The 57671-nt window shown below is 74.9% G+C and carries 20 protein-coding genes (2 of these 20 only partly in view); 2 read left to right on the forward strand and 18 right to left on the reverse strand.

All coding sequences use genetic code 11. The features are described from left to right. The 13 genes from ACQEVC_RS37980 to ACQEVC_RS38040 form a co-directional block, all read right to left on the reverse strand. A protein-coding gene (locus ACQEVC_RS37980; RefSeq protein ID WP_432888078.1) for a hypothetical protein crosses the window boundary here: on the reverse strand, positions 1 to 653 show its start. It extends 691 nt beyond the left edge of the window; 653 of the gene's 1344 nt are visible here — the first part of the coding sequence; its start codon is at positions 651 to 653; its stop codon lies beyond the left edge, outside the window. Then, positions 650 to 1654: a TauD/TfdA family dioxygenase gene (locus ACQEVC_RS37985; protein ID WP_432888080.1), complete on the reverse strand. Its 1005-nt coding sequence runs from the start codon at positions 1652 to 1654 to the stop codon at positions 650 to 652. The genes ACQEVC_RS37980 and ACQEVC_RS37985 overlap by 4 nt, the downstream gene beginning before the upstream one ends. Positions 1655 to 1701: 47 nt before the next feature. Further along, positions 1702 to 4362 carry an AMP-binding protein gene (locus ACQEVC_RS37990; RefSeq protein WP_432888082.1) on the reverse strand — a complete coding sequence of 887 codons (2661 nt, stop codon included), beginning with the start codon at positions 4360 to 4362 and terminating at the stop codon, positions 1702 to 1704. Beyond that, complete coding sequence (locus ACQEVC_RS37995; RefSeq protein ID WP_432888084.1) at positions 4359 to 12536, reverse strand: amino acid adenylation domain-containing protein; 8178 nt, start codon at positions 12534 to 12536, stop codon at positions 4359 to 4361. The genes ACQEVC_RS37990 and ACQEVC_RS37995 overlap by 4 nt, the downstream gene beginning before the upstream one ends. Beyond that, positions 12529 to 14022 (reverse strand): aspartyl/asparaginyl beta-hydroxylase domain-containing protein, encoded by a 1494-nt coding sequence (locus ACQEVC_RS38000; protein ID WP_432888086.1) that lies wholly within the window; start codon positions 14020 to 14022, stop codon positions 12529 to 12531. The genes ACQEVC_RS37995 and ACQEVC_RS38000 overlap by 8 nt, the downstream gene beginning before the upstream one ends. Further along, complete coding sequence (locus ACQEVC_RS38005; RefSeq protein ID WP_432888088.1) at positions 14019 to 15887, reverse strand: condensation domain-containing protein; 1869 nt, start codon at positions 15885 to 15887, stop codon at positions 14019 to 14021. The genes ACQEVC_RS38000 and ACQEVC_RS38005 overlap by 4 nt, the downstream gene beginning before the upstream one ends. Next, positions 15874 to 22770 carry an amino acid adenylation domain-containing protein gene (locus tag ACQEVC_RS38010; protein ID WP_432888090.1) on the reverse strand — a complete coding sequence of 2299 codons (6897 nt, stop codon included), beginning with the start codon at positions 22768 to 22770 and terminating at the stop codon, positions 15874 to 15876. Before ACQEVC_RS38010 ends, ACQEVC_RS38005 begins: the two co-directional genes overlap by 14 nt. Continuing rightward, positions 22755 to 26393 carry an amino acid adenylation domain-containing protein gene (locus tag ACQEVC_RS38015; RefSeq protein WP_432888092.1) on the reverse strand — a complete coding sequence of 1213 codons (3639 nt, stop codon included), beginning with the start codon at positions 26391 to 26393 and terminating at the stop codon, positions 22755 to 22757. Before ACQEVC_RS38015 ends, ACQEVC_RS38010 begins: the two co-directional genes overlap by 16 nt. Beyond that, positions 26390 to 32311 carry an SDR family NAD(P)-dependent oxidoreductase gene (locus ACQEVC_RS38020; protein WP_432888094.1) on the reverse strand — a complete coding sequence of 1974 codons (5922 nt, stop codon included), beginning with the start codon at positions 32309 to 32311 and terminating at the stop codon, positions 26390 to 26392. The genes ACQEVC_RS38015 and ACQEVC_RS38020 overlap by 4 nt, the downstream gene beginning before the upstream one ends. Next, a complete protein-coding gene (locus ACQEVC_RS38025; protein WP_432888096.1) occupies positions 32304 to 35615 on the reverse strand; it encodes a non-ribosomal peptide synthetase in 3312 nt (1103 codons plus the stop codon). Before ACQEVC_RS38025 ends, ACQEVC_RS38020 begins: the two co-directional genes overlap by 8 nt. Beyond that, a complete protein-coding gene (locus ACQEVC_RS38030; protein ID WP_432888098.1) occupies positions 35612 to 42067 on the reverse strand; it encodes an amino acid adenylation domain-containing protein in 6456 nt (2151 codons plus the stop codon). The genes ACQEVC_RS38025 and ACQEVC_RS38030 overlap by 4 nt, the downstream gene beginning before the upstream one ends. Before the next feature lie 469 nt (positions 42068 to 42536). Further along, positions 42537 to 44387, reverse strand: a complete 1851-nt coding sequence (asnB, locus tag ACQEVC_RS38035; protein ID WP_432888100.1) for an asparagine synthase (glutamine-hydrolyzing) — start codon at positions 44385 to 44387, stop codon at positions 42537 to 42539. Positions 44388 to 44407: 20 nt separating this feature from the next. Continuing rightward, on the reverse strand, positions 44408 to 46036 hold the full coding sequence (locus ACQEVC_RS38040; protein ID WP_432888102.1) for an amino acid adenylation domain-containing protein: 1629 nt from the start codon (positions 46034 to 46036) through the stop codon (positions 44408 to 44410). A 236-nt stretch (positions 46037 to 46272) separates the two neighbouring features. Here ACQEVC_RS38040 and ACQEVC_RS38045 point away from each other — a divergent pair, with 236 nt between their 5' ends. Next, positions 46273 to 47283 carry an LLM class flavin-dependent oxidoreductase gene (locus ACQEVC_RS38045; RefSeq protein WP_432888104.1) on the forward strand — a complete coding sequence of 337 codons (1011 nt, stop codon included), beginning with the start codon at positions 46273 to 46275 and terminating at the stop codon, positions 47281 to 47283. A 111-nt stretch (positions 47284 to 47394) separates the two neighbouring features. Here ACQEVC_RS38045 and ACQEVC_RS38050 read toward each other — a convergent pair whose 3' ends face one another. From ACQEVC_RS38050 to ACQEVC_RS38070, 5 genes are read right to left on the reverse strand one after another with little or no spacing between them, the layout of a single operon-like run. After that, positions 47395 to 49812, reverse strand: a complete 2418-nt coding sequence (locus tag ACQEVC_RS38050; RefSeq protein ID WP_432888106.1) for a penicillin acylase family protein — start codon at positions 49810 to 49812, stop codon at positions 47395 to 47397. A 5-nt stretch (positions 49813 to 49817) separates the two neighbouring features. Beyond that, positions 49818 to 51512, reverse strand: a complete 1695-nt coding sequence (locus ACQEVC_RS38055; protein WP_432888108.1) for an AMP-binding protein — start codon at positions 51510 to 51512, stop codon at positions 49818 to 49820. Positions 51513 to 51538: 26 nt separating this feature from the next. Next, positions 51539 to 53545 carry an ATP-binding cassette domain-containing protein gene (locus tag ACQEVC_RS38060; protein ID WP_432888110.1) on the reverse strand — a complete coding sequence of 669 codons (2007 nt, stop codon included), beginning with the start codon at positions 53543 to 53545 and terminating at the stop codon, positions 51539 to 51541. Then, the gene (locus tag ACQEVC_RS38065; RefSeq protein WP_432888112.1) at positions 53542 to 55368 is read right to left on the reverse strand and encodes an ABC transporter ATP-binding protein; all 1827 of its coding nucleotides are present in this window, start codon (positions 55366 to 55368) and stop codon (positions 53542 to 53544) included. Before ACQEVC_RS38065 ends, ACQEVC_RS38060 begins: the two co-directional genes overlap by 4 nt. Positions 55369 to 55424: 56 nt before the next feature. Continuing rightward, positions 55425 to 56726, reverse strand: coding sequence for an aspartate aminotransferase family protein (locus tag ACQEVC_RS38070; RefSeq protein WP_432888114.1), 1302 nt, complete (start codon positions 56724 to 56726; stop codon positions 55425 to 55427). Between the two features lie 221 nt (positions 56727 to 56947). Here ACQEVC_RS38070 and ACQEVC_RS38075 point away from each other — a divergent pair, with 221 nt between their 5' ends. Continuing rightward, on the forward strand, positions 56948 to 57671 hold the 5' portion of the coding sequence (locus ACQEVC_RS38075; protein ID WP_432888116.1) for an acyl-CoA dehydrogenase family protein. The gene runs 1001 nt beyond the window's last position; only the first 724 of its 1725 coding nucleotides appear in the window; its start codon is at positions 56948 to 56950; its stop codon lies beyond the right edge, outside the window.

Below are 57671 nucleotides of genomic sequence, written 5' to 3' on the forward strand. Positions count from 1 at the left end.
CGGCGGACGACCCGCTCGGATCCGGCCGGACCGGGCGCGGGCGGCGTCGGGTACGCCGTGAACCACCGGCTCCACCATCGGCGGCGGCTCTCGGCGGCGGCCGGGTCGAGCGGGTGGAAGTCGCCCAGCTCGGTGAAGTCGCGGTAGGCGTCCCGGCGGAACCGGCCCCGCAGCGCCTCCATCACCGCGCCGAGCACCAGGTAGAGGGCGCGTTCGTCGAGTACCAGCTCGTGCCCGACCAGCCCCAGCACCAGGTGCCCGGGATCGAGCCGTACGACGTGGAACCGGGCCAGTGGGTCCCGGACCGGATCCGGCCGCCGATCCCGGTCCGCCAGCAGCAGCCCGACGCACCGCCCCTCCCGGGCCGCCGGCTCAGCCCCGGAGACGTCGTGCCGGTGCAGCGCCAGCTCCCCGTCGCGGCGCAATCCCGGCCGACCGCCCACCTCGACCAGACCGACACCCAGCCCGGGCAGCGCGGCGTGCACCTCCCGGACGGCGGCGCAGAGCCGCTGCTCGGAGACCGGGCCGGTGACCCGGACCGCCCGGGCGGTGAATCCGCCACCCTGCCACCCGGACCGGACCGCCGGCAGACGTCCCCGGTGCAGGAAGGTCGCCGGGACGAGGGTGCCGGCGCCCGGCCGCGTCCCGCTCACCCGGCACCGTCCGGGCTCGCGGCCACGTCCGCCCAGCGGATCGGCCCGGCCATGGTGACCGCGACACGTCGTTCGCCGGAGAACGGCTCCCGCCCGTGCGCGGCCAGCAGGTTGTCCACCAGCAGCACGTCGCCGGCCTCCCAGGGCACCGACACCTGTTCGGCCGCGTACGCCGCGACCAGCTCGGCCAGCACACTGCGCGGTATCCGGCGCCCGTCACCGTAGCGGGCCACGTTCGGCAGGTCCTCCTCGGCGAACTGCCGCAGCAGCGCCTCCCGCACCTCGGCCGGCAGCGCGTACGGGTGGAAGAAGGCCGCGTGGTTGAACCAGACCCGCGCACCGGTACGGGGATGCACGGCGACGGCGGGGCGTACCTGACTGGTCCGCAGGACGCCGTCCGGCCGCCACTCCACCTCGATGTCCCGGCTCCGGCAGTAGTCGGTCACCGCCGAGCGGCTCGCCGTCTGGAACACCTCCTGCCACGGCAGGCCCAGCCCGCCGCCGAAGGTGCGCACGTACCGCACCCCGTGCTCGGCGAACGGGCGCAGCACGGCCGGCGGGATCCGGGCCAGTACCTGGCGGGTGTCGGCGACCGGGGTGGCCCCGCCCGCCGTGCCGGGACGCAGACAGCAGAAGGCCAGCAGACCGGGGAACTGCCACTGGTAGGAGTTCTCGTTGTGCAGCGGGATCCGCTGGTCGGCGGGGTGGTCGGTGGCGGTGTAGACCCGGTCGGCGAGTTCGGTACGCGGCGTCGACCGCTCGACGTACGCCTCCGGGGTACCGGCCAGCGCCGTGGTGACCGGGCCGAGGGCGTCCAGGGTCACCCCGAAGCCCCGGAACATCACCGCACCGGCCCGGTCCAGCCAGCGGCGTACGGTCTCCGGGTGCGTCCGGACGTACTCGACGAGCGGGACTCCGGGCCGCTCCGGCCGGGCCAGGAGCGGAAGCCCGAATCCGGCCGGCGCCGGATCGACGCGTACCGCCGACTCGTCCAGCCGCACCGGAACAGCACGCCGCTGTCCGGCGGTCGGTCCGGGCCCGGGAGCCATCACCGGCCCCCGTCCGCCGGTACGCCACCCAGCAGGGCGTGCACGAATCGGTCCTCGTCGGCGAGCCGGAACAGCGCCGGCAGCGGCCCGCTGTCCATCATGCCGACCGGGCAGAGGCCCAGGCCGCGTTCGGCGGCCACCAGTCCGAACGCCTGGGTCAGCGCGCCCGCCTCGAAGACGGTGAAGTCCCAGGACAGCTCGGCGTAGAGCGGCCGGATCGCGGTCATCCGGCCGATCAGGTAGAGCGAGAAGGCGCTCTGCCGGAACGCGGCCCGGTTGAGATCCAGGTGGGCGGAGGCCGGCAGCGCGGCGTCGGGGTCGATCGGGACCAGCGCGTTGCGGTCCGGGTGGTAGTAGTAGCTGCCGCCGGGCAGACCGCGGACCCGGCCGGGTGCGGCGAGCAGGTACACCTGGACCGGGTAGGCGCCACCGGCCGACGGGTACCAGAACTTCGGCTCGCCGCCGCGCCGGATCGCCCGGGCCGCCCCGAGCAGGCCGGCCAGGTCGGTCAGGTCCACCGGATCGGGTTCGAACGACCGGACGGTACGGCGCGCCCCGATCCGCTCGTCGGCCGGGGCGGCCAGGTCGACCGCCGTCCCGTCGTCGAGGTCGGTGCGGACGCCGTACCGGGCGTCCTTGAACGCCTGACGTTCCAGCAGGCCGGTCAGGGTCCCACCGCCGGCCGCTCCCACCGCGCCGGCCGCTGCCACCTCGCCGGCCGCTGCCTCCGACCCGGCGCCCGGGACGGTGGACGCCGACCCGGCGGGTGGCCCCGGCACCGGCGGCACCGGTTCGGGCAGCGCGGCGAGGTGGCTGCTCACGATCACGGCGATGGACGGGAAGCGCAGCAGCTCCTCCACCTCGACCACCACGCCCAGGCTCTCCTCCAGCACGGTGGCCAACCGGACGAGCTGGTACGAGGTGGCGCCGATGTCCAGCAGGTTCGCGTTCGGCTCGATGTCACCGACGTCGAAGAGTCGGCACGCCACCTCGGTGACCCGCCGGATCAGCTCCCGCTCGTCGGCGGTAGGCGCCGGATCCGGCCCGGACGGTGCCGTCTGGGCGGCCGGTGGGGGCGAGCCGAGTGCCCTGCGGTCGACCCGTCCGTCCGAGGTGAGCGGCAGCGCCTCGACCACCTCGATCCGGGCCGGCATCAGGTACGGCGACACCTTGCGCCGGAGGTACCCGGTCAGCTCCTCGGCGCTGACCGCCCGGCCGGTACGCGGCCGGACGTACCCCACCGACTCGGTGCTCTCCGCCACCGGTACCACCACGGCCTGCCGGACGGCCTGGTGCGCGTCCAGCGCCGTCTCGGTGTCCCGCAGGTTCAGCGGGCGGCCGTGTACGACGATCCGCGACGAGTCGTCGCCGACCGCCTCGATCACGCCCTCGGGGCGCAGCCGGCCGAAGAGCGCCGTCGGCACCAGCGGCTCCCCCGTCTCCGGGTGCGGCACCGACGGGCCGGGGGCGGCCCAGTCCGGGTCGTCCGAGGTCCGGGCCGCCAGACCGCCGACGTGCAGCCGCCCGGTCACCCAGACCGGACACGGCGCGAGGGTCTCGGTGAGCAGGTAGAGCCGGTTGTTGACCAACGGCCGGCCGATCGGCACCGACCGCCAGTCGTCCGCCGGTTCGGTCAGGTCGCACAGCGCGACCCAGCCGTCCTGCGGCGCGGCGGCCGTCGCGTACGCCACGGTCAGGTCGCGGCCGGCGACGGAGCGCAGCTCGCGGAGGCGGTCCGGGTGCAGGGGCTCGCCGGAGAGCAGCACCGTACGGAGCGTCCCCGGCCACGACTCGCCGGTCGCCGCCAGGTGATCGAGCAGCATGTTCAGCAGGGACGGGGTGGGCAGCCACGCGGTCACCGCGTCCCGCCGGAACTGCGCCAGCCAGGCCGCCGGATGGCGTACGTCGACGTCCTGGCCGAACACCAGAGTCGCGCCCGCGAGCAGCCCGGTGAACATCTCGTGCAGGGAGAGCACCGACTCGACCGGGGCCTGGGCGAACACCCGGTCGTCGACGCCGAGGGCGAGTCGGCGGACGACGTCGGTGACGGCGTTGAGCACGGTGGTGTGCCCGACGGCGGTGCGGGCGGCCCGGCGGCCACCGTCCGGGGCGACCGGGTCGAGCGGCAGCACCGCCGCGGTGGCGTCCTCGTGCGGCACGCCGTCGCCGAGCCCGATCGTGCCGGCGGGCTCCTCCTCCGGCGAGAGCACCGTCGTCCCGTCCGGCCACTCGATCCGGTCGGTGAGCCACCACTGGGTCACCACCACGGTCGCCTTGACCTGGCTGAGGGCCTCCCACCGTACGGTGCGGGGCAGGTTCGGCGGCACCGGCGCGTACGCGGCACCGACCCGCATGATCGCCAGCGCTCCGGCCAACTGCTCCCGGCCCAGCTCGACGGAGAGCGCCACCCGATCGCCCGGACCGACGCCGGCGGTACGCAGCCGGTCCGCCAGGTCCGCCACCTGGTCCAGCAGTTGTCCGTAGCTCAGCGTCTCCCGGGGCGACACGACGGCGGTCCGTTCCCGGTGCGCGGCGGCCACCGCGAGCGCCCGCTCGGCCAGCGTCCCGGGCGGGACCGGCGCGGTACGGCTGTTCATGGTCTCGATCAGCTCCCGTTGCTCGGCGGGGAACGTGACGGACGCTGGCTGGGGACGGGTCACCTCGGAACACCTCCGGGCTCGCGGGTGGACGTGGTCTGGCGGGCGGTCCGGTCCACCGGCGGGCCCCCGGTCGGCGCCGGTGCACCGGCCTGCCGGGCCCTGGCCGGTCCGTCGGGCCACGGGGCCGGTCCAGAGTCGGCAGCCGGGGCAGGGTCGGCAGCCGGGGCGGAATCGGCAGCCGGGGCGGAGCCAGCAGCCGGTCCAGAGTCGGCAGCCGGGACGGAATCGGCAGCCGGCCCGGCCGGTCCCGGTGCGGCGGCCTCCTGGGCCAGTGCCCGGAGCAGCCGTCGGTAGGCGGCGAACATCGTCTCCACCAGGCCCGGCGGAAACGCGCTGGGCACGTAGTCCCAGCTGAACACCAGCCGCCCGGCCCGCTCGCCCACCTGGTGGTCCAGCAGGACCTGCGGAGTCTGGCTGATCGCGTAGACCGGCCGGGCCTCCCAGCCACCGGCCGGCAGGGGTTCCGCCGGCTCCGGGAAGAGCGTGCTGGTGAACACCACCGGCATGATGACGTCCGCCCCGCCGCCCCGGACCCGACGCAGCATCCGCTGCACCTCCACGCCGCTGACGATCCCGTGCTCCAGGTCCTGCCAGATCCGCTCCTGCACCCGCCGCGCCTCGTCCGGGAACGGGCCACCGGCGCACTCCACCGCCAGCAGCGTGGTGGTGGTGAAGTCGCCGACGAGGGAGTCGACGTCGGGATGCACCGGCAGCCGCTGGAACGTCGTCAGGTTGACGGTGAACCGCGGCGACTCGCTCCAGCCGGCGATGGTGCGGCAGAACGCCGCGCAGAGCAGTCCGGACGGCGTCAGCTCGGTCGCCGCCGCCCTGTTCCGCAGCGCCCGCCACGCCGGCTCGTCCAGTTCGGCGGCGAGCCGGTGGAACGCGGCACCACGCAGTTCCTCCGGCCGGCGGGCCAGCGGCAGTGCCGGTGCCGGCGGCAGGTCCGCCAGCCGGTCCCGCCAGTAGCGCAGCGCCTGGCGGTACGGCTCGGTCTCCCGCAGCCGTTGCACGGCCAGTACGTAGTCCCGGAAGGTGACATCCGGTCCGGGCGGCTCGGCGGCCGGGTCGGCGTACCGGGCGAGCAGTTCGCGGGTGAGCAGCCACATGCTGCGGGCGTCGACGGTCAGCAGGTCGAAACTCAGGTGCAGCCGGGTCTGTCCGCCGTCGAGGCGCTGCGCGCGGAGGTCGAACAGCGGCCACTGCGCCACGTCGCGTACCTCGTGCGACATCCGGTCCCGTAGCCGCTGCCGGGCGGCGCCGGCCCGCTCCGGATCGAGGCCCCGCAGGTCGGTCACCGGGATCCGGTACGCCGGTACGGTCGGCAGGACCTGCTGCCGGCCGTCCGGCCGGATCACGGTACGCAGCGCCGGGTGCGCGTCGACGAGCCGGCGCAGCGCCTGTTCCAGCCGGGGCAGGTCGAGGTCGGCGACCTCCAGCTCCAGGTAGCTGTGCGTCGCCACCCCGGTGAGCCCGGCACCCGCCCGCCGGCCGAGCCAGTACGCCTGCTGGATGTCGGTGAGCGGGAACGGCTCGTACGCGGCGTCCGGCTCCGGCCGCAGCGCGACCGCCGGTCCGGCCGCCGGTTCCGTCGACCGGGACCCGGCGGAGATCGCCTCGGCCAGCGCCGCCACGGTGGGCGAGTCGAAGAGCTGCGGCAACGGGATCCGTACCCCGAAGGACTGTTCGAGCCGGGTGAGCATCCGGATGGCGACCAGCGATGTGCCGCCGAGCGCGAAGAAGCTGTCGTCCGGCCCGACGGACTCCACGTCCAGGGTCTCCCGCCACAGTGCACAGAGCCGTTCGGTCAGCTCGGCGGAGCCGGAGCCGGAGCCGGAGCCGCGGCGGGGCGCGGGCTCGCCGCTCTCGGCCAACTCCCGGCGCTCCGCCCGCTCGGTACGCCGGGACAGCGCCCGCTGGTCGACCTTGCCGTTGCCGGTGAGCGGCAGTTCGTCCAGCACCGTCCAGGTGGTCGGCACCATGTAGTCCGGAAGCACCGCGCGGAGCCGTGCGCGGACCTGGTCCAGGTCGAACCGCCGGGAATCGGCCGGCACCAGGTGGGCGGCGAGTCGCCGGTCGCCGCCGGGCCGGCCGACGGCGGTCACCGCGGCTGCCCGGACCAGGCCGGTGCGGTCCAGCGCCGCCTCGATCTCGCCCAGCTCCACCCGGAACCCGTTGATCTTGACCTGGGCGTCCTCCCGGCCGAGGAATTCCAGGTTGCCGTCCGGCAGGTACCGCGCGATGTCGCCGGTGCGGTAGAGCCGTCGTCCCGTCGCCGGGTGCACCGGGAAGCTCCGCCGGGTCAGCTCGTCGTCCCGCCAGTACCCGCGAGCCACTCCCAGGCCGCCGATGTACAGCTCACCGGCCACCCAGTCGGGCCGGTCGCGCCCGGCGTCGTCCAGTACGTGCAGAGTCTGGTTGTCCATCGGCATCCCGTACGGGATGCTGCGCCAGTCCTGCCGGACGGTCCCGACCGGATACCAGACCGACCAGATCGACGCCTCGGTCGCGCCACCGAGGCTGACCACCCGGGCACCGGTCAGCGCGCGGATCCGGTCGGGCAGGCCGACCGGGATCCAGTCCCCGCTGAGCAGCACCAGCCGCAGCGAGGTGAGCGCGTCCGGGTCCACCGCCTCGGCGTGCCCCACCAGCAGTTCGGCCAGGGCCGGCACCGAGTTCCACACGGTGATCCGGCGCTGCCGGACCAGCTCGGCCCAGTGCGCCGGATCCCGCCGCCGGCCATGCTGGGGCAGCACCACCGCCCCGCCGGCGGCGAACATCCCGAACAGGTCGTACACGGCCAGGTCGAAGCTGAGCGAGGAGACGGCCAGGACCCGGTCGTCCGAGCCGATGCCGTACCGCCGGTTGACCGTGTCGACGGTGTTGGCCGCACCCCGGTGGTCGATCGCGACGCCCTTCGGCTCACCGGTCGACCCGGAGGTGAAGATGACGTACGCCAGGTCTGTCGGTTCGGCGAGGGCTGCGTCCGCCGGTTCGTCGCTGTCGGGCAGCTCCGGTCCCTCGACGGCGACGACCCGCACCCCGGGCAACGCCGGCAGCGCAGCCAGCAGGTCGGCCTCGGTGAACAGCAGGGTGATCTCGCCCCGCCGGGCCAGCAGGGCGAACCGTTCGGCCGGCAGTTCCGGGTCCAGCGGCAGGAAGGCGGCACCCGCCGTCAGCACCCCGAGCGTCGCCACCACCTGCGGCCAGCCGCGTCGGGTGGCCACCCCGACCAGGGTGTTCGGCCGTACGCCGGCCCGGCGCACCACCTCGGCCACCGGGCGGGCCAGCGCCGCCAGGTCGGCGTAGCTGAGCCGGATCGTCCCGTCCAGCACCGCGACCCGGTCCGGATGGTCCGCCGCGACGGTCGCGACCGGTTCGTGCAGGCACCAGGCCGGCACCGGGGACGCGGTGTCGTTGACCGTCCGACGCCGGGCGGCCTGTGCCGCGGGCAGCTCCGGGAGGGCCGGCCGGGACCAGGCCGCCGGCTCACCGGCCAGCCACGCCAGCAGTTCCCGGTACGCCGTGAACATCTCGTCCAGCACGTCCGGTGCGAACAGCTCGTCGACCGCGTCCCAGTTGAACAGCAGCTCGCCGTGCTCCTCGCTGACCTGGTGGTCGAGCTGGACCTGCGGCGTCTGGGTGATGGCGTACGCCAGCTCGCCGAGCCCGCCGTGCCGGGCCCACCCGGGCGCCGGATCGGCCGTGCCGGCCGCGACCGGCAGGTTGGAGGTGAAGACGATCGGCGTGCTGAGCTGTGGCGACAGCCCCCGGGCCAGCGCCCACTCCCGCATCACCTGCACCGCGCTCACCGCCGAGGCGTCCAGATCGGACCAGAGCCGGCGTTGCAGCGCCACGGCGCGGTCGAGGAACGGACCGGGCCGGGTGTGGTCGACCTCGAGCACGGAGAGCGAGGTGAAGTCCCCGACGATCTCGGCCACCCGGGGATGCACCGGCTCCCGGTCGAACACGGTGAGCACCAGGCTGTAGTGCGGGCGGCGGCTCCACGCGGTGAGCACCTCCGCGAACGCGGCGAGCAGTACCCCGGACGGGGTCAGCCCGGCGGCGGTGGCCCGCTGCTTGAGCGCCGTCCAGGCCGCCACGTCGAGTCGCCCGTCCCGCCGGGTGAACCGGTGCGGGCCGGGTCGGCCGGCGGAACCGCCCGCCGGCAGTTCGGGGCCGGTCGGCAGCGCCGGCAGCCGCTCCCGCCAGTAGGCCAGCGCTGCCGCGTGCTCCGCCGAGCCGCGCCGGGCGACCTGGTGCAGCACGTAGTCCCGGAACGAGACGTCCAGCTCGGCCGGGCGCAGCGCCGGGTCGCGGTAGCGGGCGGCCAGTTCGTCCATCACCAGCCCGAAGCTGAAGGCGTCGCAGATCAGCGCGTCGATGCTCACGTGCAGCAGTACCCGGTCGCCGGCCGGTCCGCCGTCGACCGGCGGCAGCAGCGAGGCCCGTACGTCGAACAGCGGCCACTGGTGCGGTCCGAGGAGCTGGTGCGACATCTCGTCCCGTACCGTGGCCAGCCGCCGGTCCCGCTCCGGCTCGGCCAGCCCGCGCAGCGGATACACCGTCAACCGGTACGGCGGCACCTCGGGCAGCACCTGCTGGGTACCGTCCGGCAGCATCACCGCCCGCAGCATCGGATGGCGCGCGATGACGCCGCGCAGCGCCGTGCTGAACCGGTCGAGGTCGAGGTCGGCGACCATCAGCTCCAGGTACGCGTGCGTGGAGACGCCGCCCAGCCGCAGGTCCTCGCCCCGCCCGACGTAGTACGCCTGCTGCACGTCGGTGAGCGGGAACGGTTCGTGCCAGCCCTGCGGGTCCGGAACGAGCACCGCAGGCGCGGCCGAGCGGTCCCGGGGCAGCCGGTCCACGGTGCCGGCGAGGGCGGCCGGCGACGGGGCGGCGAACAGGTCGGCCAGGCGCAGCCGAACCCCGAGCCGGTCGGAGAGCAGCCGGACGAGCGCGGTGGCCAGCACCGAGTGGCCGCCGGAGAGGAAGAAGTCGTCCTCCCGAGCCACCGTCGGCAGGCCGAGGACCTCGGCGAACGCCGCCGCGATCACCTCCTCGGCCGGGTTCGCGGCGGGCCGGGCCGACGGTCGGGGCGCCGGTCGGAGGGCCGGTAACGCCAGTCGGTCGACCTTGCCGCTGGCGGTGCGCGGCAGGGTGTCGACCGGCACCAGCAGTGACGGCACCAGGTAGCCCGGCAGCCGGTCGCCGAGGAAGGCCCGCAGTTCCGCCATGTCGGCGTCGGTCACCAGGTAGCCGACCAGGGTCGACGAGTTCCCCTCGTCCGGCCGGACCACCACCGCCGCCGCCCGGACTCCGGGGTGGCGCAGCAGCGTCTCCTCCACCTCGCCCGGTTCCACCCGATGACCGCGTACCTGCACCTGCCGGTCCCGCCGCCCCAGGTATTCGAGGTCGCCGGTGGCACGTTGCCGGGCCAGGTCACCGGTGTGGAAGACCCGGGCCCCGGCCGGGCCGTACGGGTCGGGCCGGAAGACCTCGGCGGTCCGGCCGGGCCGGCCGTGGTAGCCGCGCGCCAGGGCCGCCCCGCCGACCTGGATCTCCCCGGGCACCAGCGCCGGGACCGCCCGTCCGCGTCCGTCGGCGACCACGGCGGTCACCCCGGACAGCGGTCGGCCGACGGGCACCTTCGGCGGTGCCGGCACCGGTACCTCGACGGCGGTGGCGTCGGCGGAGACTTCGGAGCAGCCGTACAGGTTGAGCAGGCGGGCGCCGGGCAGCTCGCGGTGGAACCGGTCGGCCAGGTCGGGCCGGATCTCCTCGCCGCTGGTAATCCAGGTCCGCAGGTACGGCAGCCGGTCGGCCAGTCCGGGTCCGCTGTCGAGGAGTACGCCGAGCAGGGCCGGCACCACCACGATCCGGGAGACCCGCGCCACGCCGAGCTGCTGCACCAGCAGATCCGGATCGAAGGTCCCGGCGTCGGGCAGCACCACCAGCCGGGCACCCGCGCGCAGCGGCCCGAACGTCTCCCAGACCGAGTCGACGAAGGTGAGCGGGCTGCGCAGGGCGCAGACCTCGTCGGCGCCGACCGGGTGGTGCCGGCGCATCCACTCGGCCCGGTTCACCGCGCCCCGGTGCAGCCCGACGACCCCCTTCGGCCGGCCGGTGGAGCCGGAGGTGTAGACCAGGTACGCCGCCTGGTCCGGGTGCAGCGGCAGCCGCAGGTCGGTGTCCGGACAGCGGGCCAGCCGCGCGGCGGACGCGTCCAGCGCGATCGTCGGTACGGAGTCGTCCGGTCGGGCCCGCAGCAGCGCGCCGGTGGTGACGACCGCGCGCAGGCCGGCGTCGGCCAGGATCTCGGCGTGCCGGGCCGGCGGGTGGGCCGGGTCGAGCGCCACGTACGCGCCACCCGCCTTGAGCACCGCGAGCATCGCCGTCACCGAGGACGCCGAACGGGGCAGGCAGATCCCGACCCGGTCGTCGGCACGGACGCCGAGCGTGCGCAGGTGCCGGGCGAGCTGGTTCGCCCGGGCGTTCAGCGCGCGGTAGGAGATCTGTTCGGCGCCGTCGACCAGGGCCACCGCATCGGGGCGGTGGGCGGCCTGCGCCTCCACCGCCTCGTGCAGCAGCCCGACCGCCCCGGGCTGCTGCCCGGCCGGTCCCCGCCGGGGCGGCGCCGGAAGCAGGTCCGGGCAGGGCGCGTCGGGATCGGCCACCGCCGCGGCCAGCACGTCACGTAGGTGTTCGCCGAGCAACCGGACGGTCGGCTCGGTGAACAGCCCGGTGTCGTACTGGAACGCCATCCGCAGCCCGTCCGGCCCGTCATGCACCTCGACGACCAGGTCGAACGGGGTGTTGCCCAGCTCGACGTCGTGCACCTGCGCGACGACACCGGCCAGCCGTACCGGTGCCGGTGGCAGGTGCGGCACGCAGAGTACCCGGATCGGGGTCGAGGCGCCGGCCACCCCCTCGGCGCGTAGCTGTTCGAGCAGCTTCTCGTACGGCATCTCCTGGTGCGCGTACCCGGCCTGCACCTGCTCCCGGACCAGCGCCCAGAGCTGGCGGAACCGGGGCCGGTCCGGCAACCGGAAGCGCAGCGGCAGGACGTTGACGAAGTAGCCGATCAGCCGCTCCAGTTCGGGGCGGGTCCGGCCGGCGGCGAGGGTACCGACGACCAGGTCGGAGGCGCCGGTCACCGCGCTCAGCACCGCCACCAGGCCGGCGAGCACCAGCATGAACCGGGAGCCTCCCTCGGCCCGGCGCAGTTCCTCCAGCCCGGCGCGGAGGCGCCGATCCACCCGCACCACCAGGTTGGCTCCGCCGCTGCCCGGGGTGCCGTTCACGTCGACCGGCAGCTCCAGCCGGGGCAGTTCCCGGAGGGTCTCCGCCCAGTAGCGGGTCAGGGCGGTCAGCTCCGCCCCGGCCAACCGCTCTCGCTGCCAGCTCGCGTAGTCGCGGTACTGGATCGGCAGCGGCGGCGCCGACCACGGTCGGCCGGCCAGCAGGTCCTGGTACCCGGCGGCGAGTTCGGCCACCAGCACGCCGTGCGACCAGCCGTCGGTCACGGTGTGGTGGATGCTCAGCATCAGGCAGTGGTCGTCCGGGCCGAGCCGGTATGCGGTGACCCGCAGCAGCGGGCCGGTACCCAGGTCGAACGGCCGGCGTGCCTCGGCCCGGAGCAACCGGCGGAGCGGCTCCGGCAGGGCGCCGTCGGGGGTCGGAGGCAGTCCGCCGAGGTCGACCAGCCGGACCGGGATGCTGGCCCGGGGCGCGATCCGCTGGGTGAGGCGGGCCCCGTCGAGCCGGAAGGTGGTCCGCAGCGTCTCGTGCCGCTGGGCCACCCGGAGCAGGCTGGCGCGCAGGGCCGGCAGGTTCACCGGTCCGCGCAGCCGCACCGCGGTCGCGTAGGTGTTGACCGACGGCGCCAGGTCGCTGCCGATCCACATCCGCTCCTGGCCGAGCGACGCCGGCCATGGCCCGGGGCCGGACGCCGGCTGGATCGTGCCGTCCTCGGCGAGCTTGCGGCGCAGGATCTCCTCGAACCGGGCACGCTGCTCGGCGGAGAGTCCGTCGATCCGGGCCCGCTGCTCGGCGGAGAGCCCGTTGCGCACCGGCCGGGGCCCGACTGGCCCGTCCGTCGGGGCCGGCCGGAGGCGTGCGGTCCGTTCCGGCTCGGGATCGAGGCGTCCGGACCCGGCGATCTCAGGCATTGCCGGTCACCGCCTCCGCACTCGCCGGGGCCGCCGCCCGGGCCGGACCGGGAACGGAGAAGAGCAGCGTCACCAGGGTTCCGGCGCCGTCGTTACGGATGATCGGCACGGTGTCACCCGGAAAGACCAGGCAATCGCCGGACCGCCAGTCGACCGGCACGGCGCCGACGCGCGGTCGCGCCGACGCCGGGACGTGCAGACCGAGGCAGACCGACACCGTCGCGTCGCGGATGCCCGGATCGGGTACGGTCGCGGCGCCCGGGCCGAGCAGAACCAGTTCGACCCGGCTGCCGGGCGGCACCGTCGCCTCCGGTACGGCGAGCAGGACGTCGACCAGCACCGGCAACGTCTCGCCGGCGGTGCCGGTCCAGGCACCGTCGGCGAAGAGAACCACCCGCCGCGTTCCGTCCGCCGGCTCGGAGCCGGCCGACCAGGCGGCCACCTCGGCGGCCAGCCGGTCCCGGTGCTCGGCGAGGAAGCCGGCGAACCAGAAGCCGGTGGCCGGTACGGTGCCCGTACCACCCCGGACGACGGCCCGCAGCCGATCCGCCTCCGCCGCACGCACCGAGCCGGTACGCAGGAACAACGCGTGGTCGGCAAAGGACTTCTCCCGGGTCAGCCGGTGCCGTTGGTAGGTGGCGTCGAACGGCGCCTTGTAGTCCTGGTAGTGCAGGTGCTCGACGAAGACCCCGGGCACCGGGTACAGCCGCCCCGCCCGCTCGGCGACGTCGAACACCCAGGTCTCCACCTCCCACTGGGAGAAGGCGGTGGGCACGAAGTAGCCGAGCGCCTCGTACCAGCGGCGGGTCACGATGGGGAAGTCACGGCCGCCGTCGGGGTACTGGCCGGCGTCGAAGTAGAGGCAGAGCAGGCCGTCCGGATGTCCCGTCTCCAGCGCGGTGAGCCGGGCGTCGAGCGTCACGTCCCAGCCGTGGTCCACGTACGACTGGTCGTCGTTCGCCATCAGCAGCAGGTCCCCGCCGGCCTCGGCGGCCAGCCGGTTCCAGGCCGCCGGCACGCCGACCGGCTCGCCGACCAGCAGTACGCACCGGACCCCGCCGAACCGCCGCCCGGCGAACAGCTCCCGGTATCCGGGCAGCGCCGGATCGTCGCTGTCGACGTAGCAGAGCACCTCGACCCGGTCCGGTTCGGCCGCCGTACGGGCGACGCTGGAGACCATGCGCGCCACCTGGGCCACCCGGTCCCGGGTCGGGCAGAGCAGCGAGATCGTCCGGCGCGGGCCGGCCGGGTCGGGCCGCCGGAACAGCAGGCGGGACCGCAGCCGGCGCGGTTCCAGGACCAGCCGGTGGTGCAGCCAGCGACGCGCCCGCAGGGTCAGGTTCAGGATGCCGACGACCCAGGCACGGTCACCGTCCGGGGCCCGCAGCGCCCCGGTCGCCACGTCCTGGAGCGTGCGCCCCCGGAACCGGCTCAGGTGACCGAGCAGCAGCCGTACCAGGTCAGCCGTTGACCCGCGCCGGCTCATCGGCGTCCACCCTCGTCGACCGGTGCCGGGGCGGCGCGCCGGCCGTCCTCCCCGGCGGCACCGGACCCGTCGGGCACCGAGGCCGGTGCGGCGCGGCGGCGGGCACCGTCGAGCCGGCGTCCGGCCTCGCCCCGGAGTGCCCCGCGCTCGTCGTCCAGGTTCGTCCGCCAGGCGGCGGCGATCCGGGCCCGCAGGTCCCCGACCCGCTGCGCCGGATCGGCCAGCACCGCATCGAGCAACGTCGCCAACGCCCGGAGCGTCGCCGTGACCGCCGGTCGGTCGAGCCGGTTCTGGTCGTAGCGCGCCCGCAGCACCGGGTCGGTACCGGCGGTGAACTCCAGCACGAGGGGGTACCCCTCCTCGACGACCACCGACAGCCGCTCGATCCGCAACCCGGCCACCTCGTCGCCGCCCCGGATCCAGGTGGGGAAGTTCTCCACCACCACGATGCTGTCGAAGAGCCCTCCCCCGTAGGTCAGGCCGACGGTCCGCTCGATCCGGCTCAGCGCGACGTGCTGCCGCTCGCGCAGTTCGCCGAGCCGCCGCTGCACCTCGCCCAGCCACTCCAGCACGACCGCGTCGGCCGGAGCCGGGACGCGCAGCGGAAGGGTGTTGACGTACATCCCGACGCTCTCGGTCACGCCGGGCAGCTCCGGCGGCCGGCCGGAGAGGGTGGCGCCGTAGAGCACGTCGTCCCGACCCGTGTGCACTCCGAGCAGCAACGCCCAACCGGCGTGCACCAGCGTGCCGGCGGTCACGCCGTGGCGCCGGCCGAACGCCGCCAGTGCGTCCGCGACCGGCGCCGGCAGCACCAGGTCGACCTGCGGGCGTTCGGCGGTCACCAGTTGCCCGTCCACACACCCCGGACCGGCCACCCGGGTCGCCGCCGGCAGGTCGCCGAGCCGGCGCCGCCAGAACTCCCCGTCCGGCTCCGGCTGCGCGGCCAACCAGCCCAGGTACGTCTCGAACGACGGCCGCTGGCGCGGCGCCGCCGGCTGCCCGGCCCGCAAGCTGCGGTAGTTGTCGAAGACGTCCCGCAGCACCAACTGCTGCGACCAGCCGTCCAGGACCAGGTGGTGGTACGTCCACACGCACCGGTGCGCGGACGGTCCCTCCGGCACCAGGACGAGCCGCATCAGCGGCCCCCGTTCGAGGTCGAAGCCGCGCCGCCGGTCCTCGGCGAGCAGTTCGGTGAAGGCGTCCTCCCAGGCGGCGCCGTCGAGCCGGCCGAACTCGACGAACTCGATCGGCATGCTCAGCCCGGGCACGAACGCCTGACCGGGGTGGTCGCGGTCTGCCCAGCGCACGACCATCCGCAGGGCCGGATTCGCCGCGAAGACCGCCTGCCAGGCCGACCGGAACGCCTCCTGGTCCAGTTCGCCGACGAGCCGGCAGCGTAGCTGCACCAGATACGCTCCGGGCGTACTGCCGCCCACCGAGTGGTAGAGCATGCCCTGCTGGAGCGGGGTCAGCGGGTGCTCCGTCCCGGCGACCTGGCCGGCGGTGTCCGGCGCTTCCGGCGTACCGGTCGGCTCGGCGGCCGCGGCCAGTCCGGCGACGGTCCGGATGGTCCGGCCGTCGAGCAGGTCCTGGGTGCCGATCCGCAGCCCGGCCTGCTGCGCCCGGGCGACGACCACGATCGCGTGCACCGAGTCGCCACCCAACTCGAAGTAGTCGTCGTCGATGCCGACCGGGTCGACCTCCAGCACCTGCTGCCAGATCTCCACCAGAGCGTGCTCGGCTCCGGTGCGCGCCGGCGCGTACGCCGCCGTGGCCGGGCGTTCCTCGGCGGCGGCCAGCCACCGCGACAGGAGTTCCCGCTTGGCCTGTGACAGTTCCGCGATCCGGTCGTCAGGTCCGGTCATCTCCACCTCCCGGGGACGTCGATCCGCCGCCGTGCCCGGCGAGCAGGGCGGCCGCCCGCTCGTCGGAGAGGCCGCGGACCCGTTCGAGCAGTCGGTCCAACCGGTCGACCGTCGCGTCGGCCGCACCGCTGCCCGGCGGCACCGGCGGCGGCGTGACCCGGGCCGGCCGGTGCGGGTCCACCGCCGCCGCCGCGACCGCCCGCCGGTAGCAGTCGCCGATCGCGGCCACCTGGGCCGGTCCGAACTCGCGCGGGTCGAACTCCAGCAGCAGCCGTAGCCGGCCGGTCCAGGCGTCCAGGTTGAAGTGCGCGGTCAGCGGCAGGTATGTCTGGTCCGGCGCGTACAGGTCGCCGACCACCAGCCCGGTCGCCGAGGCGAGCCGCTGGTAGAGGTGGAAGTGGGTGAAGACGAACAGGGTGTCGAACAGGCCCGCCGCGCCGAGCCGGCGATGCGCCTCCACCAGCGGATATCGCCGGTACAGGGCGAGCCGGCCCTCGGTGTGCCGCATCGCCCGGGCCAGTTCCGCCCAGGTGCCGGCGTCCGACGGTGCGCGCAGCGGCAGGACGTTGTTGAACATCCCCACCACCCGGTCGCCGTCGGCGCGCTCCAGCCGCCCGTTGGCCTGTAGCCCGGTGACGACCTCGTCCCGCCCGACCAGCGCCCGCAACACCGCCACGTGCAGGCCCAGCAGGACGTGTTTGAGGCCGACGGCGAGTTCGGTGGCCAGCCCGGCCAGCCGGGCGGCGTGCCGCTCGTCGATGCTGACCACGTGCCGGCGGTCGACCTGCCCGACCCCGCCCGCCGGGTACGGCCACCGGGGCAGCAGGCTCGGCCGCGCCCCGGCCAGCTCGTCCCGCCAGAACCGCCGATGCGACGTCGACCGCGCGGCGGCCCGCTCGGCGGCGACGAAGTGCCGGTACTCCGTCCGGGGCGGCGACAGCTCGACCCCGCCGTCGCGGTCCGCTCCCGCGTGGTCGGCCAGGATCTCGGTCAGCAGGGTGGCGTCACACCAGCCGTCGAGCCCGAAGCTGCTCACCGTGAACCGGAACGCGCTGCCGAGGTCGTGCGCGGTGAACCTGACCAGGGGTCCGGTCGTCACCGCGAACGGCCGGTGGAGTTCGGCCCGAAGCCACCGGTCGACCGCCCTGCGGCGGGCCGGCTCGGGCAGTTCGGCCAGGTCGACCAGTTCCAGTGCGGGTGGCAGGTCCGCGTACACCAGTTGGATCGGCTCCGGATACGACGTGAGGTCGAAGCGGGAGCGCAGGTAGGCGTGCCGGGCAACGGCGGCGCGTACCGCCCGGTCCAGCCCGGCCCGGTCCAGCGGCGCCTGGACGGCCAGACTGGTCAGGTACACCTCGTAGCCGGGATTCCGGTCGAGCTGGGACAGCAGGGCCCGCTGCCCCATCGAGACCGGGTACGCGTCGACCACTCCCGGCCGGTGCGCCGCCTCGGGGCAGAGGGCGAAGGCCGGTACCTCCGGTTCGGCCGCTACGGCGGCGTCCGCGTCGTCGACCAGCGCGGCCAGCGCCCGGATCGTCCGGTACCGCAGCAGGTCGGTGACGCTGACCGCCAGTCCCGCCTCCCGGGCGGCGCCGACCACCCGGACAGCGACGATCGAGTCACCGCCGGCCGCGAAGAAGTCGTGGTCGATCCCCACCTCCGGCACGCCGAGCTGGGCCCGCCACAGCGCCGCGAGCCGGATCTCGGTCGCGGTTGCCGGTGGGCTCGGCGCGGCCGGGAGGTCCGGTCCGGTCGGCGGCGGAAGCGCCCGGCGGTCGAGTTTTCCGCTCGGGGTCGTCGGCAGGCGGTCCAGCAGCACCACCCGGGCCGGCACCAGATGGGCCGGCAGCACCTCCCGCAGCCGGTCCCGCACTCCGGTGGCGTCGAGGGTGCCGGCCGGGGCCGCGTAGCCGGTGATGGTGAGGTGCCCGTCCTGGCCCGGGTGGGCGATCGCCACCGCGTCCCGTACGCCCGGCTGCCGGCGCAGCGCCTCGGCGATCTCACCCGGTTCGACCCGGTTGCCACCGATCTTTACCTGCTCGTCGGTCCGGCCGACGAACTCGAGCGCACCGTCGGGCCGGACCCGGGCCCGGTCACCGCTGCGGTAGAAGCGTGCGCCCGGCTCCGCCCAGGGCACCGGCCCGAACCGCTCCGCGGTCAGCCCCGGCCGGTTCAGGTAGCCACGGGCCAGGCACACCCCGCCGAGGTACAGCTCGCCGGGCACCCGGACCGGCACCGGGCGGCGCCGCTCGTCCAGCACCCGGCAGGCCACGTTGGCGATCGGCCGGCCGATCGGGACCGGGCCGCCCGGGTCCGGGACGCACCGCCAGGCCGTCACGTCCACGGCCGCCTCGGTCGGCCCGTACAGGTTCTCCAGCTCGACCCCGAGCACCTCGACGGCGCGGGTCGCCAGCGACGCCGGCAGCACCTCGCCGCTGCACACCACCCGGCGCAACCCGGCCGCCGCGTCGGGCTCGGCGGCCGCCTCGGCGACGAACGGCGCCAGCATCGTCGGTACGAAGTGTGTGGTGTGCACCCGCTCGGCCGCCACCAGCCGCAGCAGGTAACGCGGATCGCGGTGCCGTCCGGGCGCGGCCAGCACCAGGCAACCGCCGGTGGCCAGCGGCCAGAAGACCTCCCAGAGGGAGACGTCGAACGTGACGGGCGTCTTGTGCAGCACCCGGTCCCCGGGCTCCAGCCGGTACGCCTCCTGCATCCACCGGATCCGGTTGACGATGCCCTCGTGCGGCACCACCACGCCCTTCGGCGCCCCGGTCGAACCGGAGGTGTAGAGCAGGTACGCCGCCTGCCCGGGATGCACCGCCGCCGGAGCCGCCGTACCACCCGCCCGGTCGAGCAGGTCCTCGACGAGCAACACGGATCCGCCGAGCCCGTCGAACCGCCCGCGCAGCCGCCGTTCGCTCAGCAGCAGCCGGGTGCCGCTGTCGGCGAGCATCGCCGCCAGCCGTACCCGGGGCTCGGTCGGGTCGAGCGGCAGCAGCGCGCAGCCCGCGTAGAGCACCCCGAGATAGCCGACGACCAGCTCGGCCCCGCGCTCGGCGAGTATCGCGACCGGCTCGTCGGGGCGGGCGCCCCGACGGCGTAGCTGCGCCGCGAGCCGGGACGCCGACCGGTGCAGCGCCCGGTAGCTGAGCTGGCGGCCGCTCGCCGGGTCGGTCACCGCCACCGCGTCCGGCCAGCGCCGCGCGGCGGCGGCGACCAGGTCGTGCAGCCCGCCGCGCCGGCCGTCCGGTCGGGACTGGCCGGCGGCCAGGGCGAGCAGCCGGCGCCGCTGGGCCGGGTCCGTCAGCTCGGCGTCGCCGACCGGGGCGGTCGGGCGCGCCGCCACCGCCGTCAGCAGCCGGGCGAGACCGTCGGCGAGCGTCGCCACGGTACGCCCGGTCAGGACGTCCTGCCGGTACTCCCAGACCCCGACCAGTTCGCCGCCGATCTCGGCCATGCTCAACGAGAGGTCGAACTGCGCCCACCGGCGAGGGACCGGCCGGACCTCGGCCCGGAACCCGTCGACGTCCAGCCGCCCGGGCACCCCGAGGGCCATCGCCCGGACCCCGTCCCCGCCGGCACCGTACTCGTGGTGCAGGGTGAACAGCGTCCGTACCGGCGCGGGCACCGCCCCGCTTCCGCCCCGCTGGTCGGCGACCATCTGGGCGTACGGATAGTCGCCGTGCTCCACGGCCTCCCGGAGCAGCCGGGCGGTGTCCCGGAGGAACCCGGTGAACGGCTGGGCAGCCCGGTAGCGCGACCGCAGCGGTACGAGGTTCACCAGGTAGCCCACGGTGTCGGCGAGTTCCGGGGCGTCCCGGGCGGCCAGCAGCGTACCGAGGACCGCGTCCGGTTGGCCGGTGAACCGGTGCAGCATCAACCGGTATCCCGCGAGCAGGGTGCTGAACAGGGTCGACCGGTGCGCCGCCGAGAGTGCCCGCAGCCGGGCGGTCAGTTCGGCGGGCAACCGGAACTCGTGCGTGCCGCCGGCGAAGCCGACTCCGGCCGGGATCGTCCCGGCGGGGGCTGGGCGGTCGGTCGGCAGGTCCAGCCCGGAGGGGGCTGGGCGGTCGGTCGGCAGGTCCAGCCCGGAGGGTGCCTCGGCCAGGGTCCGCAGCCAGTACCGCCGGCGCTCGGGATAGCGGGCGGCGGCGGTCAGCGCGCGCTCGGCCGCCAACTGCCGGGCCTGCCCTGTCCCGACCGGTGCGGTGGCCAGCTCCGGGCCGTCCTCGGCACAGCCGTCGACGAGGTCCCGGACCACCAGCACCATCGACCAGAAGTCGGCCACCAGATGGTGCGCGACCACCAGCAGCACCTGCTCGGCCGGGCCGCGGCGGAACAGGGTCAACCGGACCGGCAACTCCTCGGTCAGCTCGAACGGTCGTTCCGCCTCCGCCGCCAGCCGGGCCTCGAACCGCTCCTCGGGCAGCGCCGTGGCGTCCGCCCGGAGCAGCGCCGGTCCGGCCGGGACGACGGCGCAGCGCGGTTCTCCGTCGCGCAGCGCGAACCGGGTACGCAGCGCCGGATGGCGACGGACCAGCCGGGTCACCGCCCGGTCGAGCCGCTCCGCCGGTACGCCGGTGATGGTCAGCGCCCGGGCCAGGTGGTACGCGGCGGCGGTCGGCGCGAGTTGCTGCTCGAACCAGATCGCCTGCTGCCGCCGGGTGAGCGGGAGCCACTGCGGGGTGGCCGGGTCGGTGACGTCCACGGGCACGCCACCCGACGAGCGGTTCTCGGCCACCGGTCCGGCCGGCGGCGCGTCGCCCGGTCCGGCCGGCGGCAGGTCGTCCGGCCCGGCCGGCGGCGTGTCGTCCAGTCCGGCCGGCGGCGGGTCGTCCAGTCCGGCCGGCGGCGGGTCGTCGTCCGGCCCGGAGCGCACCTCCGCCAACTCGGCCACGATCCACCCCGCCAGGTCCTCGGCGGTGGCGGCGTCGAGCAGCCAGGTCAGCCCGGGATCCACCGCGTATCCGCGCCGGACGGCGTGCCGCAGCTCCAGGGCGACCAGCGAGTTGACGCCCAGCTCCACCAGCGGCCGGCCGGGGTGCGGGGCGGCGGTGGGCGGATCGGACCCGAGCCGGCCGACGACCGCGTCGAGCAGTGCCTCCGCCAGCCGCTCGGTCGCCGCCGGCCGGCCCAGTCGACGCAGTTCCTCCGCTCCGGGCAGCGCGGCCAGCGTGGCCGGCCGGTCCAGCGCGATCTTGCGGTAGACCGGCAACCCGCCCGACCGGTACGCGTCCCGGCAGGCCTGCCGGCGTACCTTTCCGCTGGTCGTCTTCGGAGTACCGCCCCGGCGCAGCAGCACCAGCGTGTGCGGCGCGATGCCGTGTTCCCGCAGTACCCGCGCCCGCACCGCGCCGGCTATCGCGGCCGGGTCGGCCCGGTCACCGTAGCCGCGCAGCTCGCAGCAGAGCACCAGCCGCTCGGCGCCGTCGGAGTCGACGGCGAAGGCCACCACGCTGGCCGGCCGGACCGCCGGATGGGCGCGTTCGACAGTCTGCTCAAGATCCTGCGGGTAGTGGTTCTGGCCGTGCACCACGAGCATGTCCTTGTGCCGGCCGGTCACGTACAGCTCGCCGTCGAGCAGACAGCCGAGGTCGCCGGTACGCAGGTAGCGGGCAGCGGATCCGGCCAGCCGGGCGCCGAAGGTCGCCGCCGATTCGGCCGGCGCCGCCCAGTAGCCCTGGGCCACCCCGCCGCCGGCGACCCAGATCTCGCCGACCGCGCCGTCCGGGCAGGGCTGCCCGGTCGCCGGATCCACGATCCGGATCTCGGTCCGCAGCCCGGGCCGTCCGCAGGCCACCAGCGGGACGGCCGGACCGGCGGCGGGGGCGACCACGCCGGCCCGGAGCCGCCCGGCGTCCGCCTGCCGGACCCGGGGCGGCTCGTCGCGGGGCGGTCCGGTGACCAGCAGCGTCGCCTCGGCGAGCCCGAAGCAGGGAAAGTGCGCCTCCTCGGCGAAGCCGTACCGGCCGAACGTCTCGGCGAACCGGCGCAGTGACTCCGCGCGTACCGGTTCGGCGGCGTTGAACGCGACCCGCCAGGACCGCAGGTCCAACCCGGCCCGATCCTCCTCGGTGCTGTTCGCGACGCAGAGGTCGTACGCGAAGTTGGGGCCACCACTGGTGTGCGCCCGGTACCGGGACACCGCCCGCAGCCAGCGCACCGGCCGTTGCAGGAAGGCCATCGGCGGCATGAGTACCGAGAGCGACCCGAGGAAGAGCGGCTGCATGATGTTGGCTACCAGGCCCATGTCGTGGAAGAGCGGCTGCCAGCCGACGAAGGCCGAGTCCCGGTCGTGGCCACAGGCGGCGGCGATCAGCCGCTCGTTCTCGACGATGTTGCGGTGGCTGACCATCACCCCCCGGGGAGTGCGGGTGGATCCCGAGGTGTACTGGAGGAACGCCAGGTCGTCCAGGTCCGTGCCGGGGTCGGTCCAGTCCTCGGCAGCCTCGTCGGGCACGGCGGTGACGTCGATCGCGGGCAGCCCGGCCAGCTCGGCCGGTTCGGTCTGCGACGGCGGTGCCAGCACGGCGGCCGGAGCGCAGTCGGCGCGGATGGTTCGCAACCGGGTCCGGCCCGGCCCGGCACCGGGCGCGTCGCAGGGCACCGCGACGGCACCGGCGTACAGGCAGCCGAGGAACGCCTGCACGTACGCCAGGCCCGACGGGTACGCGATCAGGACCCGCTCACCCGCGAGCCGGCGCTGCCGGAGTACCGCCGCGATGGCCCGGGACCGTACGTCGAGTTCGGCGAAGCTGCACCGGTCGCGTTCCGTCTCGCCGTCGGGCAGGAAGACGTACGCCGGCCGCTCCGGTGTGCCGACGGCGTGCTCCCGGGCGATCCGTACGATCGTCCGGTCGGCTGCTATCGACGGCCCCATGCGTCCTCCTCGGCCGTTCCGGTCACCTCGGCGAGTGCGCTGCGGATCGCCTCGTCCTCCCGCCGCGCCACCAGCTCGTCCACCGTCGCCGCCAGGGAGGCGATGTCCAGCGCCTGGTAGATCCGGCGGACCGGGGTGTCCACCCGGAACGTCTCGACGATCCGGGCGTGGAACTGGGTCACCAGCAGGGAGTCGCCGCCCAGGTCGAAGAGGTTGTCCCGGACCCCGATCACGTCGGCCGAGGGGAATCCGAGCAGTTCGGCCAGGATCGTCGCGAGGATCCGCTCGGTCTCGGTGCCGGGGCGGTCCCGCCCGGTCCCCTCCGGCGCGGGCAGCGCACGTCCGGCCAGTTCGGCCCGGTCGACCTTGCCGTGCCGGGTCAGCGGCAGCGCGTCGAGCAGCACCAGCCGGGCCGGCACCATGTACCGGGGAAGCCGCTCCGCCAGGTACCGCCGCAGGCCCGGCTCGTCGAGGTCATGGCCGTCGGCGTCCGGCACGACGTACCCGGTCAGGTGGGTACGCCGGGCGGAGCCGGACAGCACCACGGTTGCCGCCCGTACCCCGGGATGGGTGGTCAGGGCGGCCTCGATCTCACCCGGCTCGATCCGGTAGCCCCGCAGCTTCACCTGGTCGTCGATCCGCCCCAGATAGCGCAGCTCGCCACCGGGCAGTTGCCGGCCGCGGTCGCCGGAGCGGTAGTGCCGGGCCCCGGGTGCCGCACCCGGGCCGGCCGGGACGAAGCGGTCGGCGGTCAGCCCCGGGCGCCGGTGGTAGCCCCGGGCGAGCCCGACGCCCCCGACGAAGAGTTCCCCACTGCCGCCCTCCGGCAGCGGCTCCCCCCGGTGGTCGCCGACCCGCACCGACTGGCCGGGCAGCGGCCGGCCGATCGGGCTGCCCGGCGCGCCGCCCGGCCGGTCCGCCGCCGCGACGTCCGACGGGTCGAGCCGGCGGAACGTGGCGTGCACGGTCGTCTCGGTGATCCCGTACAGATTCGCCAGCACCGGCCGGTCCGGTGCGGTCGCGGTGAACCAGCCGGCGAACTGGCCGACGTCGCAGTTCTCCCCGGCGAGCAGCACGGCGTGCAGTCCGCCGGTCGCGCCCGCGGCCAGCGCGACCGGGGCGAGCTGGCCGAAGGCGGCCGGGGTCTGGCTGAGCACCGTCACCCGCTCGGCGACGAGGTACCGCCACAGCTCGTCCGGGGTACGCGCGCTGCCGGCCGGGGCGACGACGAGCCGGTCCCCGGCGGTGAGTGCGCTCCACATCTCGAAGACGGCGACGTCGAAGGTCGGTGCGTGGGTCATGGACCAGGTCCGCGCCGCCGCGGACGCCGGCAGCGCCGAACGGACTCCGGCGAGCACGCCGGTGAGGTTGGCGTGGGTGACGACGACCGCCTTGGGCACTCCGGTGCTGCCGGAGGTGAAGATGGCGTAGGCGACGTTGGCCGGGCTGACCGGTGGACCGGGCCGGGGCGGCGCCGGGGCTGTCCAGCGGGCCGGCTCGGCGGCGGGTAGCTGGTCGACGTCGGGTCCGAGCAGGCCGGGTCGGGTCACCGCGACGCGTATCCCGGCGTCGGTGCAGATCCGGTTGCGCCGCTCGGCGGGCTCGCCCGGGTCGATCGGAACGTAGCCGGCACCGGCCTTGACGATGGCGAGCGCCGCGACGACCAGGTCGAGCGACGGTTCCAGGCAGAGGCCGACGAGGGACTCGGGCCCGACGCCCCGGGCCCGCAGTGCCCGGGCCAGCCGGCCGGCGCGGACGTCCAGGGCGCGGTAGCTGAGCTGGTCGCCCCGGCAGGTGACGGCGATCGCGTCCGGTTGCCGGGCGGCGACCCGCGCGACGAGCCGGTGCAGACAGCCCGGCACAGCCGGGCCGGCGCCGGACCCGGGGGTCTGCGCCCCGGCACCGGTCCCCGTCCCGGCGCGCGCGGCGCCCGACGTCGTGCCGTCGGCGGACTCCAGATCGGCGGACTCCGAACCGGCCGACTCCAGACCGGCCGACTCCGAACCGGCCGACTCCAGACCGGCCGACTCCGAACCGGCCGACTCCAGACCGGCGAGCGCAGCGGGCGGCACCGCACCACCGGGGGACGCCGGAACGGCGGCGTTCTCGGGCGACCGTCCCGGGCTGGTCGGCGCCGGCAGGGCGGGCCGGGCGGGGGCGTCGGTGAGCACCGTCGCGGTCAACTCGACGATCCGGGCCGCCAGCGCGGGCGCCAGTCGCCCAGGGTCGTACTCCAGCTCCAGGTCGAGGCCGTCGTCGGTCGGGGTCGCGGTCAGGGCCAGCGCGAACTTGGGCATCACCGGCGTCGACGGCGCCACCGTGACGTGCAGCTCCGGCAGCCGGATCCGGGGTGCCGGGGTGTTCTGCAGGGTGAAGGCCACCGCGAAGAGCGGGTTGTCGCTGAGCGTACGTTCCGGCCGGAGCGCCTCGACAAGCCGCTCGGTCGGCACCTCCTGGTCGTCCAGGGCCGCCCGTACGACCTCGTGTACCCGCTCGACCAGTTCGCCGAAGCTCGGCCGCCCGCCCAGTCCGAGCCGCAGCGGCAGCATCGTCGCGAAGGGACCGATCAGCGGTTCCAGTTCGAGTCGTCCCCGTGCGGCGACGGCGGTACCGACCACGATCTCGGACTGCCCGCCGACGGCGTGCAGCGCCCAGGCGAAGCCACTGAGCAGCACGGTGAAGAGGGTCGTACGCCGCTGCCGTGCCGTCTCGGTGAGCCGGTGCACGGCCGGTCCGGCCAGCGTCAACCGGGCCGTCCGGACCGGCACCGCCGTCGTGTCGGGCGCGGCCGACGCCAGCAGGTCGAGACCGAACCGGGCCCCGTCCAGCCGCCGTGTCCAGCGCCGTAGTGCCGCGTCCTGGACCGACCGGTGGGCCGGCGCCCGCTGCCACGCGGCGAAGTCGGCGTACTGGATCGGCAGTTCGGGCAGTCGGTGCGGTACGCCGCCGAGCAGCGCGGTGTAGACCTCGCTCAGTTCACCGAACAGCACCCCGAGCGACCAGCCGTCGCTGGCGATGTGGTGCCGGGTGACCAGCAGGACGTGTCGGTCCCCGCCGAGCCGGACCAGCAGGGCCCGCAGCACCGGCCCGGCGGCCAGGTCGAACGGGCGCCGGGCCTCGGCGACGGTGAGTTCGGCCAGCGCCCGCTGCCGGACGTCCTCGGGCAGCGCGCCGAGGTCGACCAGTGGCAGCACCGCGCCGGCCACGGACTCGACCACCGGATACGGCCGACCCCGCCGGGTGCGGTAGCGGGTCCGCAGTACCTCGTGCCGGCGCAGCACCTCGGAGAGCGCCAGCCGCAGCGCCGCCGGCCGCAGTGGTCCGGCCAGCTCCACCCGGATCGGCAGGTTGTACGCGTTGTCGCCCGGCCGCAGCACCGCCTGCAACCACAACCGCTCCTGGGCGTACGACAGCACCGTCGGCGGCGCGTCGAGCCGGGGTATGCCGGCACCGGCCCGCAACGCCGCGAGCAGCTCGGGTTTGCGGGCCCGCAGCTCGGTGACGAGTTCCTCGGTGAGCACTCCGGGCGGGGCGGTGCAGCGCAGTTCGTCGCCCTCGGGCACCAACGTCACCTGCCGGCGGCGCAGGTCCGACAGGAGTTCGTCGATCGGTCCGGCAGTCACAGCACCACCTCCTCGCGACCGGTGGCGAGCGGCGGCCGGGACCGCTCCAGCAGCTCCGCCAGCCCGGCGAGGGTCGGGTTGTCGAACACCCGGGCGACGGAGAGTTCGACGCCGTACTCGGCGCGCAGCATCGAGAGCAGCCGTAGTGCGAGCAGTGAGTCGCCGCCCAACTCGAAGAAGTCGTCGGTGGGTGCCACGTGCGCCACGCCGAGCAGCGTCGACCAGAACCCGGCGAGGGTGCGCTGTACCGGGGTCGCCGGACCGGGCCGACCCTTCCCGCTGCCGCCGGTCCCGCCGTCGCCGTTCCCGCCGTCGCGGGCCGCGCCGGGGCTCACCCGGAGCCGGTTGACGGCGGCGAGGTGGTCGGCGGTGCTGAACGCCTCGTGCCGGACGAGCAGCTCGGCAAGGTCCTGTGTGGAGACCACCGCGCGCGGGACCGGCCCGTGCGCCAGAATCCGGGCGAACACCTCGGTCCCCTCCGAGCGGGTGATCCCACCGAGCAGGTCGTCGGCGGGGCCGAACCCGGCCGCCGGATCCGGGCTTCCGGCGGCGTACCGCTGCCCGAGCCGGCGCTGGGCCTCCGCCCACATGCCCTCGTCCAGCCAGTCGCTCCAGGCGATCGCGACGGTCCGGCCGGGGCGGCGGGCGGACCGGTACTCGGCGAAGGCGTTCAGGAAGTCGTTGCCGGCGACGTAGCCGACCTCACCGAACTTCAGTTTGTGCAGCACGCTGCCGATGGACGAGCAGAGCACGAAGAAGTCCAGCGGACGGTCGCCGAGCACCTCGTCCAGCACCAGCGCACCCCGGGTCTTCGCGGCGGTCGCCGCGTCGGTGTCGGCCGTGCTCCGGCGCTGGATCATGCCCGCGGTGTCCGGGACACCGGCCGCGTGCACGACGCCGGTCAGCGGGCCGAACCGCTGTTCCGCCCGGGCCACGACGTCACGCATCCGGGCCGGGTCGGTCAGGTCGGCCTGGCACACCAGCACCTCGGCCCCGCCGGCGCGCAGCGCCAGCAGCCGGCGGACCAGCCGGCCCGTCGGGTCGGCGGCCGCCGACCGGTACGACTCCCACTCCGACTCTGGCGGCACCGGCCGCCGGGCGGTGAGCACCACCGACCCGCCTGACCGGCCCAGCCAGTCCGCCAGGGCGGAACCGATGCCACCGAGACCGCCGCAGACCAGGTACGTGCCGTCGGGGCGGGGCGCCAGGGCCGGACCGGCCGGCGGTACGTCCAGCGGGTACGGCTGGTAGTCGGGGGCGAAGCGGCGCCGTCCCCGGTACGCCACCACTGTCGACTCCCGCGCGCCGAGCAGTTCGTCGACGATCCGACCGGCCGCCTCGGACGGATCGTCCCGGGTCGGGTCCTCGGCGGCGAGGACGTCCGAGGACGGCACCGCCGACGGCAGGTCCAGAGCGGTGCAGGCGATCCAGGGATACTCCCGGGGGATCACCTTCACCGCCGAGGCGACCGTGGCGTGCTCCGGATGGACGCAGTCGTCCCCGAGTACGTCCTGCGTCCCCGTGGTCACCGCGACCATCCGTACCGGCCGGTGGTCCTGCTGCCCGCCCAACGCCCGGGCCAGTCGGAGCAGGCAGTGCAGGCCGTACGCCTCGGCTTCGCCGATGGTGGCCGACCCGGCGGCCGCGCCCCGGGCGGTCGACTCCTCCAACGCCCAGAGATGGACGACGAGCCGTACCGGGCTGCCGGCCTCGGCCAGTTCGCGGACCAGGTCGTGGTACCGCTGTTCGGCGCCCGGATCCAGCACCCGCGCGCCGGGCGGACCGGGTGCCGCGCGGACCGCCCGCAGCACCGGAACTCCCCGCCGGGTCAGCAGGCGGGCCACCTCGGTGCCCAGCGGTCCGTCCGAGAGCAGCAGGCAACCGCCCCGCTCCGCCGGGGGCTGCGGACGGACGGGCGGGACCTGTCGCCAGCCCGGCTGGTAGCACCAGGTGGCCAGGTCGGCGCGCTTGGCGGGCCAGCCGCCCGGGCCGGGCACAGGGGCCGGGTCGGTCGCCGGTCCGTCCGTCGCCCGGCCCGCCTGCTGCCCGAGGAGCAGCGCGGCGTCACGCGGCCCGCGTTCCGGCACCACCACCTCGGTCGCCTGGAAGCCCTCCCCGGCAAGCAGGTCCCGCCAGCGGTCGGCGTCGAGCAGCGGTCCGTCCCGCCGGTCGTCGGTGTAGGTCCACCAGTCGGCCGCGAGGCCCCAGATGAGCGGGAGCCACGGGTCAGCCGCGGTGGTCTCGATCAGCGCGAGGATCCCCCCGGGTGCGAGCAGCGATCGCAGGTGGCTGAGGCTGCGCCGGACGTCGGGGGTCGCGTGTACCACGTCCAGGCCGCAGACCAGGTCGTAGCGATGCCCGGCGAGGCCCTGCTCCGCCGGGTCCCGGTCGATGTCGAACAGCCGGGCCCGGAAGCCGGCCAGACCCCGGCGGCGGGCCTCGGCGGCGAGGCCGTCGGTGAACGAGCGGGAGATGTCCGAGGCGTGGTAGACGAGCCGGTCCGGACCGAGACGGGTGGCCATGGCCCGGGTGAGGGCCCCTTCCCCGGCACCCACCTCCAGTACCCGGATCGGTCGGTCCAGTCGGTCCGCGAGCCGGTCCAGCAGGGTCCCGGCGGTCGCGACCAGGCCACCGATCGCGCGGTGTTCGACGGTCCGTTCGGTCAGCGCCGTCCTGAGCAGGTCGGCCCGGCCGTCCGGATAGAGCAGCCGGAGGGCCTCGCCCGGCTCGGTGAGACCCCGGGGATAACCCGTCACACAGTGCCGCAGCAGTTCGACGAGGCCGGCGAAGCCGGGATGCTCGGCCGCCAGCCGGGCCGCCGAGGCGTCGACGGTGGAGCGGTCGACGGCGCCGAGTTCCGGCGGCGGCCGGAAGGTGACCTCCGGGCCGTTCCGCGCCAGCACGCCCTGCCGGGCGAGCAGGCCCAGCAGGTGGTCGACGAGCCGTCGGAACTGCGGCAGCACACCGAGCCGGCGCCGTATCCCGGCGACGGTGTGCCGCTGGCCGGGGCGGGTATCCACGCCACCGGCAGCGAGGTACCAGAGGGTCAGCTCGGCACAGAAGCGGTCGAGTCCGGCGCGCAGCCCGGGGTGGTCGTCGATCGCGGCCGGCGGCTCGGCGGTGGCCAGCTCGGCCCGGGTCCCGGCGGCCAGCTCGGGCAGCGACGGGAACGGTACCGGTTCGGCCGGTGGCTCGACCCAGTGTCGCCGCCGGTCCAGCCGTCCGCCCGGCAGCGGCACCCGGCGTGGCGTCTGCGGTGCGTGGAACTCGGCCCAGTCCACCGGGCAACCCGCGGCCCACAGCTCGGCGACCGGCGACGCCAGCGACACGAGATCCGGTCCGGCCACCGGCACCGGTTCGGTCGCCCGGTCACCGGACGCGGCCTCACCGCCCGGTTCCGTCGCCCGGTCACCGGACGCGGCCTCACCGTCGGTCGGCGCGGTTGGCATGGCCCGGACCACCCGGTGGTCGGGGCCGAACCTCGGGTGCCGGCGGGCCAGGCCGGCCAGGCCGATCGGCGGGCCGGTCTCGACGACGGCGACCGGGCCCAGTTCCAGGCACCGGCCCAGGGCGTCGGCGAAGCGTACCGGCCGGCGAAGCTGCGCCAACCAGTACTCCGGCCGGCACACCTGGTCGGCCACCACCCAGTCGCCGGTGAGGCTCGACACGTACCGCCGGTTCGGCGGGCGCAGCCGCACACCGGAGAGCGCGTCGCGGAACGGCTCGATCGCCGGGTCGACGGCGGCGGTGTGGAAGGCCCGGTCCACCGCCAGCGGTCGCCAGGGCACGGCCAGCTCGTCGAGCCGCGCCGTCAGGGTTCGCACGGCGGCCTCCGGCCCGGCGACGACGCAACGGTCCGGCGCGTTGACAGCGGCCGTCTCGGCCCCGTCCGGGAGCAGCGGTACCAGTTCGGTGGCGGCGAGCGACACCGCCACCATCCGGCCGGGTCGAAGCGCTTCACACAACCGCGCACGGACCACGACCAGGGCAAGCGCGTCGGACAGCGACATCACGCCGGCCAGGGTCGCGGCCGCGTACTCACCGGCGCTGTGCCCGACCATCGCCGCCGGCTCGATCCCCCAGCCCAGCAGCGTGCGGGCCAGGGAGTACTGGACGGCGTAGAGCGCCGGCTGCGCTACCGAGGTGGGCCAGGGCCGCTCCCCGGCCGGGGGCCGGCGCAGCGCCGCCGCCAGGTCGTAGCCGTGTCCGGCCAGCAGCCGTGCGCACTCGTCCAGGTGTCTGCGGAACTCCGGCTCGGCGGCACCGAGCGACGCGGCGGTACCGACCGGCGAACCGCCCTGACCCGGGAACGCGAACACCACCGGCCGGCCGGACACCGCCCGCTCCGCCCCGGACACCTCGTCCAGCCGCCGGGCCAGCTCCGCCGGGTCCCGGCCGACGGCGGCGAACCGGTACGGCAGGCCGCGCCGGGCAGCCAGGGTGGCCGCCACGTCGGCGAGGTCGGGTTCCGACCGTGCGCGCAGCAGGGCGGCGAGCCGCCGGGCCGTGTCGGCCAGGATGTCCGGTGAGTTGGCCGAGAGGAGCAGTGCCTGCTCGCCCCGGAGCGTGCGGGACCGGGGCGGCGGCGGGGGCGGCTCTTCGAGTACGGCGTGCGCGTTCGTGCCGCCGATGCCGAACGAGCTGACCCCGGCCCGGCGTGGTCCCGGGGCGCCGCCCCAGGGCCGGGTACGGGTCGGCACCGTGAACGGGCTGGTCGCGAAGTCGATCTCCGGATTCGGCCGGTGGAAGTTGGGGCTGGCCGGGACGACCCCGTCGCGTACCACCAGCGCCGCCTTGATCAGCCCGGTCACGCCCGCCGCCGCGTCCAGGTGGCCGACGTTGCCCTTCACCGAGCCGAGCGCACAGAACTGCCGGCGCTCGGTGCCGGCCCGGAACGCCTCGGTGAGTGCGGCCACCTCGATCGGATCACCCAGCCGGGTGCCGGTGCCGTGCGCCTCCAGGTATCCGATCGAGTCGGCGGGGACGCCGGCCACCGCCTGCGCCTCGACGACCACCTCGGTCTGCCCGGCCGCGCTGGGTGCGGTGTAGCCGACCTTGGTCGCGCCGTCGTTGTTCACCGCCGAGCCGAGGATCAGCGCGTGCACGTGGTCACCGTCGCGGCGCGCGTCCGACAGCCGCTTCAGCAGCACCATGCCCACGCCGCTGCCGCCGACCGTACCGTCCGCGTCGGCGTCGAACGGGGCACAGCGGCCCCGCCCGGAGTAGATGCCGTCGTCGGTGTGTACGTAGCCCTGGCCGTGCGGCACCTGCACGAACGCGCCACCGGCCAGCGCCAGGTCGCACTCGTAGCCGAGCAGACTCCGTACGGCCAGATGCACCGCGACCAGCGACGAGGAGCAGGCCGAACCGACCGCGTAGCTCGGCCCGGTCAGGCCCAGCCGGTACGAGACCGTGGTCGCGGCGAAGTCCTTGTCGTTGTGCATCAGCAGGTACATGCCGTCCTGCCGTTGCCGGGCCCGCCGCTGCGCCGGACCGCCGCCGAGCAGGTTGCGGACCAGATAGGCGCTGAGTCCGGTGGAGAGGAAGACCCCGGTCGGCACGTCCAGCCGGGCCGGGTCGTAGCCGACCGCGTCGAACGCCTCCCAGGCCACCTCCAGGCAGGCCCGGTGCTGCGGGTCCATCACGCCCGCCTCGTGCGGCGAGTAGCCGAAGAAGGCGGCGTCGAACCGGGCCGGATCGGCGAGTATCCCCTCCGCGCCGACGAAGCGGGGATCCAGCACGTGCGCCGGGTCGTGGCCGGCGGGGAGCAGGTCCGGTCCGTGGAACCGGCTGATCGACTCGATGCCGGCCTGGATGTTCGCCCAGAAGTCCGCGACGCTCTCCGCGCCGGGGAAGCGACCGGCCAGCGAGACGATCGCAACCGGCTCGACCTCCGGTGGGGCGTTCGGTTCAGCCATGCTCCGCACCTCCTCGCCCCGGTCCGGCAAAGCGGGCCGGCCGGGCGGCGGCGACGGCCAGCCGGCGGCGCTCGGCGCGGGCGACGGCCCGGGCCGCGCTGGCCCGTGCGGTCACCCGGCTGGCCGCGCCGTCGGCCAGGTGCTCGGCCAGGGCGGCCACGGTGGGGAAGTGGAAGAGCTCCCGGACGGTCAGCTCGGGTGACACCTCGGCGACCAGCCGGCGGTGCAGCCGGAGCAGCGCCAGCGAGTCGCCGCCGGCGTCGAAGAAACCGTCGTGTACGTCGACCTCCGGCACGCCGAGCACCGCGCACCAGACGGTGGCGAGCCGCCGCTCCAGTTCGGTACGCGGAGCCGTACCCACGATCGGCCGGGGTGTGAGTTCCGCCGCCAGCCGGCCCAGCTCGCGCAGGTCGGCCTTGCCGTTCTGGGTCACCGGCAGCCGGGGCAGGAACTCCACGAACGCCGGCACCAGCTGGGCCGGCAGTTCCGCGCGTACCCCGGCCAGCAGTTCGGCCCGGTCCGGTGCCGCGCCCCCGTCCGGTACGACGAACGCCGCCAACTGGTTGCCCCGGAGCACGACGGCGGCGTCGACTATCCCGCTCTGCCGGCGGAACGCCTCGCTGACCTCGCCCGGTTCGACCCGGCGGCCCAGGATCTTGACCTGCCGGTCCTGGCGGCCGACCAGGTGCACGACCCCGTCCGGGTCGCGGTAGCCGAAGTCGCCGGTGCGGTAGAGCCGGCGCCCCGGGCCGCCCGAGGGGGCGGGCAGGAAGCTGGCGGCGGTCATCCCCGGCCGGTGCAGGTATCCCCGGGCCACGCACTCCCCGCCCAGGTGCAACTCGGCCACGGCGGCCCGGGGAACCGGGCGGAGGCGCTCGTCGAGCAGGTGACACTCGGTGTTGGCGATCGGCCGGCCGAGTGCCACCGGGTACCGGCCGGACGGGTCGCAGCGCCAGTGCAGCACCTCGACGGACGCCTCGGTCGGCCCGTACAGGTTGTGCACCTCGGCGTCGAGCAGCGCGCCGGCCCGCTGGCTCAGCTCGTCCGGCAGCGCCTCGCCACTACAGGCCACCAACCGCAGCGCCGGCAGGTCGGCACCCCGCGACTCCGCCTCGGCGAGGAAGGGTGCCAGCATCGACGGTACGAAATGGGTGTACGCGACGCGCTCGGCGCGGATCGTCCCGAGCAGATAGCCGGGGTCCCGCTCGCCCCCCGGCTCGGCGACGACCAGGCATCCTCCGGCACTGAGCGGCCAGAACAGCTCGGGCACCGAGACGTCGAACGAGATCGAGGTCTTGAACAGCACCCGCTCCCCCGGCGTCAGTGGAAGCGTCTCCTGCATCCAGCGGACCCGGTTCACGATGCCCCGGTGCGGCACCGCGACCCCCTTGGGCTCGCCGGTGGACCCGGAGGTGAAGAGCACGTACGCGGACTGCTCCGGGTGGGTGCTGCGCCGCGCTCGGGGTACGCCGGCCGCGCCGCTGCCCGGTGGCGTCAGGAACTCCGCCACGGCAATCGTCGGCAGGCCGAACCGCCCGGCCCGGTCCCGGGACTGCTCGTCCGCGATGACCAGGGCCGCCCGGCTGTCGGCGAGCAGCCGGGCCAGTCGCGCGTCGGGGTCGTCCGGGTCCAGCGGCAGGATCGCCCCACCGGCCAGCAGCACCGCCAGGTAGCTGACCGGCATGCCGACGCCACGCCGCTGGAGTACGGCGACCGGCCGGTCGTCCAGCGGGCCGTGCCGACCGAGCCGCCCGGCCAGGGTGGCCGCCGCGCGGCACAGCATGGCGTAGCTGAGCTGGCGGCGGTCGCCGTTCGCGTCCACGGCCAGCACGGCGATCGCGTCCGGGTTGTCCCGGGCGGCGGTGCAGACCAGGGCCGACAGGCTCGCCGGGTCGGGGCGCGGCACCGACGGCCCCACCGCGGCCCGCAGTGCCGCCAGGCGCTCGTCCGCGTCGAGCAGTTCGAGCCGGTCGACCGGTGCGTCCGGGTGCCGGCCGGCGGCCCGGATCAATGCGTCCAGATGGCGACCGCAGGCGGCGAGGTCGACGGGGGTGGTGTGCCGGTCGTCCGCCTCCAGGTCCAGGGCGAGTCCCTCAGCCGATTCGGTGGCGGTCACCGTGAGCTGGTATTTCGGCGCCGCGGCGGGAATCGGCCGGACCGCGCTGCGCAGCCCGGGCAGCCGGGGCGGCACGGCTGCCCGCTGGTAGGCGAGCAGCACCTGGAACAGCGGTGCCTCGTCCGCCGACCGTGGGCCGCCGACGGCCCGCACGATGTGCGGGAGCGGGATCTCGCGATGGTCGAAGGCGTCGAGCAGGACTTCGCGGGCCTGCCGGAGCACCGACCGGAACGACATCCGCCCGTCCAGGCGCAGTCGCAGCGGCAGCACGTTGACCAGCAGTCCGACCACGTCGACCCGCTCGGTCGGCAGGGCCACCGGCGCGCCGACCGGCACGTCGCGCTGCCCGGTGTAGCGGTGGACCAGGCAGGCCAGCAGGGCCAGCAGGGCCATGAACGGGGTGGCGTTCTCCGCCGCGCAGACCGCCGCCAGATCCCCGAGGTCGTCCCGGCGGTGCCGCGTCCCGTACCGCACCGCGGCCGCCGGACGGCCCCGGCCGGCGTCCCGGGCTGCGGCGGCCCCGGGCGGCGCGAAGAGCCGGATCGGTGGGCCCGGATCGGCCAGCGTCGCGCGCCAGTACCGCAGCCCCGCCGCACTGTCGCCCTGCGGCGCCCAGGCCCGGGCGACCGCCCGTACGTCGCCGTGCCGGGGGGCCCGGTCCGGGCCGGGTCGCCCGGCGGCGTACCCGGGGTAGGACTCGGCGAGGTCCCGGCAGACGGTCACCAGGGAGTCGCGGTCGAAGGCGATGTGGTGCACGTCGAGCACCAGCACGTGCCGCCGTACGGCGCACCGGACCAGTACCCACCGCACCGGTGGACCGGCGCGCAGGTCGAACGGCTGCGCGGCGAGACGGCGGAGCAGCCGGTCCAGTTCGGCATCCCGAACCGGCGGCGGCAGTACGCCGAGGTCCACCAGGTGCAGCGGCGGCGGTTCGGTGGCGACCACCTGCCGGGGCTCGCCGTCGACCTCGACGAACGCCGTCCGGAGGGTGTCATGCCGCAGGCCGACGTACCGGACGGCCGCATGCAGCGCCGCCGGCTGGAGCGGGCCGGTCAGTTCGATCGCGGTGCAACTGTTGTACGCCGGATCCCGGGGTTGGATCTGGTGCAGGAACCACAGCCCGCGCTGCCCCGGGGTGAGCGGCAGTGACCGGTCCCCGTCGCCGGGCTCGTCGACCGGCACACTCATCCGGCGCTCCCGGCCGGCTCGGCGGCACGCGGCTCCGGCCCGTCGGCGGCTCCCCCGGCCGACCCGTCAGCGGCTCCCCCGGCCGGCCCGTCAGCGGAGCGGGCGGCACCGACCTCGGCGGCGAGTTCCCCGATGGTGGGCGCGTCGAAGAGCCGGCGCACCGACAGCCCGATCCGGAAGACCTTGTTGGTCTCGGCGATCACCTGCATCGCCCGCAACGACTCGCCGCCGATGTCGAAGAACCGGTCGTGCACGCCGACCCGGTCGAGCTGCAACACCTTGCACCAGATCGCGGCGAGCGTCCGTTCCACGTCGGTACGGGGCGCGGTGTAGCGCGGGGTGCCGGCGAGCTGTGCGGCACTGGGCGGCGGCAACGCGGCCCGGTCCACCTTGCCGGTCGGGGTCAGCGGCAGCGATTCGAGGATCACCACCGCGGCCGGCACCAGGTAGCGGGGCAGCCGGTCCCGGACGTACTGTCGCACCTCGTCCGGCTCGACCGCCTGCCCCGGCTCCGGCAGCAGGTACGCGACGAGGACCCGCTCGTTCACACCCTCGCCCCGGGCGAGCACGATGGAGCGCTGGATCGCCGGATGGGCGTCCAGCAGCGCCTCGATCCCGCCCAGCTCCACCCGGAAACCCTGGATCTTGATCTGGTGGTCGGTGCGGCCCTGGAACTCCAGGTCGCCCGAGGGCAGCACCCGGCCGATGTCGCCGGTGGCGTAGCAGCGGGCGCCGGGACGGTCGGCGAACGGGTCCGGCAGGAACTTCTCCGCCGTCTCGGCGGCACGCCCGAGGTAGCACCGGGCCACACCGGCGCCGCCGACGTGGAGCTGCCCGGAGACGCCGACCGGGACGAGTTGGCGGTGGTGGTTGAGCGGTACGACACGGGCGCCGGCCACCGGCCGACCGATGGGCGCCTGGAGCCCGGTCGGGGCGAGGCCGCCCACCCCGAACCACCCGGTCGCCCACACCGTGGTCTCGGTCGGCCCGTACTCGTTGACGAACGTGCGGCCGGGCAGTCGTTCGGCGTACCCCCGGGCCAGCTCGGCCGGGCAGGACTCGCCGGCCGAGATGACCACCCGCAGCGAGTCGAGCTGGCCCGGGGTGGCCTGGTCCAGCAGGAGCTTCAGCAGCGACGGCACGCCGAGGGTGTGGCTGGGGCGTTCGGCGCGGATCAGGTCGAGCAGGTGCGCCGGCTCGCGCTGCGCCCCCTCGGGCGGCAGCAGCAGGGTGCCGCCGTCGGCCAGCGTCCAGAAGATGCCGGCCACCGAGCTGTCGAAGGCGAACGAGGAGAGCAGCAGGTAGCGCCCGACCGGCGCCGGATAGCCGACCCGGCGGGCCAGGGTGGCGGCGACGACGTTCCGGTGCGCCACCACGACGCCCTTCGGCTGGCCGGTGGAGCCGGAGGTGTAGATGACGTAGGCGGGGTTGTCCGGCCCGACCGTGCAGCTCGGCGCCGTACCCGGATATCCGGCCGCCACCGACAGCGCCGGATCCACGGCCACGACCCGCACTCCGGCCGGAGCCCGCCCGGCCAGCCGTTCCTGGGCGAGCAGCAGGTCGCAGCCGGCGTCGTCGAGGACCGCCCGGATCCGCTCGTCCGGCTGCACCGGATCCAACGGCAGGTAAGCGCCGCCGGACTTCAGCACGGCCAGCAGCGCGACGATCTGCTCGATCGAGCGTTCGGCGAGCACACCGACGACGCGTTCCGGCCCGGCTCCGCCGGCCCGCAGCAGGTGGGCGAGCCGGTTCGCCCGGCGGACGAGTTCCCGATAGGTCACGACCGCGCCGTCGTGCCACACCGCCGGTGCGTCGGGCCTCCGCCGCGCCTGCTCGTCGACGAGGTCGTGCAGGCGGCGCCCGTCCGCGGTGCCGGCCGGGCCCCAGCAGACCTCGCGCAGCCGCGCCTGGTCCCGGGGCGGGGCGAACGAGCGGGTGTCGTACCGCGAGTCGGGGTCGGCCGCCAGCGCCGTCAACGCCTCGGCGTAACTGTCCCGCACGCCGTCCATCAGCTCGGTGGAGAACTGCAGGCTGTCGTACTCGAGCCGGACCTCCAGGTGGCCCGTCTCCCGGTTCAGGCGGAAGATGGCGCAGAACGGGAAGGTGGACTCGCCGTAGAGATCGGTCGCGACGTGGCTGACCCCACGGTCGGTCCACCGGTCGAGCACCCCGAAGACGTGGTAGTTGGTGAAGAAGAAGAGCGTCTCGGCCAACGGCTCGTTGCCCTGGTGCCGTTTCAGCTCGGCCATCGGCAGCCGGCGGTACGGCATCGACGCCCGCTCGGACTCCAGCCCGGCCGCCATCAGCTCCCGCCAGGTGCCGCCGGTGGTACGCACCCGCAGCGCCAGACTGTTCACGAAGAGCCCGATCGCCGAGCTGCCGTCGGCACTCTCCGGCCGCCCGTTGCCGACGGTGTAGGTGAGCGTGTCGGCGTGCCCGCCGTAGGCGGACATCACCGCGAGGTGCGCCGCCATCAGCACGTTCTTCATCGGCATCGCGCTGGTCAGTGCCACCTGCTTGAGCCGGTCGGAGAGTTCGACCGGCACCGGCACCTCGATCCGGACGATCTCCCGGGCGCCCTTGTCGGCGACCGGCGTCCCGTCGAACCGTGGCAGCCGCATCATCGTGGCGTCCGCCAGGTAGCGCTCCCAGAACTCGTAGTTGCTCCGGTCCCGCAGCGCCGCCAGCTCCAGCGCCACCGCGTCCCGCATCGTCGAGCTGGGCGCCCGCAACGCGATCGGCTCGTCGTAGATGGTCGAGAAGTAGTGGCTGAACAGCTCGGCGATCATCAACGCCTCGCTCCAGCCGTCCACGATCTCGTGGTGGAAGCCGTACGTGAACTGCCACTCCTCGTCGGTCAACCGCTGCACCATGAACCGGATCAGCGGGTACTCGTGCAGTTCGAAGCCGCGGGCCTTCTCGCCGTCGATCCATCGGCGGACCCGCTCCTCGCGCTGCGGCAGCGGCAGTTCCCGCAGGTCCTCCAGGTGCAGTGGCGACTCGAACCGGGCATGCACCAGTTGCATCGGCTGGCTGAACGTGGTCATGTCGAACGACGTACGCAGCATCGGGTGCCGTTCCACGAGCTGCGTCACGGTCATCCGCATCACGTCGTGGTCGTACGGCGCCCGCAGCCGGATCGAGGCGATGGCGTGGTAGACCGCCGACTTGGCGGCGAAGTCCCGGTGGAAGATCATGCCTTCCTGGAGGAGGTTCAGCGGGAAGGCGTCCTCGACGTCCTCGGGTACCCGTGCCCGGTCCTCGGCGGAGATCAGCGAGAACGGCCGGGTGGTCGGTGCCGGCTCACCCTCGGACCGCGCCCGGAGGTATTCGGCACAGTCCCGCACCGTGGGGTGGGCGTGCAGGTCGGCCACTGTCACGTCCACGCCCCGAGCCTGGGCCCGGCTGGTCACCATGACGCTGCGGATGGAGTCGCCGCCGAGCACGAAGTAGTTGTCGTCGATGCCGACCGCGTCGAGGCCGAGCACCTGGGCGATGGCCCCGGCCAGGATCTCCTCCGCCTCGGTACGCGGCGGCACCAGGTCGGCCTGGCGGCGCAGCCGCACGTCCGGCTTGGGCAGCGCGGCCCGGTCCAGCTTGCCGTTGACCGTCATGGGCAGCGCGTCGAGCGTGACGAACGCCCGGGGGACCAGTTGTTCCGGCAACCGGTGCCGGCAGTGCCGGTCCAGCGCGGCGGCGTCGAGCCGCGCCCCGTCACCGGTCCGCTCCGGCACCACGTACGCCACCAGGGTCGGCGTGCCGGCCAGCGGCGAGGAGTTGCCCGGATCCTCGTCCCGCCGGACCACCACCGCCGCCCGGGCCACGCCGGCACAGTCGAGCAGCACGGCCTCGACCTCCGCCGGCTCCACCCGGACGCCCTGGATCTTGACCTGCTCGTCGACCCGCCCGAGATAGCCCAGGTTGCCGTCGGGCAGCCACCGCGCCAGGTCGCCGGTGCGGTACATCCGCCCGCCGGTGCCGAAGTCCGGCTCGGGCCCGAAGCGCCGGGCGGTGAGTTCGGGACGGTGCAGGTAGCCGATGGCCACCCCGGCGCCCCCGAGGTAGACCTCGCCGACCGCGCCGTCGGGGACCAGCGCGGCGTCGTCAGGGCCGAGCAGGTAGACGACGGTGTTCGCGATCGGCCGCCCGACCGGCACCGGCCCGGTGCGCGGAGAGTCGTCCTCCAGGGTGTACGCGACGCTGCCGACCACGGTCTCCGTCGGCCCGTACTCGTTGACCACCCGCACCCCGGCGGCGCGGAACGCGGCGACGGCCCGGGCGTCCAGCGCCTCGCCGCCGACGACCAGGGTCCGGACCGCGCCGGTCAGTTCGTCGACGGTCAGCAGTTGGCCGAGCGCGTCGAGGTGGGTCGGGGTCAGCTTGACCAGCGTCAGGTCCCGGGCCGAGCGGAGCACCGCGGCCAGCCCGGCGATGCCGGTGCCACCGGGCAGCATCACCACCCGCTGCCCGGTGAGCAGCGGACCGAGCAGCGTGGTCAGGGTGAAGTCGAAGCTGATCGACGAGTGGGTCAGCACTCCGGTGCCGGCCGACATGTCGTAGCTGTCGGCGCACCAGTGCAGATAGTTGGCGAGGCCGCCGTGCGCGACCAGGACGCCGTTGGGCACTCCGGTCGTGCCGGAGGTGTAGAGCACGTAGGCCGGGTCGTCCGGCCCGACGCGCACCCGGGGCGCCGCCGGCCGGGCCGCCACCAGCGGCAGATCCTCGTCGAGCAGCAGGACGTGCCGGGCCGGTACGGCACCGGAGCCGTTTGCGGCACGGTGCGCGGCGGAGCCGATCAGCGCCTGCGCACCGGTGTCCGACAGCACGTACGCCAGCCGCTCGCGCGGGTACGCCGGGTCGACCGGCACGAACACCGCGCCCGCCTTGAGCACCCCGAGTACCGCGACCAGCAGTTCGGCGGAGCGGTCCAGGCTGATCACCACGTGGTCGCCGGGGGCCACGCCGAGGTCGCCGAGCAACCCGGCGAGCCGGTCGGCGCGTTCGTCCAGCTCCCGGTAGGTCAGCTCGGCGTCCCCCACCGCCACCGCGACCGCGTCCGGGGTGCGCGACGCCTGGGCGGCGATCGACTCGTGCACCGGCGTGTCGGGGATCCCGACCACCTCGCCCCGGCCGCGTGCCAGGATCCGGTGGCGCTGCTCGTCGGGAAGCACTCGAAGCTGGCCGACCAGCGGCTCGGGGCGGTCCACCGCGGCCGAGAGCGCGGCCAGCAGACACTCGCCGAACGCCGCGGCGGCGTTGGCCGGCAGTGCGGCCGTCCGGTATCCGAGCCGGATCTCCAGCCGGTCGTCCCGGCGCCGGCAGGAGAGCCTGACGGGCAGTGCCGGGTCGGCCGCGTCGGCCAGGGTGGATTCGGCGACGACCCGGAACGTGAGATCGGCACCGTCCATCGGGGCCGGGGCGTCGTCGTACTCGAACCCGATTCTGGGCTGGCCCGCGGGCGCGGCCGTACGGCCCGGATCGAGGTAGTCGATCCGCTCGGCCCAGCGCTGCCCGGCCTCGGCGAGCTGCCGTACCACGTCCACCAGCGGAGCTTCGGCCCGGATGTCGCAGCGCACCGGCACGGTCCGGGCGAACGGGCCGACCGCCTGCCGGGTCGCCGGCTGGTGCCGGGCCGGGTCCGCCAGCTCGACGACGACCTCGGAACCGGCCTGGAACCGGCCGCCGACCACGGCGCAGAGCCCGCCGAGGAGGTGCCGCACGGAGACCGCCCAGGACGCGGCGAGGCTGTCGAGCGCGGCCAGCATGCCGGCGTCGAGGTGCCAGGTGAGCACGCGGGTCTCGTCCGGCCCGGCTCCCGGCGGGGCGGCCGACGGCGGGGCGGCGGGGGCCAGCTCGGCGAGGTGACCGGCCCAGGCGCGGCGTTCTCCGGCACCCTCGTCACCGGTCAGGATGTCGTGGTGCCAGGCGGCGAAGTCGGCGTACTGCAGCGGGGGCGGGTCGGCCGGGTTACCGGGCTCGGCGTACCGGTGGACCAGCTCCCGGGCCACCAGGCGCAGCGCCTCACGGTCCGCGACAGCCGGGTGCGCGGTCAGCACCAGCTCGGCCGGACCGGCGGGGGTGGTGACCAGCAGGGCCCGGAAGGTGGGGCCGGCGATCGGGTCCAGCCCCTCGCGCTCGCGCCGGTAGCGCTGCCGGGCCGGCACGTCGCCGGACTCGTCGACGGAGACCGTCGCCAGTGCCGGCCCGGTCGGATGGATCACCTGGGCCACCCCGCCGACCGCCTCGACCAGGGTGGTGCGCAACGCCTCGTGTCGCCGCACCACCTCGTCGAGTGCGGTGGCCAGCCGGGCGGGCTCCACCGCCGGGTCCACCAGCAGTCGGCACTGTACGGCGGTCGCCGGACCGCCGGCCGACAATCGCTTCCACAGCCCTTGCTGGAGCGGCGACGCCTGGAACGTGGAGGTGTGCAGTTCGGTCGTCGTCGTTCGCACAGATGCTCCCCGGTCTCGACTCGCTGCCGGTCTTTCGACGCAGCGTCGTAGGTAGCTGGGTCGTGCGATGCGCCATGCGGCGGGCAGGCTGGTGGGCTGCCCGGAATCGATCGGCCTGCGGGCCGCGTGGCGAACCCGACGAGTGCGTCGACACCGGCTGGGTAGGCCGGCGGTGCGGCGGCGCCGTCAGGTCGAGGACACCCGGAGGATCAGCCAGTGAGAGGTATGCCTGGAATGATCGCCATGAGCGAAACCCCCGTCGCCGTCTTCGCCGGCCAATAAACCGCCGGCCGGACCCCATCTCTAGCGGTCGTGCGGTCACCGAGAAAACGTGACAACTCGGGAGCCGCCTCCACGATGCTAGTCGATGCCCCCATTACAGGCAACGACTTCGATGAATTCGCCCGGGCGGGCCGCAAGTGCATACGAGTCCCATTTAGATAGTCGCTTGTGGATTGTCGCGGTGTGCTCAGACGGCCAGCCCGTACGCGTCGTGCAGCGCCGACACGCTGCCGAGGAGATGCAACACCCGGTCCTCGCCGGTGCTGATCGGACCGGATCCGCGTTCCAGCCGTCCGAGAAAGGCGCGTACGGCCGCCGGGTCGAAGAAACCGTCGCCGTCCAGATGACCCCGGCCCAGCCACTGCCGCAGTTCAACGGCCGCCGCCACCCTGCTGCCCGGCGCCGGAGCGAAGAACGGGCGCTTCTCCCCCCGATAGACCTCGTCGGTGAGGTACCCGCGCATCGCGTCCCGCAGCACCTGCTTCACCTGCCCCCGGCGCAGGTCCGCGAGCGGCAGCACCCGGGTCGCCTCGAAGAGGCGGTGGTCCAGCAGCGGCAGCCGGACCTCCACCGACCGGGCCATGTCCAGCCGCTCCGCCGCAAGAATGTAGTTGCAGAACCAGGTCTTGAGAAAGAGGTAGAGCGACTGGTGCACCGGCGCCCGGCCGACCAACTGGGCGGCGGACCGGTCGACCAGGGCGCCCAGGCTGTCCCGGTCGGCGAACCGCACCAGCAGGTCGGGACGGAGCAGTGGGCGGGCCTGCATGGTCGTGGTCAGGCACCGGTCGACCAGCCAACCCGGTAGAAAGCCGAGCCGGTCGAGAGCACCGGTCAGGGTGGCGGGCACCCCGCCCGCCGCCACCAGCCGGTAGGACCGCCTGGCCCGGGCCAGCCGTTCGGCGGAGACGCCCAGCTCCAGGTCCGTCCGGAGATGCTGGTAGCCGAGGAACAACTCGTCGCCGCCCTCACCGGCGAGCACGACCCTCAGGCCGGCGTCGTGGATGGCCCCAGCCTGCGCCAACCGTGCGGTGCCGTGCCCGTTCTCCTGCAGCATCTCGCCGGCGGTCACCGCCGCCACCGCCGCCGGCCCCGGCAGTCCGTCCGGCACGCTGACCTCGTGGTGGCTGGCGCCCAGCGCCGCGGCCGTCCGGCCGGCCACCTCGCCCTCGTCCAGCGGACTGCCCGGAAACCGCACGGTGAAGGTACGCAGCGCGACGTGCCGGGCCGCGACGCCGACCACCGAGGAGGAGTCGAGCCCGCCACTGAGGTGGAACCCGACCGGTACGTCGGCAGTGAGGCGGAGCAGGACGGCCTCCTCCACCCGCTCGCGTACCCGCTCGATCCCGGCCGGGTCGGCCGGCCCGTCGACCTGGTCGGCCAGCGGGAAATCCAGGTCCCAGTACGGGACGATCCGCACACCCTCGTCGTCCGCCCGGAGCATGGCACCGGGCGGCACCTGGCGAATGCCCTCGAACAGGGTCCGGTCCGGGGCGAAGCAGGAGTGCAGGTAGTCGTAGAACGACTCCGCGTCCCAGCGGCGTACCGCGCCGGCGGCGAAGAGCGCCTTCACCTCGGAGGCCACCACGAGCCGCCCGTCGATCCAGGTGTAGTAGAGCGGCTTGACGCCGAACCGGTCACGTACGGCGAGGAACCGGCCCCGCCGCTCGTCCCAGAGCACGAACGCGAACTCGCCACGCAGCGCCGCCACGAACCGCTCGGGGTCCTCCTCGTACAGGTGCGCGGTGATCTCGCTGTCCGAGTCCGTACGCAGCCGGTGACCCCGTTCGGCCAGCTCGCGGCGCTGCTGCCGGTAGCCGTACAGTTCGCCGTTGACCACCGCGTGCACCTCGCCGGACTCGTCCCGGACCGGCTGGTCCCCGTTGGCCACGCCGACCACCGCGAGCCGCGCCTGGGCCAGGGCGGCGACACCGGACGGCGACACCCAGCGCGCCACGGCGTCCGGCCCCCGGTGCCGCAGCACCCCGATTGGCGCCAGGTCCTCCGCCGACAGCCGCCCGACCGGCGACCAGACAGCCACGATGCCGCACACGTCCGGGCCTATCCGCCGGCGGTGCCGTCGGACCGGACCGCCGGGCGGGCAGTCCCGGCGACGATCGCCAGCGCGTCCGCCTCGGGCAGCGACGCCAGTTGGTCGAGCAGGGCGCCGAGCAGCGCCGCCGTGGGCGTACCGACCAGCCGCGCGTGGTCGACCTTTCCGTTGCCGGTGCGCGGCAGCACCGGCAGCGTGACCATCCGGCCGGGCACGCAGTATTCGGGCAGGCGTTCGGCCACCCGGGCCCGCAGCGCCGCCCGGTCGAGCGCCACCCCGGGTTCGGCGACGAGATAGGCCACCAGCCGGAGGCGCCCGGCCGTCGGCAGCCCGCAGACCGCGACGTCCCGGACGCCGGGGGCCGAGCGCAGCACCGCCTCCACCTCGCCGGGCTCGACCCGGTGGCCTCGGATCCGCAGTTGCCGGTCCACCCGGCCGTGGAAGTGCAGCAGACCGTCGCGATCCCGGCTGACCAGGTCACCGGTGCGGTAGCGGCGCCCGCCGGGCGCGCGGGGATCCGGCACGAACCGCTCGGCGGTGAGCCCGGGCCGCCCCAGATAGCCCCGGGCCAGGCCGGCGCCGCCGACCAGCAGCTCGGCGGGCTCGCCCTGCCCCGCCGGTCGCCGCCCGTCGACCAGTACGGCCGCCGACGCGTAGGGCACCGGTGCACCGATCGGCACCCGCTCCGGGTCCCGGGTCGTCGTCCGGTGCACGCAGCAGCCGACCGTCGCCTCGGTCGGTCCGTACTCGTTGACCACCTCGGTATCCGCCAGCCAGGGCAGGGTCTGCCGCAGGTGCAGCGCCTCACCCCCGACGACCAGCGTCCGGACGACCGGCGGGCGGTCCACGGGACCGGCCGGCAGGGCGTCGAGCGCGTCCAGGTGCGAGGGGGTCACCTTGAGCAGGCCGCAGGGCCGCTCGCGGAGCGCGGCGAGCAGCGCGGCCGGCCCGTCGCCGGCCACCAGCCGGACGGCGTCCCCGGCCAGCAGCGGAGCGAAGAGCCCGGTGACGGTGAGGTCGAAGGCGGGCGACGTCTGCACGACCGCCGGCCCGCCGCCCAGGTAGCGCCGGGCCGCCCAGTCCAGGTAGTGCGCGAGCGCGGCGTGGGACACCACCACCCCCTTCGGGGCGCCGGTCGAGCCGGAGGTGTAGATCACGTACGCGGTCTGTGCCGGATGCACGACCGGGGGCCGGATCCGGGGCAGGTCGCGTGCCGGCCGGCTGGTCACCGGCACCACCGGCAGGCCGAGGTCGGCACCGGGCTCCCCCGGCTGCTCGGTCACCGCCAGCAGGGCGCGGCTGTCCTGGACGATCTGCCGCTGCCGCCGCACCGGGTGGCCGGGTTCCAGGGGTACGAACGCCGCTCCGGACCGGACCACCGCGAGCAGCGCCACGAGCAGTTCCCGGCGTCGGCCGACCCGCACCGCCACGGTCCGCTCCGGCCCCGCCCCGGCCGCCAGCAGTACCTGGGACAGCGCGTCGGCGCGGCGGTGCAGTTCGCCGAAGGTGACCGCGCCGACGTCGTCCGCGACCGCGATGGCATCCGGGATCTGTGCGGCGCGCAGCGCGAACCGGGTGCCCAGCGGCGCCGGCCCCATTGGATCCGCGAAGGAGTCCGCTGCGGTCCGGTCCGTCATGGAATCCGGCCCGGTCCGGTCCGCCGGGTGGGCCGGCGGGACATGGTCGGCCGAGGAGAAGCGCGGCATGACGTGACCCCCGGGTGCGTCGCCGTGCGCTGTCGCCGCCGGTCGCCCGGCGGTGGTGAGGAACGTACCACGGGCCGTCCGACCCGGAAAGGCATCGATATCTTGACATGGGTGACTGCCCCCGGACAGCATCGGCGGTGATGACCGGCGATCTGGCTGGAGGCCGAATGCCACCACCGCCGTACGGGGACGACGGTTCGCACCCGTGGACGTTCGCCATCAGCCCGCGCAACCACGACCCGGACCGCGCCTGGCCGGAGATCGACGCGACGGTACGGCTGGCTGACGCGCACGGGTTCACCGGCGTACTCGCACACACCGGAAACGACACCCTGGTCGACCCCTGGCTGGTCGGGCAGCACGCGCTGGCCGTCTCCGACCGGTTGCGCCCACTGGTGGCGGTCAACCCGGTCTACCACCATCCGTTCGCCGTCGCGCAACTCGCCGCCTCACTGACCTACCGGTACGGTCGGCGGCTCTTCCTCAACTTCGTGGCCGGCACGTCCACACCGGACCGGCTGGCGTTGGGCGACGAGACGGAACACGACCGGCGGTACGCCCGGCTGGCCGAGTACGGCCGGATCGTGCTGGACCTGCTGGGCAGCCCGACACCGGTGACCGTCGACGGCGAGTTCTACCGGATGCGGGGCGCCCGGCTGCGGTTGCCCGGTCCGCCGGAGCTGCGCCCGATCGGCTTCGTCGCCGGACAGTCACCGGCGGCCGAGACCTGTGCCGAGGCGTTACGGGCGGTACGCATCCGGATGTTCGGCCCGGAGGAGCCGAAACCCGGCCACCTGCTCGGCGCGTACGCCGCGCTGATCGTCCGGGAGACCGACGAGGAGGCGTGGCGGGTGGCGCTGCGCCGCTATCCGCCGGACACCGAACTGGAGGCGGCCGGCTCGGCCGCACTGCGCTACACCGACGCGGTCTGGCGGCACCAGGCCTTCCAACAGGTGGGCGCGGCGCCGTCCTGGTTCTGGACCGCGCCGATGCGCAGCATGCGGGCCGACTGCCCGTTCCTGGTCGGCGGGGTCGAGACGCTGGCTCCGGTGCTGGCCGGGCAACTGGCGGCCGGAACCGTCGCCTTCGTCCTGGACCTGGCGCCGGAGGAGCCCGACTTCGCCTGGGCCGCCCGGCTGACCCGGCGCGCCGCTGAGCTGGCCCACGGCGCCGGCTGACCCGGCGCGCCGCTGAGCTGGCCCACGGCGCCGGCTGACCCGGGCAGCCGGAGCCGCACCGGCTGACGGTGCGGCCCGTGCCGCGCGGCCGGCGCGGCGGAGTCCGTCGGTTCAGCCGCGGACCACCCGCACCGCCAGGTCCGGATCTGCGGCGATGGCCCGCTCGGTGAAGCGGACCTCCCGCAGCCGCGCGTCACCGAACAGCCTGGTCTGGTCGGCGAAGTGCGGCGAGGCGGGGTCGGCCGACTGTCCGAAGGTGAGCAGGCCGCGCGCGGCCGGTCCCCGGTCGGTGAAGCCGACCACCAACAGGAAACTGGTACCGAAGTTGACCACGTAACCCCGGTCGGTCAGGTCGGTGCCGGGCAGCGGATCACCGCCCTCGGTGACCGGCTCCAGGGACATCCCGGGAGTGCTCGTGTAGCCGACCACGTTGGCGATGCCGAGTTCGTTGCTGGCGCCGGGCACGGCGATCCGCTGGTCGCCGCGGACCGCGTACTGCACGTCGCCGAGCCGCACGTCGGGGGCCAGGTCGAGGGAGCGCAGCCGGAGCAGCGCCCGGCCGAGACCGGTCAACAGCGGCACCGGATCGGCCGCCGGTGCCCGGGGTGTGTGCGCCGGGTCCGCCGGATCGAACCCGACGCCGAAGAGCGCACCCGCCCCGGTCAGCGCCCCGGGGTGGCTGGCCAGTACCGAGCGGACCGTCTCCCGCCAGAGCACCGCCCCCCGGCTGTGCACGTCGAACCGGCGGTCCCAGCCGGCCAGCGCGGCGCAGCCGGCGGTGATGTCGACCGGAACACCGTCGACGTCCACCGGGCGGCTCCCCCAGCCCCGGCAGGCGGTCACCGCGGCGGCGGTGAGCTGGTCGGAGAGGAGCGCGCGGTCGGAGAGGACGGCCGCACCGAGCCGGGCCGGGTCGACCCGGCCCGGTGGTCCGGCGCCGTCGAGCAGCGCGATGTTCTGCCGGGTACGCGGGCTGCGCGGCGTGCCCTCGGTGCCCTGCAACGGCGAGAAGCCGGTCAGCAGCCGGTGCTCGTTGGCCAGCCAGTAGCTGTCGTTGGCGTTCATGACGTAGTCGCGCCGGGCGAGTTGCGGCTGGCGGGCGAACGGGATCAGCCCGGCCTCCCGGGCACCCGGCTCGGCCACCCAGATGTTGGCGCTGTCGCTGCCGTCCAGCGGGGCGAACGGGTCGCGCCGCCACTGCGCGGTGGTGGCCGCCGAGAGGTTCGGGGTGGCCGAGGCGTCGGCGTACCAGGTGTCGCCACGGTGGTCGGCGGCGATCGTGTTGACCCACGGAATGCCCTGGTGCCGGCTGATCGCCCGGCGTACGCCCGCGACGTCCCGGGCACGGCTGATCTCCAGCCACTGCTCCAGCAGCCGGTCGTTGCCGAGGTTGGCGTCCCGGTAGGTGACGGCCCGCGAGGTCGACCAGCCGAGTGCCGGATCGGCGGCGGAGAGGTCGAGTACCGGGCCGTAGCGGGTGGACCAGATCGTCCGGGGCAACGGCTGTGGCCGCCCGTCGCCCCAGTCGACGTCGATACTCACCTGGCGGGCGGTCATCGGCTCGGCGACGCCGTCGACCAGATAGGAGGTGGAGTCACCGGGCGGAAGGTCCACCGAGTAGAGGGTGTACCGGTAGCCGGTGGCGACGGTGTGCGTCCAGGCCACCGACGGGTTGAAGCCGATCTGCACCCCCGGGACGCCGCCGAGTCCCGCACCGTACACGTCGAGCCGGCCGGGCACCCGGAGCTGACTCTCCCAGAACCGCTGCTCGCCCTCCCAGGGAAAGTGGGGGTTCGCCACCAGGATGCCGCGCCCGGAGGCGGACCGGTCGCCGCCGACGCCCCAGCCGTTGCTGCCGGTGGGGGCCGCCCCGGTGGCCTGCCGGGCCAGTCGCCGCAGTCCGTCGGCGACCAGTGCGGGATCGACCGGCAGCGGCGCGGTCCGGGTGGCGCTGCCGGGCGGCTGGGCGAGTGCCGCCGAGGCCAACAGGTTGCGTCCGCTCGCGGAGATCGCGATGTCCCGCTGGTAGGCGAGCAGGTCCACCACGGTGATCGGGCCGAGCCACGGCTGGCCGGCGCACCAGCCCGGGACGTTCGCCGCGCCGGTCCGCGCCAGGTAGGCGTTGTAGCCCGCCACGTACCCGTCGAGCAGGTCCCGGGCGTCGCCGTGGAAGCGGTCCGCCTGCTCGCGTGCCCGGTCCAGCAGGCCCAGCGCCAGATAGCCGAGATCGGTGCCGAGGTTGGCGCCGCCGGGTCCGGGGCCGAACCAGCGGGAACGCTGGCTGCGGATCTTCACCACCTGGTCCGCCAGGTCGCAGAACCGGTCCTCGGCGTACGCCCACCCCTGCCCGAAGCCGGCGTCGCCGAGGCGGGCCGCGAGGATGTGCGGTACGCCGAAGCTGGTCCGCCGGATGACGGCCTGGTACCCGCCTCCGGCGACGGCCGTCGCCCCCACCGGTACGGCGGCGCCGGAGAGCAGCAGCAGTGCCACCACCAGTACGGCGGCACACCGGCTGACGGATCTGGACATCCCGTTCACTTCCCTTCCGGACGGTGGTCGGCCGACTGCCAGTGCACCGTGCCGGCCCGCTCCTCGAGTACCCGCTGCCACATCAGCCGGCGACGCGGTTTCCCGCTGGTGGTCCGGGCTATCCAGCCGGCCGGCACGGACCGGACCTGGACCTCGACCTGCGCGGCGTGGTTGGCGACCGACCGGCCGATCCGCTCGGCCGCGTCCCCGAGATCGCCCTCCACGGCCACCACGGCGGTCACCCTGCCGTCCAGGTCGCCGAGCAGCACGACGGTCTTGCGCGGTCGGGGGGAGCGCGCCGCCGCCACCCGGTCGAGATCCTCGGCGAACAGCCAGCGCCCGAACCGCTTGACGCTGTCGCCGAGCCGGCCGACGACGAACAGTTCCCCGTCCAGCAGGAAGCCCGCGTCGCCGGTCCGGATCACCCCGTCGAAGGACCCCTCGCCCTCGTCGGCGACGTAGCCGGCGGCGACCGAGCCGCCGCGCAGCTCGATCTCGCCGAGCACCCCGGCCTCGACCGGCCGACCGTCCTCGCCGACGATGTCGACCCGGACGTCCCGCAGCGGTGGTCCGCAGCCGACCAGGGTGACGTCGCTTCCGTCGGGCCCCTCGGCCAGCGTCACCGGCTTGCCGGGATAGAGCGAGGTCGGCGCCACCCGTACCGCGCGTAGGGCGGTGCCGTGCCGCCGGCCGGCGACCGCCAGCGTCGCCTCGGCCAGGCCGTACGCCGGGAGCACGGCATCGGCGGCGAACCCGGCGGGCCCGAGCAGCCGGACGAGATCGTCCAGTACGCCCGCGTGCACCGGTTCGGCACCGACGATCAGGGTGCGCCAGCCGCGCAGGTCCATGCCCGCCAGGTCGGCCGGCCGGATCCGGCGGATCAGGTGCGCCAGGCCGAAGGTGGGGGTCACCGCGGTGCTGGCCCCGGAGGCGGCGAACGGGTGCAGCCAGCGGCCCGGCGTCCGGACGAACTGCTCGGGTCGCATCAGCCAGACGTCGCTGGCGGCGGCCATCGGCATCAGCAGGCAGCCGACCAGCCCCATGTCGTGGTGCAGCGGCAGCCAGCTCACCATCGCGTCGTGCGGATCGTAGGAGAGCCAGTCCCGGATGGCCGAGATGTTGGTCCGCAGAGCCCGGTGCGGCACCCGTACCCCGCGCTGCGGGCCGGTCGACCCGGAGCTGAACTGGAGGATGGCGATCTCCCCCGGCTCCTGCCCGGGAAACGTCCCGTCGGCGGCGTCGAGGTCGGAGAGAACCGCACAGCCGTACCGGGCGGCGGGTCCGGCCACCACCCGGGCCACCTCGGGCGCGGCGACCATGACCCGGGCCCGGGCGAGCCGGAGTACCCGGTCCAGGTGCGCCGCGTACCCCTCGGGCTCGCCGTACGCGGTGGGCGGGGCGAGTGCGCTGGGTGTGGCGCCGAGCAGCAGCGCGCCGTAGAACGCCGCGACGAAGGTCGGCGACGTCGGACAGACGATCGGCACCACGTCTCCGGCACGCACACCGGCCCCGTACAGGCGCCCGGCGGCCGCCCGGGCCAGTTCGGCCAACCGGGCGTACGGACAGAACGTCCAGCCGGTACCGGTCTCGTCGGCGAACCGGAGACCACGGTCCGTCGGCGGGTCGGCCAACCAGCCGAAGATGTCACCGTCGCGGTGCTCCGTCGTGGCGTGGGCGTACCCGTCGCGCGCCTTCTCCACCAGGTCCTCCCGTCCCCGCTCCGATGTCAGTTCCGGCGCGCCGGTCCGGCGGCGCCGTTCTCCCCGGGCCGTCCCGTACGCCCGACGGCGCCGTTCTCCCCGGGCCGTCCCGTACGCCCGACGGCGCCGTTCTCCCCGGGCCGTCCCGTACGCCCGACGGAGTCCGCCTGATAGGCGCCGGCCTGGATCCGGTACAGGGTGGCGTACCGGCCGTCGTGCCGCATCAGCTCGGCATGGCTGCCCGTCTCGACGATCCGCCCGTCGTCGAGCACCACGATCAGATCCGCCAGCCGGACGGTGGAGAACCGGTGCGACACGAAGACGGTGACCGTCCCGTGCTCGGCGGCGAACGCGGCGGCCTGTCCGGCGAAGCCGGTGAACAGGTCGTGTTCGGCCTGCGGGTCCAGCGCCGCCGTCGGCTCGTCCAGGATGGTGAGCAACGGCGCGGGACGCATCAGCGCGCGGGCCAGGGCAAGCTTCTGCCACTGCCCGAGCGACGGCTCGATGCCGTCGAACGCCGTGCCGAGCTGGGTGTCCAACCCGTGCGGCAGCTCGGTCAGCAGTTCCTCGGCACCGGCGCGGCGGACCGCGTCCCGTACCGCCGCCTCGTCGCGCAGCCGGGCCAGGTCACCCACGCCCACCGCCTCCCGGGCGCGGAACTGGAACCGGGCGAAGTCCTGGAAGACCGCGGTGACGCTGCCGTGCCAGCGGTTCGGGTCGATCCCGCCGGGTGAACCTTCCTTCCCTTGCGGTCCGTCGTGGCCGCAGGCGGAGGTCGGGGCGCACCCGTCGCGCGGCTCAGGGCGAGGAAGGTTCAGTGGTCGGCCATCCACCGTGATGCTGCCCCGGGTCGGCTGGTACAGCCCGGTCAAGAGCTTGACCAGCGTGCTCTTGCCGGCTCCGTTGACCCCGACGAGCGCGACGGTCCGGCCGGGCGGCAGCCAGAGACTGACGTCGTCCAGCGTGTCCCGGTCGGCGCCGGGATACCGGAACGACACCCCGGTCAGCACGATGCCGTCGGTGAGCCGCCGCCCGGCTCCGTCCCCGCCGCCGGGCCGGGCGGCGTAGTCGCGCAGCCAGACGTAGTGGTCGATGACATGCCCGGCCGCCGCCACCTCCGCCACGCCACCGACCACCTGTCCGAGTTGGGCCTGCAACTGGGTGGCCAGGGTGATCAGCAGGACCGCGTCCCCGAGCGTGGCGGTCCCCTCGGCCACCCGGCCGGCGAGTATCCACAGGGCGGTCAGGAAGCCGGCCGCGAAGCAGGCCCAACCGGCCACCTCCCAGCCGGCGGCCCGCAACTGGGCCCGGACCAGCCGGGTGGTGACGGTCCGCCACAGCCCGGCGGCCCGACCGCCGAGTTCCGGTCCCGCACCCGCGATCGCCAGCTCCTTCGCCGCTTCCGGCGCCAGGCAGAGTTCGTGCAGCCGCTGGTCCCAGCGGCTCAGTTCGGCGGTCGAGTCGTAGGTGTCCCGCATGATCGCGGCGGACCGCCGGGTGGTCAGCAGCGACGGGACCGCGAACACCGCGAGCAGGCAGAGCGCCGGGTGTACGGCGGCCAGCAGCACCGTGGTGGCCAGCAGGCTCACCACGGCGGCAGCGGCGGCGACCGCCTGCCAGAACGACCCGGCCAGTCCCCAGGTGCCCCAGCGCAGCCGCTCCAGCCGATCCAGGTAGTCCGCGCGTTCGAGGTGGTCCAGGGTCGGGATGACCGCCACGAACCGCAGTACCTCCTGACTGACGGCCACCTGCACCCGGTCGGTGAGGTAGATCAGCATATTGGTCTGGATCCGCCCGCCGGCCGTGCCGAGTCCGTACGCGAGCGCGCCCACCGCCACCGCGGCGAGTACGCCGCCGACGCGGCCGGTCAGGGCCGTGTCGATCAGCCAGCGCTGGCTGAGCCCGGTACCGGCCACGATCCCGGCCTGGCCGACCATCAGGCCGAAGAGCGCGAAGACCGTCCGCCGGTCGGCCCGGAGGGAGAGCCGGAGCACGTGGCGCAGGACGCCCAGCCGCTCCCGGAGCACCCTCACTCACCGACCCGGGCGGCCGGAGCCACGTCGGCGAACCTGGCCGCCTGCAACGTGAACAGCCGGCGGTACTCTCCGCCGGAGGCCATCAGCTCGTCGTGGCTGCCCTCCTCGGCGACCACCCCGTCGCGGAGCAGCACGATCCGGTCGGCGGGGCGTACCGTGGAGAGCCGGTGCGAGATCAGCAGTACGGTCGCCCGGGGCACCTGCGCGACCACCCGCCGGTAGAACGCGGCCTCCGCGGCGACGTCCAGGTGTGCGGTCGGCTCGTCGAGCACCAGCAGCCGCCGGCCGTGCGCCGCGGCGAACAGCGCGCGGGCGATCGCGATCCGCTGCCACTGGCCGCCGGAGAGTTCGGTGCCGGCGGTGCCCTCCCGCCACAGCGAGGTGTCCAGCCCGTCGGCGAGCCCGGTCACCAGCTCGGCCGCGCCGGCCCGGCGTACCGCCTCGGCGACTCCCGCACGGTCGGTCAGCCACTCCGGGGCGGACATCGCCACGTTCTCCGCAACGGTGGCGGGATACCGGAGGTAGTCCTGGAACACCACGGTCAGTTCGCGCCGCCAGCCGGCCGGGTCCAGCTCGGCCAGATCCCGGCCGTCCACCGTGATCCGGCCGCTGGTCGGCGGGTACAGCCCAGCCAGCAACTTGATCAGCGTGGTCTTGCCGGCGCCGTTCCGGCCGACCACCGCGACCCGTTCACCGGGCCGGAGTACCAGGGACAACCCGTCCAGCACCGGCGGGCCGTCCGGATAGCGGAAGGAGACGTTCTCGAACCGCACCAGCCTCGGCTCGGCTTCACCGGGCGCGGTCGCCGGCCCGGGCTCCCGGACGGTGACCGGGGCGGTGCCGTACCGGGTGGTGAGCCGGTCCAGCGCGCGTACGCCGCCCAGCCCGTACTCGATGTCGAAGGCCTCGGAGCCCATCGAGCTGATCGCGAAGATGGTCCAGGCGGCGGCCACCGCGGTGACCAGTTGCTCGGAGCCGATCCGCCCGGCGACCGCCGCGAACGCCGGCACCGCCATCGCGAGCGCGACCGACCCGGTGCCCAGGCCGATGGCCAGCTTCTGGCTGCGCAGCACCCGCCACATCTCCCGCCAGGTCGGACCGTGCACCTGGTAGGCGAGTCCGAGCCGGCGGCGCAGCAGCCAGTGGCCGAGGCCGTACACCCGCAACTCCTTGGCTCCGGCGAGCCCGGCCAGCTCGGACAGGTACGCCAGTCGGCGCTGCCCGGCGGCGTCCGCGTCCTTGACCGCCACCAGACGGATCCACTGCCGGCGCAGCCGGACCCGGATCACCAGCGACGCCACCAGCAGGATCCCGGCCAGCCATACCGAGAAGGTGGCCAGCAGCGCGGCGCCGGCCAGCGCGGAGACGAACCGGAACACCAGCACCACCTGGCCGACCGCGGCCGTACCCGGGGAGCGGATCCGGCCGATGCCGTGGCCCGGGTCGGAGGCCCGTACCGCGTCGTCGTGGAAGTCGGACCGTTCCAGGTGCACGACGTGTCTCGGCGTACGGGCCAGCGTGCGCAGCCGCTCCCGGACCGCCCCGTCGATCCGCCGGGCGAGTACCACGCCGAGCAGGTCCCGGACCACCTCCGCGATCCGGGTGGCCAGCGCCAACCCGATCAGCAGCCCGATCCCGCCCAGCACCTCGTGGTCCGGGGCACCCCCCGCCAGCATGCCGACGAACCGACCGGTGGCCACTGCGGTGAGCGGGGGCAACAGGGCCATCACCAGGTAGCTCGCCGACACCGCGAGCGCCGGTAGCCAGCCAGCGCCGGCGAACAGGCGGAGGAGTCGGAGCCGTGCACGGACCAGCCGCACCAACGCGGATCCGGCGGGAGGGGGCGGGTCGGCCGTGGCGGGCGACGGGTCGCCGGTCACGGCGCGGCCGGAGCCCCGGACGGGACCCCGGCGGCCCTCCCCCCGGCCGCCGCCCTGGCGACCACCGCTGCGAGGATGCCCAGCGCCTCGGAGAGTTCCCCGGTGCCGGCGACCAGCGGTGGCATCAGCCGCAACGTGCCGGGCCGGCTCATGCAGGGCGACACCAGCAGGCCGGCCTGCGCCAACTGCACGACGAGTTCTCCGGCGAGATGCGGCGGGTCCAGGTCGACCCCCCACAGCAGACCGCGCCCGCGCACCGCCGTGACCGTCTCGGGATGCCGCCGGCGCAGCTCGGCCAGACCGTCCGCCATCGCCCCGGCGAGCACCGGCCCCCGGTCGGCGAGTTCCTCGATGGTGTCGAGCGCGGCCGGCACCGCCGCACACCCGAGCGGGTGGCCGGCGAACGTCGACGTGTGCACGACCGGATCGGCGAGCAGCGGCGCGTACAGCCGTTCCCGGCACACGGCGGCGGAGACCGGCAGCACCCCGCCGCCCAGCGGCTTGCCGACGAGTACGGCGTCCACCGGCAGACCGGCGGCGAGCGCCAGGGAGGGCTCGCCACAGCGCCGCAGGCCGCACTGTATCTCGTCGGCGATCACGAAGGTGCCGTGCGCGGTGGCCGCCGCGCACCAGGCCGCCAGCACGTCCGGATCCAGCGGGCGGACGCCGTTCTCTCCCTGGACGGGCTCGAACACGACGGCCGCGACGTCGTCCCGGGCGACCTCCCGGGCCACCGCGTCCGGGTCGTCGGCGGGCACGTGCACCACCCCGGGGAGCACGTCGAGCAGGCCGGTCCGATAGCGCTCGTGGTGCGTCAGGGCCAGCGCCCCGAGCGACTTGCCGTGGAATCCGCCCTGCACCGCGACTATCCGGCTCCGGCCGCTGGCCAGCCGGGCCAACTTGACCGCCGCCTCCACCGCGTCGGCACCGCTCACCCCGAAGCAGACCCGGGTCAGCTCGCTGTCGAAATACTCCACCAGCCGGGCCGCGGCCGCCGCGGTGGCCGGGTTCGCCAGCGTACGGGTGGCGACGGGCAGGGCGTCGAGCTGATCGCGTACGGCCGTGAGCACGGCCGGGTGGCGGTGGCCGAGCAGGGTCACCGCGTACGAGCCGAAGTCGAGTGCCGAGCGGCCGTCGGAGAGCCGGACCCGACAGCCCTCCCCGCTCGTCTCCACCGCCCCCCGCCCGGCCAGCTTGCCGGTCAGGGCGAGGTACGGCGGCAGGTGGCGACGCATCTGCGCGAAGACGGTGCGGGCGGAGGGCCGCGACGGATCCACTGAGGCGGCACTGTCGTCCATCGTTGTACCCCCGTACGGACGCCGGCATCCATCGACAAGGTTCATCCTAACCGCGCCTCCGGTCCGGTGTAACGGTGCGCGTCCGGGGCGCCCGGACAACCCGCCGCCGACCGGCCGACCGGCGCCCGACCTCGTCTTGACCCGCTTCCCGGCCAGGCCGTACGGTGATGGCGGCCGATGCGACGAGCGGTGCGACGGGATGGGCCGAGGATTCCGACACGATGCGGCCGACCGACAGACTCTCCGCCTGGCAGCGCCTCGCGCCCGCCGGATCGGCCGACTCCCCGCCGCTCGCGGCCATCGAGGACCATCTCGACACACCGTCGACAGTGGAGGCTCTGGACGGCGCGGAAAGCAGCGCAAACTATCCACAACGGATCCTTGACGAGCTGCGCGAGCGAGGGTTGGCGCGGCTGTTCGCCCCCGCCGAGGCCACCCCGTTGCACCTCGGCGCCCTCGGGGCCGTCACCGCGCGGCGCAGCGGCAGCCTGGCCATCACCGTCGGGGTGAACGGACTGGCCCTGCTGCCGGTCTATCTGGCTGGCAGTCCGGCCCAGCAGGAGTACGTCACCATCCGGCTGGCGGAGGGCGCGGCCGCCGCCCTGCTGCTCACCGAGTGGGAGCACGGCTCGAACCTGCTCCGCAACCAGGCCACGGCCCGCCGGGACGGCGACGGGTACCGGCTGGACGGGACGAAGCACCTCATCAACGGCGGGAGCCGGCACGAGATGCTGGTGGCGCTGCTCCGGACCGGCGACGCCGGATCGCGGCCCGGACCGGGCGTACGCGACTTCTCGCTGTTCCTGGTCGAGCGGGACGCCAGCGTCACGGCGCTGCCGCGCCGGCGTACGCTGCCCGCCCGGGCCGCCGACATCTCCGGGGTACGGTTCACCGGCACCCGGGTCCCGACGAGCGCGCTGATCGGCGTGCCCGGCGAGGGCTTCG

The sequence above is a fragment of the Plantactinospora sp. CA-294935 genome (assembly GCF_050936445.1).
Taxonomy (GTDB): domain Bacteria; phylum Actinomycetota; class Actinomycetes; order Mycobacteriales; family Micromonosporaceae; genus Plantactinospora.

Coding starts and splice junctions, on each gene's coding strand:
- ACQEVC_RS37995 (WP_432888084.1), bottom strand. CDS start 12,536: ATGCCTGAGATCGCCGGGTCCGGACGCCTCGATCCCGAGCCGGAACGG.
- ACQEVC_RS38000 (WP_432888086.1), bottom strand. CDS start 14,022: ATGAGCCGGCGCGGGTCAACGGCTGACCTGGTACGGCTGCTGCTCGGT.
- ACQEVC_RS38005 (WP_432888088.1), bottom strand. CDS start 15,887: ATGACCGGACCTGACGACCGGATCGCGGAACTGTCACAGGCCAAGCGG.
- ACQEVC_RS38010 (WP_432888090.1), bottom strand. CDS start 22,770: ATGGGGCCGTCGATAGCAGCCGACCGGACGATCGTACGGATCGCCCGG.
- ACQEVC_RS38020 (WP_432888094.1), bottom strand. CDS start 32,311: ATGGCTGAACCGAACGCCCCACCGGAGGTCGAGCCGGTTGCGATCGTC.
- ACQEVC_RS38025 (WP_432888096.1), bottom strand. CDS start 35,615: ATGAGTGTGCCGGTCGACGAGCCCGGCGACGGGGACCGGTCACTGCCG.
- ACQEVC_RS38040 (WP_432888102.1), bottom strand. CDS start 46,036: ATGACGGACCGGACCGCAGCGGACTCCTTCGCGGATCCAATGGGGCCG.
- ACQEVC_RS38045 (WP_432888104.1), top strand. CDS start 46,273: ATGCCACCACCGCCGTACGGGGACGACGGTTCGCACCCGTGGACGTTC.
- ACQEVC_RS38050 (WP_432888106.1), bottom strand. CDS start 49,812: ATGTCCAGATCCGTCAGCCGGTGTGCCGCCGTACTGGTGGTGGCACTG.
- ACQEVC_RS38070 (WP_432888114.1), bottom strand. CDS start 56,726: ATGGACGACAGTGCCGCCTCAGTGGATCCGTCGCGGCCCTCCGCCCGC.